Raw genomic sequence first — 57,417 nt, 5'->3', positions numbered from 1 at the left:
CGCGCTCAACTTGTCGGCATTGCTGCAAAAAGATTCCGTCGCACTTGCACGCTTTGTCATCCGTTTCACGGAATTTACTATCGCGATGCGCGACACGCTCGAGATCGAGATCTCCGCATTGATCCAGCGCAAATCCGCGATACTTTTTCCGTGGCGGGCTGCTGCCGCCTGATTACACGTGCTGCCCTCCGTTGATCGGTACTTCCGCACCTGTGACATAGCTGGCCGCCTCCGAGCAGAGGAAGAAGATCACCTTCGCGACCTCGTCCGGCGTGCCGACGCGATGCATCGGAATGATCGGCGCAAGTTGGGCCTCGGTCTCCGGCGACAGGATATCGGTCTTGATTTCGCCGGGAGCGATCGCGTTCACGCGAATTCCGAACGGCGCATAGTCGTGCGCCATCTCGCGGGTCAGGCACGCAAGCGCAGCCTTCGACGTCGCATAGGCGGTGCCGGCAAACGGATGCACCCGGGAGCCGACGATCGAGGTGACATTGACGATCGCGCCGGCAGCCAGCTTCAGCTCGTCGACGAGGCCCTGCGCGAACAAGACCGGCGCGAGCAGATTGACGTGGAACACGCTCATCCAGGTCTCGACCGGCGTCGTCAACGAATTCAGCCGGGTGCCATCATCCGCCTTGGGCGAAATACCGGCATTGTTGATCAGTGCATGCAGCGGCCCGCCGTTGAGCCGCTCTTTGATCCCGGCGACCGCCCGCGGCAGCGCGCGATGGTCGCTCAATTCCACCTGCACATGGTTGTCCGTCCCTGAATCCCAGGGGCACCGTTCACCGTCGAACGGTTGTCGGGAGCAGGTGATGATACGCCAGCCGGCCTCCGAAAACAGCTTTCCCGTCGCATGGCCGATGCCGCGGGACGCGCCGGTCAGAACCAGCGTTTTGCGCTCGCCATGTTGTGCCCGCGACTTGTCGCCGTGAAACGGACACAGTGCGACATCGGGTGCCGACGTACTCGAAAGGGCACCATCGCGATCCAAAAGATCGAGCGTCATGTCAACTCCTCGCCGCGTCCGGACGGATGCCAGACAATGACAACGGGAGCAACTTTGCAGGATTTGGGCCACGATCCATCGGCGGATCGCTGCGATTTTCACGACTGAATGTCGGCTTCGCGACACGCTGCCAGATTTGCGACATGCACGCGTGGGCTTTCGAACCAAGCGGCGCCGTCACGGCGTAAACCTCCTTTCCGAGTGCTGGCCGGAGGTTGAGAGCTGTTTTTCAATCATTCCAAATGGCCCGGCTCTTGCTCTTCTTGTTCCAAACTTGATCACATCTCGCTGCGCTTACTCCGCAAACGTGGTTTCAAATGCCCCAGCCGAACCACCATCGACTCCTTGCCGTCATCCTCGGCACCAATGAGATCGCATCCGCGATCGGCATCCAACTCGTGCGCGCCGGATATTGCGTCGTGATGTCACACGATCCGGATCCGCCGGTGATCCGGCGCAAGATGGCCTTTCATGACGCGCTCTTCACGGACACCGTGCAGCTCGAGGACATTATCGCCGAGCGCGTCGACGACGGCGTGCAGGTCCATCAGGCGCTCCGTCGGCCGGCGCAAATCCTGGTCACATGGCTCGGCCTTCTCGATCTGCTTCCGGTCCGCCACATTGACCTTCTGATCGATGCGCGTCTGCAGAAGCGCCGGATCACGCCCGACCTCAGGCGACTCGCCCGGCTTGCCATCGGGCTAGGTCCCGGCTTCTCGTCGAACTCCAATTGCGACGTCGCGGTGGAAACCCGGCCAGGGAGGATCGGACCTGTCACCGACGCACGCTGGACCGACGCCGCCGATGGCGTTGCGAGTTCATTGGGTGATGTCGGCGCAGAACGCTTCGTCTATTCGCCGTTCGCGGGACGCTGGCACACGCCGGTCGAGATCGGCACCCGCGTCTACCGGGATCTCGTGCTCGGCCATCTCTCCGGCATTCCCGTGCTCGCACCGCGCGACGGAATCCTGCGCGGCATCGCCCGCGACGGCAGCGAAGTTCCGGCTGGGGTCAAGCTGCTGGAGATCGATCCGCGCGGTAGGCACGCCCAGTGGACCGGCACGGATCAGCGCGGACGCGCCATTGCCAATGCAACAACCGCAGCCGTCAAGCTCCAGACCGCACATCGCATCGCGCAACGGAATCCAGCATGATCGTCTGCTCCTGCAACATCATCAGCGATCACGACATCAGGGGTGCGGTCGGCTCGACCGACGACGAACTCTTTTCGGCTGCGCAAGTCTATGACTGCCTGGGTTGCACCGTCAGGTGCGGACGATGCTCCCAGTCCGTACGGCGGATCCTTGAGGAACAGCCCCGCGCTGCGTGCACGGGAACGCACTGACGGACGATCCCGCTCCTGGTCTTGCGGAAGCCCGGCTGCGTTCGCTGAGCAGCCCCCTGGGCACCATGATCAGGTATGCGCAAGAGGCGCCTGACCACTAAGGCGCGATGCGATGGAGGATGAATGTATACCCTCACCGCCCTCGTGGAGGCGGCGGGGCCGGCGGAATGTCGCGCTACCGGCTCGTCCCGTTGTCGAATTGAATCACCAAGCCGTCTGGTGAACTCCAGCAAAGGTGGAAAGCATTGACCCAGAGCCGATTGGCTAGACAGAAACAATCCGGCCATCCACGCGTCGCATGGCTTCCTATTGCCTGCTTCGGTTCTTGCTCGCGCCTCTGAGCGCCGGCGCCGCCGTTGTCGCAGGTGCAACGCCCGTCATCTGGATGCAAGTGAGCAGATCGACGTAGCTTTGGCTCCCGCCGCTTGTCGCTTCGCCCTCGCATACGTCGCGGACGGTGAGCTTCGTCGCTGCCCAGATCTCGCCGAGCTGCTGCTGCGCCGTGGTCTCGTCGCGCATGCAGTCGGAAAAGCTCTGCGGCAGTGCCAATCCCATCGCCTTGTCCGTCTCGGACGTCGCCTTGCACAGCGCTTCGACTTTCAGCTCCGGAACTTTATCCGAGACCTCTACCAGGGACGGGCTCGCCAGCAGCGCAAGCGAGAATATGGTCGCATTCATGTCTGTCTCCGCTCCCAATGCTGCCCTGACTGCGCGGGCGGGCTCGGCCAGTCGAACATACTGCTCGGATCGGCACGATCGAATAAGTCCTGTCGCAACACGACAGTCTCTTGCAGCGAAAAGTGCCGCGGCGTTGCGGTTTAGGCGGTCGCCGTGACCTGTGTCGCGAAGCCAGTGGCAGCAAGAGCAAGGACCCGCGACGTAATCTGGTACATGCAAAGGTTCTCCGGCATGTTCGGTAAACGTCCGTTCGCAAGGAAGCCACGCCGGTCAAGAGCTTGCGTTGATCCAGATCAACGCCAGCGTGTGCTCAGAGATTGCGGAGCTGCGCGCTCCATCAGTTGGGTGGGGCGATCTCGTTCAGTAGCAGGGTGCTGTTTCCATCGCCACGATCAATCGCTGCGCCCCCCGAACGCCGGGCGCCTTAAGCATTCCTCCGCTGCCGCGCGCTCGCCAGCAGCACCAGCATGAAGGACGCCGCCGTCATCAGCGTCGAGATCGCTGCAATGGTCGGGTCGATCTCGTCGCGCAGCGCGGTGAACATGCGCTTGGTCAGCGGCTGGTACTGGCCGCCGGAGATGAACAAGGCGACGATGGTCTCGTCCATCGCCGAGATGAAGGCGAAGACGCCGCCGGCGATCACGCTGGACTTGATCTGCGGCAAGGTCACTGCGAAGAAGCTGCGCAGCCGGTTCATGCCGAGGCTGCGCGCCACCATCTCCTGCGCAGGATCGAAGCTCTGCAGGCCCGCCAGAACCGAGATGACGACATAGGGCAGGCCGAGCATCACGTTCGCCAACACCAGGCCCGGCATGGTCGCCACGAGGCCGACCCTGGCGTAGACGAAGAAGATCCCGACCGCGATGATGATGATCGGCACCACCAGCGGCAGCAGCAGCGCCAGATGGATGATGCGCATGATGCGCAGCTTCGACTGGCTGATGGCATAAGCGGCGGCGACGCCGAGCGGCGTTGCAATCAGCACCGTCAGAAGCGCGAGCGTGAGCGTCACCCGCGTCGCCTGCATCCAGGCGGGATTGGCGAAATATTGCTGATACCAGCGCAGCGAGAACGAGGGTGGCGGAAAGGTCAGGAACCGCGCGCTGGAGAACGAGATGGGCGCGATGATCAGGACCGGCAGGATCAGATAGACCAGCACCAGGGCGCAGACCACATAGAGCGCAATCCGTGCGGGCGAGAGACGCGTCATTTCTGCCCCAGGATGCGATCGAGCGCGACGAAGCGGCTGACGACGACGAAGATCAAGAGCACGCCCAGAAGCAGCACCACGGCCACGGCGCTTGCAGCGCCGAACTGGTTGTAGAGCTCGACATTTCGGCTGACCAGCATCGACACCATCACCGTGCGGCCGCCGCCGAGCAGCTCCGGCGTGATGTAGAAGCCGAGGCAGAGCACGAACACCATGGTGCAGCCCGCAAGTACACCCGGCAGCGACAGCGGCAGGAAGACCCGCACGAAGGTCAGCGTCGGGCTCGCGCCGAGGCTGGCGCCGGCCTGCATCAGATCGCCGGGGATCTTCTGCATGGTGGCGTAGAGCGGCAGCACCATGAACGGCAGCAGAATGTGCACGGTTGCGACGATCGTGCCGAACGTGTTGTGGACCAGCGCGAGCGGCTCGCTGATGACGTCGAGATAGCGCAGGAGCTGGTTGATCACACCGGATCGCTGCAGCAGTGCCAGCCAGGCATAGGCGCGGACCAGCACGCTGGTCCAGAACGGCAGCACGACCAGCGACAGGATCAGGATGCTCCATCCTCTCGGCACGGAGTTGGCGAGATACGCCACGGGATAGCCGAGCAGCAGCGCGATGACGGTCACCGCGAGGCTGATCTCGAAGGTCAGCGCGAAGCTGCGCCAGTAGATGGTCTCGGTGAAGACGCGCCGGTAATGTTCCAGCGTGAAGCCGTCCTGATAGACCGATTGCCAGGCCAGCCAGCCGACCGGCAGCACGATCAGGAGCAGGATCACGAGCAGCGCCGGCGACACCAGCGCCAGCATCAGCCCGTTCTCGCGGCGCCGATGCTGCTCCGATGGATCGGACACTGATCTCTTCAACGCGGCCTCGCTGCTCTCGGTTGCTGCACATCTCCCGCAAGCGGGAAAGGCAAAGGAGAATCGGTGCCGATGCTCCTCCGGCTCATCTCTTCGTTCGGCCTACTTCTGCAGGAACGACGCCCAGCGCTTCTCGGCGGCTTCACCGGCCGGCGAGGACCACCAGGCGTAGGACATCAGCGCCTGCTTGGCCGCATTCGCGGGCTCGCTCGGCAGTTGCGCGGCGCGCTCCGGCTTGATCACGCCGGTCTCGAACGCCTTGGGATTGCCCGGGCCGTAGTCAATGTGGAGCGGCAGATTGGCCTGATGCACGGGATCGACGGCCTCGTTGAGGAATTTCACGGCCGTGTCGAGGTTCGGTGCGCCCTTGAGGATGCAGAGCGAGGTGCTCTGCAAGATGCCCTGGTTGTAGGTGAAGGCGACCTTGGCGCCTTCCTTGGCGAGCGCGCTGACGCGGCCGTTCCAAGCCATCTCGATATCGACCTCGCCGTCGTTGAGCAGCTGCGCCGACTGCGCGCCCGAGGTCCACCACACCGTGATGTGCGGCTTGATCTCCTCGAGCTTCTTGAAGGCGCGGTCGACGTCGAGCGGATAGAGCTTGTCCGGCGCGACGCCGTCGGCCATCAGCGCCGCCTCGAGCGTGGCGATCGGGTGGTTGCGCAGCGCCCGGCGGCCTGGGAATTTCTTGACGTCCCAGAAATCGGCCCAGCTGTTCGGCGCGTCCTTCGGGAAGGTCTTCTGGCTGTAGGCCAGCACGCTCGAATAGAATTCGTAGGAGATCGAATAGGGGCTACGATAGGCCTCCGGCATCGCCGCCGCGTTCGGGATCCTGGAGAAGTCGAGCTTCTCGATCAGCCCCTGCTCGCCACCGCGCAGGCAATAGCCGGTTGGCGTGTCGACCACGTCCCAGATCGGCTTGCCGCTGCCGACCTGGGTCTTGATCGCAGGCCAGGCATCGGGAATGGAATCCTGGTTGATGGTGATGCCGAGCTTCTTGGCAGAGGGATCGAGGATCGCCACCGTTTGCGCCTGCTGATAGGCGCCGCCCTGCGAGACGAAGGTGATCTGCTCGGCGGCGGCCGCCGCCGTGCCGCCGAGTGCAATTGCGCCCGCTAAGGCACAGCCCAGTCCAAAAGTCCGTGTCGTCGTCATCCTCGCCTCCTCCATCGTCAAAAAAACGTCACTGACCGATCGCGTCGAGAAACTGATACCAGCCGGCGACCATGCGGACGGCTGGCTCGCGCAGCGGATAGAACGGGATCGCTTTCATGCGCCGCGCATCGAGCAGCGCCAGCTCGGGCGTCTCGCCGCGCACGAGGGCGGCGAGATAGCGGCCCATCAGGCTCGACATCGCGACGCCGGCGCCGTTGTAGCCGACCGAGAACAGCGTGCGGTCGTCGAGCCGGCCGATATGCGGCACCGAATCCAGCGTCATGCCGACGAGTCCGGACCATGTGTAGGCGAGCGGAACGTCGGCGAGATCGGGGAAGATGCCGACCATGGCCTTGCGCAGCGCGTCGAATGCGGCTTGCGAGTCCTGCTTGCCGAAGGCGCCGCGGCCGCCGAAGATCACGCGGTTGTCGACCATGCGGAACCAGCGCATCATGCGCTTGGTCTCGGTGTAGGTGCGGCCCGTCGGCATCAACTTTCCGGCGAGGTTACGCGGCAGCTCGTCGGTCGCAACGATGGCGCTGCGGAACGGGATCAGCGTGCGCTGCAGATGCGCCGTCGCACCGGTGAGGTCGGAATAGCTGTTGGTGGCGATGATCGCCTGCCTGGCCCGCACGGCGCCTCGCGGCGTCTCGGCGACGATGCCGTCGGTGTCCCGCCGGAGCTTCATCACCGGCGATCCCTGAAAGATCGGAACGCCGCTGCGCGCCAGGCCGTCGGCGAGGCCGCGCAGATAGTTCAGCGGATGAATGCCGCCCGAGCCTGGGTTGAGCACGCCGCCGACGAAGACGTCGGAGCCTGTCTCTTCGCGCACGCCGCCCCTGTCGAGGATGCGGACCTTGGCCGAGCCCATCTCGCGCGTCATCCAGTTGGCCTCGTCGATCGCGGCCCGCAGCGTCGTCTCGTTGTGCGCGGCCTTGACCTGGCCGGTGCGTGTCAGGTTCGCGCTGGTGATGCCGAATTCGGAGACGAGCTCCTCGACGATGTCGGTCGATTCATGCGCGATCTCGTACATGCGCCGCGCCATGTCGCGGCCATGCACGGCGTCGATCTGCCGGAACGATAGCCGGAATTTCGCGGTGATCACCCCGCCGTTGCGCCCGCTCGCGCCCCAGCCGGGACGGTTGGCTTCCAGCACGACCGGTGACAGGCCGCTTTGGGCGATGTGGTGAGCAGCGGACAGGCCGGTATAGCCCGCACCGATGATCACCACGTCCGCCTGATGCTCGCCCGCGAGCACCGGAAAGTCGCGCGCCGGCTCCGCCGTGGCAGCCCACAGCGAGTTGGCCGATGGCAGCGCGCTCCACTCCCCTGTCATGCCCGCGCTCACGTCCTTACACCGCCGGCCCGATGGCCGCATCGGCCAGCGCCTTCAGGGTCGGGAAATGGAAGTCCGGCTGGGTCAACGTCTCCACGGCCGGCGTGCCGCCGAAACCGGCGATGCCCTGGCGGCGCTCGATCCAGCACACCTTGTAGCCGAGCTTCCGGGCGATTCCGATGTCGTGATACTGGCTCTGCGCGACGTGCAATATGTCGGACTGCTTGTAGCCGAAGGTGGACTGCCGCCCCTTGTTGTAGGCGAAGAACTCGGGGCTGGGCTTGGCGACACCGGTATCGTCGGCGCATACGGTGTCGTCGAAGGGATCGCCGAGTGCATGGGCGTAGGCGGACAGCGCGACGCGGTCGGCGTTGGTCATCGCGACCAGGCGGAATTTGGTGCGCAGGCGCTGCAGGGCCTCGACGGAATCGGCGAAGGGGCCCCATCGCAACACCGAGAGCTGGAACGCATCGCAGGCGGCATCATCGGCCGGCAGATCCAGCTCTTGGGCGAGATGACGATAGACGTGGAACATCGCCTCGCTCGAGCGCCCATAGTGCTTGTCGCGGCCGCGCTTGTAGGGCTCGAAGATCCGGTCGTCGCTGAGCTCGGCCGGGGTCTTGCCCGAAATCCGGCGCACCGCGGCGAGGACGCCACTCTCGAAATCGATCAAGGTGCCGACGACGTCGAAGGTGAGGACCTTGAAATGGCTGAATGCGGCTGGGCTGGACATGGTCGTTTCTTCTCTCGGTTGAGCGGGCGTGGGTTCAGTCCACCCGGGGCACGACGATGGTGTCTTCGGGGTGGAGGGTGACGGTGAGGCTGCCGCCGAGCGGCGGAATCCGGCTGTAGGCCTGGTGATAGGCCGGCTGGCGCAGGCTGAGCTCGATGCCGCCTTCCAGCGCCAGGAAGATGCGCAGGCTCTCGCCCTGATAGACGATGTCGGTGACCGTCCCGGTCAGCCGGTTGCAGGCGGGATCCTGCGCGCCGTCGTCGATCAGCAGCTTTTCGCTGTGCACCGCCAGCATCAGGGCGTCGCCATCGGGAAGGGCGCGCGCACTGCGCAGCAACACATTGCCGAGTGCGACATTGGAGGTGTCGACGCGGCGGACCGCGAGCATGGTCGCCTCGCCGATGAAGCTGGCCACGAAGGAGTCGGCGGGATGGTCGTGCAGCCGCTCGGGTGTGTCGATCTGGATCAGCCGGCCGTCCTTCATCACGGCCACGCGATCGCTCATGGTCAGCGCCTCGCGCTGGTCATGCGTGACGTAGATGATGGTGGCACCGATGCGCTTGTGCAGCGCCCGCAACTCGATCTGCATGGATTCGCGCAGCTGCTTGTCGAGCGCGGAAAGCGGCTCGTCCATCAGGATCAGGCGCGGCTCGAAGATCATCGCGCGGGCCAGGGCCACGCGCTGGCGCTGGCCACCCGAGAGCTGCGCGATGCCGCGATCCTCATAGCCGGCGAGCCCCACCATCGCGAGCGACGCACGCACCCTCTCCGGCCAGGTCGCTTTGGGCAGCCGCCGCGCGCGCAACGGAAAGGCGACGTTCTCGCCGACGCTCATATGCGGGAACAGCGCGTAGTTCTGGAACACGACCCCGATGTCGCGCTTGTGCGGTGGCATGTAGGTGACGTCGCGGCCGCCGAAATGGATCGAGCCCGACGATGGCAGGATGAAGCCGCCGAGAATGCCGAGCAGCGTGGTCTTGCCGGAACCTGAGGGACCGAGCAGCGAGACGAACTCTCCGGCGCCGACATCGAGGGACACATCGTCCAGGGCGCGAACGGCGCCATACGCCTTACTCGCGGACCTGATCTCGACGCTTTCCGCTCGCTTGTCCAACGACCGACCTCACCCATCCCTGCAATGGCGTGCCTCACTGCGCGCCATAAGCCTGCTTTATAGACAGGGTTTCTGAGCACTCACGGCTGAAGCGTGCAGTGCACCTATCCTTCTCTCGCGAGCCCTGTCTTTAGGCTGTGATGCCAATGACAACAGACTTGGCAAAACCCGGCAATTGCCAAATTGTTACGGGCCTCATAACATGAAGTTATGCCTGAGTTGCGCCGGATGCTGCCGTCCAGTAACGCCCTGTTCGTCTTCGACGCAGCGGCGCGCAATGGCAGTTTCACCGCGGCGGCCGCCGAGTTGAACGTCACGCAGCCCGCGGTGAGCAGGATGCTCGGTCAGCTCGAGGAGCATCTCGGCGTGCGCCTGTTCGACCGCACAGCGGGACGCGCGGTGCTCACCGAAGAGGGCGAGCTGCTCTATCGCCGCGTGCTCGAGGGCTTTCGCAGCATCGAGAGCGGGCTCGTCGAGATCGAGCGGCGCCGCAAGGGCACCGAGACGGTGACGCTGTCGGTCTCTTCCGCCTTCACCACACACTGGCTGATGCCGCGCATCGACAAGCTGCAGAAGCAGTTTCCGCAAGTCGATCTGCGCTTCCAGCTCATCTCTGGTGCGCTACGCGGACCGGTGGAGAACGTCGATCTCGGCATGCGCTTCCGCGATCGCGACGAGCCGTCATCCGGCGGCACCTTGGTGATGAAGGAAGTCATGCTGCCCATGTGCAGCCCCGGCTATCTCGGCGAGACCGATCCAACGGAAGGCAACACCATCATTCGTCTCGCCGAGACGCCGGGCGACTGGGCCGCGGATTACGCCTCGCTGCTCACCGGGCGGCGCGGCGCGGCCAAAGCGCTGAGCTTCACCGACTATGCCGTCGTGGTGCAGGCTGCGCTGCTCGGCCAGGGCATTGCGCTCGGCTGGCTGACTGTCACCTCGCATTGGCTGCTCACCGGCGCGCTGGTGCCGGCCTCCGACACACTTACCACCACGCGCCGCATCTGCGAATTCCTGCCGCCGCGCAACCGGCCGATGCGCCCGATCGCCGCCGAGATCCGCGACTGGATCACCGCGCAGATGAAAAGCGAGATCGCCGCGATCGATCGGCTTTATCCGAAGCTCTGCGCGATGGCTGCGTGCTATTGATGCGATCGCGCGGATCGTACTGCCGCTCGACAGGCTCTGGTTTTAGTCCTCGCGTCGCAGGCCGAACCGGACGGAGTCCGGCATTGACCTGACGCTCCGAGAGGTGCGGGTGGAGCACGGCAAATGATCGAAGCCCCACAAAGCCTTGCTTGATCGCCGGCGAGGCCATCGATCTTCCTGGCATCAGCGAGTCCAGTGAAAATCGGCGTCCGGCGCCCGCGATGATGAACTGAGGGCCGCCAGCACGGTATGAGGCTGCGCGAGGACCGCCTGCCGGTGCCTCCGGCGCCGCCGATCGCGACCATCCGGCGCCCCACACGGCAAGGCCACAGCGCCCAACTAGAACGAAGTGCCGCCTCCAAACCTGAACTCCTGAACCGTGTCGTATTTGCCCTTCGTCAGCGGCACGGCGTAGTCGAAGCGCAGCGGCCCGAACGGCGAGGCCCAGATCAGGCCGACGCCGACGGACGAACGCACCAGATTGCCGTCGTCGTATTGCAGCCCGCAGGTCGGGCAGGCTCTGGTGTTGACTTCGCCCGTGGCCGACCATGAGGTCGGCCCCTGGTAGCCCCAGAGCGATCCGGCATCGGCGTAGACCGCGCCCTTCAGGCCGACTTCCTTGGGCAGGAACCAGAACGGCATCTGCAACTCCATCGACGCGCCCCAGTATTTCGTGCCGCCGAGCGCATCGCCGCTCCCGCCCAGGCTCCAATAGGTGATGTCGCGCGGACCGATGCCGTTGGACGCGAAGCCGCGCACGAGGTTCGGTCCCATCTGGAAGTGATCCAGCATGCGCAGGTCCTGGTTGCCGAGCTTGCTGAGGATACCGCCCTGGAGATGGATCACGCTGACGATGTCGGACACGAGCGCCGTGTAGTACTTGGTGTCCAACGCCGTCTTCAGGTAGGTGACGTCACCGCCGACACCCGCAAAATCCTGCTTGAAATCGACCAGCAAGCCGTCGGTGGGGTTCTTCGTGTTGTCGAGCGTGTTGTAGTTCAGCGTGTAGCCGAGCGCCGACGTCCAGGTCGCGCCATTCGCCAGCTCCCGCCGGACCGGCAGGCTCGACTCGCCGTCGCCATAGCAGCCGTATCCGTAAACGCCCGAATCCGTGGAATTGGTCGGATCCACGCCGCCCAGAACGCTCCTGATGTAGGCCGGCGTCGGATTGAAGGCGAGCGACGTGTTCGATGCGTTGTTGTTGCAGTTGTTGTAAGCGCTGGCGAGCGTGATGCTCTGCTGGTAGAGCGAATAGCGGAGCTGGAGTGAGAGGTCCTCGCGCAAGGCAAAGCCCAGGCGTGGAGAAAAGCCCAGCGTCGTCACGCCGTAGCTCGTGTAGCTGTTCGACAATTGCTGGCGCCAGTAGGTGTCAAATCCGAGAGCCAGCCGGTAGTCGAGCAGATAAGGCTCGACGAAGGACAGCGATATTCCGCGGGAATATTGACCGTAGCTGACCGAGACCTTGCCGTAGAGACCGCGACCGAGCAGGTTACGCTCGGAGACCGACACCTCGGCCAGCGCGCCGTCGGTGGTGGAGTAGCCGCCGGAGATCGAGAAGTCGCCGGTCGATTTCTCTTCCATGTCGACGACCAGCACCACGCGATCGCTGGAGGAGCCCGGCTCGGTGACGATCTTGACGCTCTTGAAGTAATCTAGGTTCTTCAGCCGGCGTTCGGCACGGTCGACCAGCGCGCGGTTGTAGGCGTCCCCCTCCGAGATGTCGAACTCGCGGCGGATCACGTAGTCGCGCGTGCGGGTGTTGCCGCGTAGGTTGATGCGCTCGATATAGGTTCGCGGACCTTCGTCGATATTGAACACGACTGAGACGGTGTGCGCCTCGAAACTGCGGTCGCCGGCGGGACGGACCAGGGCAAAGGCGTAGCCGCGGCGCGAGGCCTCGATCTGCATGTCTTCGGTCGATTTCTCGACCGATTCGACGTTGTAGAGCGAACCGACATGGACGCGCGAATAGACCCGCAGCGAATTTGCGTCGAAATTGGGAATGCTGGAGCGGAAACTCACCGATCCGACCCGGTATTGTTGCCCTTCTTCGATCTTGAAGGTGACGAGAAAGCCCTTCTTCTCCGGATCGTATTCGGTGAGCGCGGCGACGACCTGGACGTCGGCGAAGCCGTTCTTGAGATAGAAGCGACGAATCAGGTCGCGATCGGCCTCGACGCGATCCGGATCATAGATGTCGTTGCTGCCGAGAAAGCTGAGCAGATTGCTTTCATGCGTCTTGATGATATCGCGCAGTCGCGAGGCCGAGAAGGCGCTGTTGCCGATCAACTCGACGGACTTGACCGGAGTCTTGGCGCCCTCCTCGATCGTGAAGATGAGATCGACGCGATTGCTCGGCTGATCGATGATCTCGGGCGTGACGCGCACGTCATAGCGGCCCGAGCGCCGATAGATCTCGGCGATGCGCAGCGTGTCGGATTGGACCAGCGCCCGCGAGAAGGTCCCGCGCGGCTTGGACTGGATCTCGGCCGAGAGTTGCTCGTCCTTGATCTTCTTGTTGCCCTCGAACGCAATGCGTCCGATCACGGCATTTTCCACCACCGACACCACGAGGCGGCCGCCGGACTGACTGATCTTCACGTCCTGGAACAGGCCCGTCCCGATCAAGGCCTTGAGGCCGTCATCGAGGGCGGATTGATCGAGGCGCCCGCCGGGGCCGGGTCTGAAATACGAGCGGACCGTCTCGGCCTCCACGCGGCGATTGCCTTCGACCACGATGGTCTCCACGCCCTGCGCGGCCGCCGGCTGCGGCATCAGTACGACGGGAATTGAACTCGCAATCGATACACCACCCATCGCCACCGCGATCAGCAAGCCCCGCAACACCGACATTCCACACCTCAAGAGCACCTCCTGCTCTGAAACGAAACGGCTGTGGCCGCGATGTGGCTTTGAGATTGCTGTACTGTTTCCGGACGTTGAAATTGATTGGCGGGTCGGCCGCGCGAATACGGCGGCCTGACGACGGCGCGAGCCCTCCGCGGCCAGCGGCCGACATGCGGACGGTCTGGTACGGGCCGACCAGGCAAGCGCGCAGCAACATCCCGCAACGCCTGAATTCTTTACAGCCTCTGAAGTCGGTGCGAGAGGCGACGGCATCAGGAATTCGCACGGGGCATTTGCCGATGAACGCGCTTGTCATGACCAGAACGGTGCTGGTCGTCCTCCTCACCTCGACCCTCACCGCTCATGCCGCAGCCACGCGCAAGCGCGATCGACAGCAAGCGACGCATGATGTGGTCTATGAGTATGGTCCGCACGGGCCCAATCGGTCCTACCAGTCCGGTCCGCATACGCGCATCTATGTAAGCAAGCGGTCGTGGCTGGATGGCGGGACCGAAGTGCTTCCCGGCGATCGCAAGTTCACCGACTACGCCTTGCCGCCCGGCACGTCGTTCGCACGCGAGAACAACAACCGGCCGCTCGACCGTCAGCCTCTGAGCCCAGATTCGGACCTGGGTGGATTTGCGCAGCGAATCCCGATCTCCTGGTGAGTGGGCTCCTTTCTGTCCCCGACCCGGCGCAACGCTTCTCAACTCGTACTGACCAGACACATCTTCGCGTTCTCGCGGCCGAATTCGCCCGAGTTCTGCTTCGTCGCTCACCCTCTCGAGCCAAGAGGGCACAGGGAAGACCGGGTGCTGACCTCGCACCCGCGGTCCGCTGCGCGAAAATGGAGCGCAAAGAGACCGCACAGCAGCATACAGGTGGTGCCAATCACTCGGCCTTCCCTGCGCGATGGTCGGACGGCTTATGCCGCGCTCTCCCGGGAGCCGAGTTCGTTCTGGCCTCCCTCGCCCTCGCGAAATTCACCGACCTCCGCGCCGGTTGACGCGACTGCCGCATCCGCAAGAACTTGACCGTAGCAACGACGGCCAGGACCACACGGTTTTGCCGTACGCACGGCCCGCCATTTCGCCGCAGTTTTCCCGGGCCCCGTCGACGAAGCCGGAAACTTACAGACGAGACGAAGCCTGACAGCGCCGTTCGTCCGCGCGCGGCCACGAGCTCACCGGGGACTACCCTCCCTGCCCGCACCTTTCGCGCCCGACGCTGCCGCGTCCACCGCAAGCCCGGCTCGCGACAATGACGACCTCACGATCGCCCCTCAAGGATGAGCCGGGATGGGCGACACATACGCTATTTCCGAATTTCGGTAAAGTGGAATATTTTCGCAACGAGGGCTTGACGCAGCGGCAAAACAGGGTCGACGTCCGGCCTGGCAGGCACCGTGCGGCGGGCCCGAGATGCCTCGCAACATCTGTTTACATCCAGCAACATTCCGGCTGCCGAAAGGCCACGATCGCCCGGCTAGTGGGCCCTGTTCGTCGTACCCTTCCGAAGGCCATGGGCACCGCACGTCCCGCGGCAAGGCCCATGGATCTCAGCCGATTTGATGCCGTCACACTTGTTCGTCGCAGTTATCACGCCATCCGCAGAGGAGAACCATCACCCGACGCCGTCCCCACTGCGCGCCGGCCTGTCGCGCGCCGGATCGGCCTGCGTCGCGCTGATGCTGGGTGCCACATTGGTTGGCTGCGCCGTCGGGCCGGATTATGCCGGGCCGCCCGGGCTGGACATGCCGTCGCACTGGAACGCGCGACCCACGTCCCGGCGACAAGCCGGCACGCTGGATCGCTGGTGGCAGCGGCTGCGCGACCCCCTGCTCAACCGGCTGATCGAACAGGCGGTCGATGCCAACCCCGATGTCGCCAAGGCCAAGGCGGTCGTGCGCGAGGCGCGCGCAACGGTGCAACAGACCGACGCCGGCCTGTTTCCCTCCGTCAGCGGCTCGGCCTCGGTGACCAACAACAAGACCAGCGCGAGCTCCGCCTCGGCCGTCGTCGACACGGCACCCTACACGCTGCACCAGCCGAGCTTCGATTCGAGCTGGGAACTCGACCTGTTCGGCGGCACGCAACGGAGCATCGAGGCAGCGGTGCGTGGGCAGCAATCGGCCGAGGAGGATCTGCGCGACAGCCTCGTCACGCTGATCGGCGACGTTGCCGCCTATTACGTGGAGGCGCGCGGCTACCAGGCGCGGATCGCGCTGGCGCAGCGAACATCGGTCTCGCAGCGCGACACCGAAAAGCTCACCCGCAGCAAATACGAGGCCGGCAGCGGCAACGCCGTCGATCTCGCCAAGGCGACCGCACAAGCGGCGAGCACGGAGGCGAACGTTCCGACCTATCAGGCGGCGCTCGCGGCCGACATTCACCGGCTCGGCATCCTGCTCGGACGACCGCCCGACGGCGTCGCTTCGCTGATGGCACGGTCCGCGCCCGTGCCTGCACCGCGCATGCCGCTGCCGACGGGCCTGCCGGCCGATCTCCTCATGAGTCGCCCCGACGTCGCCAGCGCCGAGCGCAAGCTCGCCCAGGCAACCGCCAAGATCGGCGCGGCCGAGGCCGACCGCTATCCTGCGGTGTCGCTGACCGGCTCGGTCGGCACCTCCGCGCTGCGCGCCGGCGATCTCGCAAAATATTCCAACGTGAGCTGGTCGGTGGGCCCCTCGGTCACGGTGCCGGTGTTCGACGCGGGCAAGCGCCTGGCGACCGTCAAGATCGCCGAGGCGCAACGCGACCAGGCGTTCGCGACGTTCCATTCGACCCTGCTCACCGCCCTTGAAGACGTCGAGAACGCGCTGGTGTCGATTTCGCAGGAGCGCGTCCGCGGGGTCAAGCTGGCCGAGGCAGCGAAGAACTATCGCGAGGCCGCCCGGCTGTCGCGGTCGCTGTTCGAGACCGGCAGCGCCAGCTTCATCGACGTGCTGGACGCCGAACGCTCGCTCTACTCGGCTGAGGATTCGCTGATCCAGAGCAAGGTGTCCGCGGCCAAGGATTACATTTCGCTCGCGAAGGCGCTTGGTGGCGGCTGGTCCGATCCGGTCGACACATCGACGCCGATCATCGTGGACACCAATACAGGACCACACTTCCGGGAGACGGTGAAGTGACTGATATCATCACCGCCAAGCGCGTGAAGATTGCCGCCGCGGTGGTTGCCGTCGTGGCAACCGGGGTGGTGGCCGCCATGCGCTTTCCGGCGACGTCGAGCAAGGCACAGTCCTATATCACCGCGCCGGTCACCGTCAGCGATCTGCGCGAGGAGGTGCTCGCCAGCGGCACGCTCAAGCCGGCACGCCTGACTGCCGTCGGCGCGCAGGTGTCGGGCCGGATCACCGCCCTCAATGTCCGCGTCGGCGACACGGTCAAGGCCGGCGACGTCATCGCCCAGATCGACCCCGTCACCAAGCAAAACGATCTGCGCAGTTCGGAAGCTTCGCTCAAGAACTACCGCGCTCAGAAACTCGAAAAGGAAGCCGCGTTGATGCTGGCGGAAGCCAACCTCGCACGGCAGCAGGCGACACTGGCGCAGCGTGCCACCTCGCGCAGCGATTTCGACAGCGCGGATTCGACGGTGCGGCAGACCCGCGCCCAGATTGCCGCGCTCGAAGCTCTGATCGTGGGAGCCGAAGCCAGCGTCGAGACGGCGCGGGTCAACCTCGACTACACCAGGATCACCGCGCCCATCGACGGCACGGTGCTCGCCACCGTGGTGCAGGAGGGACAGACGGTCAACGCGGTACAGTCCGCCCCGACCATCGTCGTGCTCGGCCAGCTCGAGACCATGACGGTGCGGGCGGAGATCTCCGAGGCCGACATCGTCAAGGTCAAGCCGGGCCAGGCGCTGTATTTCACCATCCTCGGCGACCAGGACCATCGCTACGAGGCCAGGCTGGAGCAGATCGAGCCGGCGCCCGAATCGATCAAGAGCGACGCCAGCTTCTCCTCGACCACCACGTCGAGTTCGAGCACGAGCTCGAGTTCGTCGAGCTCCACCAGCACCGCCATCTACTACATCGGCGTCTTCAACGTCCCCAACAAGGACCTTTCGCTGCGGACCTACATGACCGCCGAGGTGCACATCATCACCGGTGAGGCCAAGCGCGTGAAGGTCATCCCCGCGCTCGCGCTGATGCGGAAATCCGACGGCCGCAGCACCGTCCGCACCCTCGATGCGTCGGGTGACGTGCGCGAGCGCGAGGTCAAGACCGGCCTCAATGACCGCACCACGGTCGAGATCAGGTCCGGCCTCGACGAGGGCGACCGGGTCGTCACCGGAGAAGCCAGCGAGCAGACCGCATCGCGCAGCATGCCCGGCGGCCCGCCGGGAGGTCCCTGAGATGGCCGATCCGATCATCGCCCTCGAGAACGTCAGGCGGGAATTTGCGGCCGGTGACACGCGCGTGGTTGCGCTCGACGATCTGTCGCTGAGTATCCAGCCTGGCGAGATGGTGGCGATCATCGGCTCGTCCGGATCCGGCAAATCGACGCTGCTCAACATTCTTGGCTGCCTCGATCGCCCGACCTCCGGCACATATCGTGTCGCCGGCAAGAACGCCTCCGAACTCGACGCAGACGAGCTGGCGGCGCTGCGGCGCGAGCATTTCGGCTTCATCTTCCAGCGCTATCATTTGCTCGGCGACCTCTCCGCCGCCGAGAACGTCGAGATCCCGGCGATCTATGCCGGGATGAAGGCCCGGGAGCGCCGCACGCGCGCAGAGCAGCTGCTCGCAAGGCTTGGCGTGGACGACCGGCGCGGCCATCGCCCGAACCAGCTGTCGGGCGGCCAGCAGCAGCGCGTCTCGATCGCACGGGCGCTGATCAACGGCGCCGAAGTCATCCTGGCGGACGAGCCGACCGGCGCGCTCGACCGGCGCAGCGGCGAGGAAGTCCTGAAGATCCTGAAGGAGCTGCACGGCGAGGGACGGACGATCATCATCGTTACCCACGATGCCGACGTCGCCGCGCGGGCCGAGCGCATCATCGAGCTGCGCGACGGCGGGATCGTTTCCGATCGCCGCACCGAGACCGCAGGCGCATCGGCGCCGCCTGTTGCGGCGGCTCGGGCCGCATTGGGCAGCGGCGCCGGCTGGCCCGGCGCGCTGCGGCGCCTGCGGGAAGCCACGCGGATGGCGCTGGTGGCGATGGCCGCGCACCGGCTCCGCGCCTTTCTGACCATGCTCGGAATCATCATCGGCATCGCAGCAGTGTCCTCCGTTGTTGCGCTCGGCAACGCCTCACAGCGCAAAGTACTGTCGGACATTTCGAGTCTCGGCACCAACACGATCGAGGTGTTTCCGGGCAAGGATTTTGGCGACGCGCGCGCCGGCAAGATCAAGACGCTCGTCCTCGGTGATGCCCGCGCGCTCGGCCAGCAGAGCTTCATTGCCGGAGTCACACCGACGGTCTCGACCAGCACGACGGTGCGCTACCGCGGCAACGAATCGAACGTGCTGGTCAACGGCGTCGGCGAGAGCTATTTCCAGGTCAAGGGCGCCAAGCTGGCGATAGGCCGCCTGTTCGACTCCGACGCCGTGCGCAACATCGAGCGGCAAGCCGTCATCGACGACAACACCCGCAAGACCTTCTTCGCCGACGACCAGACCTCGGGGATCGGCCGCGTCATCTGGCTCGGCAAGGTGCCCTGTCGCATCGTCGGCGTCATCGCCCAGCAGCAGGGCGGCTTCGGCTCGAACCAGAACCTTTCGGTCTATCTTCCCTACACCACGGTGCAGGCGCAGTTCACGGGCGACCGCTCGCTTCGCAGCATCCTGCTCCGGATCAGCGACGAGATTTCGACCACGCTGGCCCAGGACGCGGTCACCACGCTGCTGACGCAGCGGCACAACGTCAAGGATTTCGTCATCCACAATACCGACGACATCCGCCGCACCATCACCAGCACGACGCAGACCCTGGCGTTCCTCGTGGCGGCGATCGCGGTGATCTCGCTGGTCGTCGGCGGCATCGGCGTGATGAACATCATGCTGGTATCCGTCTCCGAGCGAATCAACGAGATCGGCGTGCGCATGGCGGTCGGCGCCAGACGCAGCGACATCCTCCAGCAGTTCCTGGTGGAGGCGACCTTGATCTCGTCCATCGGCGGCATCGCCGGTATCCTCGTCGCGATCCTGCTCGGGACGCTGGTCAACATGGCGATGCCCGGATTCCAGGTCAGCTATTCGCTGTTCTCGATCGGCGCGGCATTCCTGACCTCGACCGGGATCGGGGTAGCCTTCGGGTTCTTCCCCGCCCGCCGCGCCGCCTTCCTAGATCCCGTGGTGGCGTTGAGCCGTGACTGACCGTAGGATTGCAGACATGACCGGAGTTCTTCGGGCGAGACAATCGTCCGCAAATCGATCAACGATCGGCAGCCCCGATGCGATCTCAAGCATGACCAACGGCACCCAGAACATCCTGATCGTCGAGGATGACCGGCAGACCCGCGACCTCATCGCGCGCTATCTGCGGGAGCATTCGTTCGAGGTCCACCTGGTCACGAACGGCAGGGAGATGGACCGGCATCTCTCGCAGAACCGGGTGGACCTGATCGTGCTCGACCTGATGCTGCCGGGCGAGGACGGTTTGAGCCTCTGCCGGCGCGTGCGCATGAAATCCATGACGCCGATCATCATCCTCACCGCGAAGGGCGAGGATCTCGACCGCATTCTCGGTCTCGAGATGGGGGCCGACGACTATCTGCCGAAGCCGTTCAACCCGCGCGAGCTTCTCGCCAGGATCAACGCTGTGCTGCGGCGCCAGGCGAGCGGCCGTGCCGCCGGCGGCGCGGCGACACGCCTGAAATTCCTGGGCTGGATCATCGATCTTCGTTTGCGGGAGTTGCGCGACCCCGAGGGCGCGCAGGTGCCGCTGACCAGCGCCGAGTTCGATCTGCTTCAGGCTTTCTGCGAACGGGCCGGACGCATCCTCACCCGCGACAATCTCCTGAGCGTGACGCGCGGCCGGCCCGGCGGCAGCTTCGGCCGCAGCATCGACGTGCTGGTCAGCCGGTTGCGCCGCAAGCTCGATCGCACCCAGGACACGTCCGTGATCAAGACTGTCCGCACCGGCGGCTACATCTTCACGCCGGTGGTGGAGGAAGCATGAGACGCGCCGCCGACATCGTCGCGCTGTTCAGCTTCAGGCGAATCAGCGGCCAGATCGCGGCCCTGGTTCTGGGATCACTGATCCTGATCCATTTGCTGATTGCCGGATATTTTCTGCTCAACCGGCCGAACGTTCTGACGGACAGCCCCTTGGAGCAGTTCGAGCTGGTTGTGAGGATCATCGTCAATACGCCGCAGGAAGAGCGAGATGTCGTTCTCGAGAACGTCAGCCGTACCTTTCCGGCGCTGAAGCTGCAGTTGAGAAAGGATGTTTCCGCCTCCACCACTCCATTGCCGGAGCGGACGCGCATGGCCACCCCTTCGAGTATTGAAGGCCCGGTCGATCTCATTCGCGGCCCCACACCGGAAGACAATCGCCTCTGGTTCTATCTGGCAAACGGCGACGTGCTCGAGGCGACGATCGGGACATTCAAGATGCCTGCCTTCGTGAGCGGCCTCTGGACGAGCACGCTCCTGTTCCTGGTGGCAAGCGTGACGCTGCTCGGCGTCTGGGCCGGCCGCGCGCTCAGTTCGCCCCTGTCGGCCTTCGCGCGCGCAGCGGAGGACTTCAGCTTGAATCGCTCGTCCGAGCCGTTGCCTGAAAACGGCCCGGAGGAAATCAGATCCGCGGCGAGAGCGCTCAACCGGATGCGCGAACGCGTCACCGCACTGATGAACGATAGAACTCGAATGCTGGCCGCCATCAGCCACGACCTGCGGACCCCGATCACGCGCCTGCGGCTACGCTCGGAATACATCGAGGATCCGGCACAGCGCACCCAGACCGTACGCGACCTCGATCAGATGCAGTCGATGCTGGAGTCGGTGCTGTCGCTGCTGCGCAGTGAAAGCGCCGCCCGACCGACACTGGTCGACGTTGCCGCGCTGCTCCAGATGGTTTGCGACCAGTTCTCCGATAGCGGCTACGCGGTGCACTATCTTGGTCCCGACAGAGCCGCATTCATCGTCCGGCCGGACGAGATCATCCGCGCGGTCACGAACCTGGTCGAAAACGCCACACGCTTCGGAACCGAAGTCCGCGTCGAGCTCCTGATCTCCGGCAACCAGATCATTATCGACGTTGTCGACGACGGCCCTGGAATACCCGACGAGAGGAAGGCGGCGATGCTGGAACCCTTCGTGCGAGGAGAAGAAGCCCGCACCATGGACGAAACGGCGGGATTTGGCCTCGGCCTCTCGATCACGCAGGCGATCGTGACTGCGCATGACGGAAGGCTCCTGCTGCTCGACAATGAACCGAGGGGCCTTCGCGTTCGCCTGCTGCTTTCCAATGCAGACCGTAGCCACGCCTGAAGCTGCCGATCCGCATCGTTCCGGAAGCAAGGGCGGACGGTGCCAGGCCCTTACTCCTGTAGACATTCATCACTTGACTTGCCCCTGCCCTCCACGGCCGACCGCCCTCATCTGTCGCGCCGCATCAGAGAGCTCTCCCGTGCTTCCGGGAGGCAGGCCGTTCGCCGTGCGGGTCTCGTCCGGTGTCACGGCCGCCAGGATATTCGCATGGTGTCGAGGCGACGGATGCCGCTGTGCCCCTTGATCCCCGGCGCTTCATCCAATCGGAGCTGAGGAATGCGGGCCGCGAGCGCCGCCAGGCTCTCCTCGAGTTCGATCCGCGCCAGCGCTTCACCGATACAACGATGGGCACCGGCCCCGAAGGCGGGCAGCAACCGTGGTTGGTCGGTTCGACGGATGTCGAACACATCGGGCCGTTCATAGGCCTCTTCGTCACGCGCGGCGGACATGGTCGACAAGATGACGAGTTGCCGGGCCGGGAGCACAGCGCCGCCAACCTCGATGTCTTCGGCCGTCACCCTGATGAACGACGCCACGCTCGGCTCGAATCGCATCGCCTCCGCAACCGCGCCCGGAATCAACGAGGGATCGCGGCATACCGCCTCCCATTGCTCACGGTGCTGGAGCAGAAGCGCCAATTGCATGACGATGGCGACGCGAGTCGTGTCGGTGCCGCCGACGATCAACTGCACGATCTGGAATATGATCTCGAGAGGTGACAACTCACCTGCTGCGTCGGCCTTCCCAAGGAAATCCGAGAGGAAATCGTCCCGAGGGGCGCGTCGCCGGTCTTCGATCGTCTTCTCCACGTAGGCGCGCAACTGTTGGCAGGCTACCTCCGATTCGGGGATTTCGTCCGGCAATATGCTGGCGCTGAGGAATCGAGTCACCGCGTAGACGAGTTCTGTAAAGGATGGGATATCGGCTCGCGGCAGGCCGAGAAGATCGCCAATGACCTGGGCGGGAAGCTGAGCTGCGAACCGACCGACAAATTCGACCTGACCATCGGCATACCAGCTCTCAATCAGCTGCTCCGAGGAGCGTCGTATGTGCGGCCGCAGATCGGCCATCATACGGGCCGCAAAGCTTCTGGAGAACGGTGAGCGCCGGCGGCGATGAACGGCACCGTTCGCGGTGAGCATTCCGTGCGCGAAGAGGTCGAACAGCGCTCCCTCCGTGACACCGAACAATTCCGGGTGGGCGGTTTCGGATGCGGCTATACGGACATCATTGCCGAGCCGCTCAATGTCGGCATGGCGGAGCACGAGGTAACCTCCCGTCTCATGCCTGACAAAGGGATAGGCGGCACGATACTTGCGGAACATTCCGTGAGGATCCGCGTCGAGGTCTGCCGCACTGAGAACCGGCAGGTCCTCAACAGCGGCGAGAGCTGTCCGATCGTCGGCGCCGACAATTTCTGCCATTGGGATTCTCTTGTCCTTGACTGCGATTTCTCCTCCCTAGGCCTGGCGCGTTACGTCTCGATTGCCGGACGGTCGAACTTCGTTGCAATCGTAACGGGCGGCCGCGCGGTCGCCGGCCCGTCAGCGCGGCGCGGCGCAGGCTCGGTCCGGCGATGGCAAGATCGCCCGCCTCAGCAATCATGGAAGCCCCGCACCGCCCACTCGATCTCCGAACGGCCGTGGATTCCAAGATCGCGCAACGTCCGGTCGTCGAGTTCCATCAGAGCAGCAACAGCCCTTCTGATCTCCCGCTCTCGGCGAAAATGCAACCGCAAGACCGTCAGCATCTCACCGGCCGAACGCAGCCAATTCCAACGTCGCGCGGGTTGCGCGGCGCGCGGCGGCACGCCGCCGCATTTGACGGCGCTGCTGTTGCGCTCGGCGCCATCGCGACCGCCGCTGCGCATCGGCTCTGCCGGTTCACCGGTCTCCCGGTTCGTCGGCCAGTCTTTTCGTGCCGCCAGTATCGTGTGAGCCGGCATGGCCGCGGCCGGATGCAACGCGGCACCGTAGAGCGCAAACCCTTCCATGAAGGAAGAGATCACCGACCATAACATGCCGACGTCCCGGTCCGGCGCGGCTTCAGCCGGCGCCGGATGCGAACCAGTGTCCGCGAGGTCCTGCCTCCCGTTACGGCCAGCACCGAGACCGGCCGTACCACGGTCATCGCGCCATACGGCCAAATCTTGACCATTGAGCTCCCCGTCAACCGGGCGGGCAAGCCGGACCATACTGCGAGAATGCGACTTCATCGTAGATCTCCCACGCATTGTTCGTGGGAGCCTATGTGCAGGCCGGCCGTTACACCGAGATCACCGTCATCGGCAAAAAGGCTACGGTTGCAATCCGCCGGCCGCGTTCAGCACGGATCTACGGTGCCGGAAGACGCGGCGACGCCAGCCTTGGTCACGCCACGTTGCGTTTCCGATGTAACCATTCGATGGCCGGCGGAAGCACTGGTGTAACGGCGATCCCGTCAACTCGCTCTGCGCAATCGCTCGGCCGCCCTGTTGCGACCGTGCACCGATCCATCAAGAGGTCAGCTCCCATGAAGATTCTTATCGCTTCGACGCCTGCGACGGGCCATCTCAACCCACTGCTGGCGATCACGCAGATCCTGGCTGCCGAAGGCCACGAGATTGCCCTTGTGACAGGCACCGCCTTTCGTGCCCGCGTCGAAGCCAACGGCATCAGGTTCTTTCCTCTTCCCGCGGGCGCGGACTTCGATCCGAACGACGTCTTCTCGTTGGTCCCCGAGCTCAAGATCATTCCCCCGGGGCTGGAGTGGCTTCGTGTTGTTTGCGAGCGCATCTTCGTCGACGCCATTCCGGCCCAGCACCAGGGGCTGCTGGAGGCGTTGCGGCAGTTCCCGGCGGACATCATTGTCGCTGACGACATGTTTTTCGGCATCCTGCCGATCCTGCTCGGACCGCGATCGCATCGGCCTCCCGTCGCGCTCTGCGGCACCTCGATCCTGCATTGGGCGCGCGAGGACGGCGCACCCAATTTTCTCGGCTTGCCGCCGGCAAGGACCGACGAGGACCGCGATCGGTATGCGGCCCTGGCGCGGGACTATGACGCGACGGTCGATCAGCCCGTATTGCTGCGCCTGAACCGCGCCTTGAAGGGCCTCGGGGTCGGTCCGGTAGCGATGCCGCTATTCCATTCCGTGGTCGCTCTCGCAGATTCTTATCTGCAATTGTCGGTGCCCAGTTTCGAATTTCCGCGCGACATGCCGTCTTCGGTGAATTTCGTCGGCACGCCTCCGATCATTGCCAACCAGGTCTCGCCGCCGCCCTGGGCCGAGGACCTCGACGACTCGCGCAAGGTCGTGCTCGTGACGCAGGGCACGGTGGCCAATCACAACCTCAATCTGCTGGTCGCCCCGACGCTGGCGGCGCTCGCCAACGAGCCCGACATCCTGGTGATCGCGACGGCAGGCGGTCGTCCAGTCGACGCCATTCCCGGCGAGGTGCCGTCGAACGCCCGCGTCGCCAGCTATTTGCCGTTCGAATGGCTGTTGCCGAAGGTCGACGTGCTCGTCACCAACGGCGGCTATGGCAGCGTCAACCAGGCCATGAGCTTCGGCATTCCCCTGGTTACCGCGGGACTGACCGAAGACAAGGCCGACGTCAACGCACGGGTCGCGTGGTCCGGCGTCGGCATCGACCTTGCGACCAATGAGCCGACGCCGGAAGCGTTGCGCGAGGCGGTGCGGACGGTGCTCGACCAGCCGCGCTATCGATTGCGCGCGTTACAGATCGCGGACGAGTTCGCAGGGATCGATACACGGAAGAAGATTCTCCGGATCATCGGCGAACTCGTTGCCGACGAAGCCAAGCTGTCACGCCTCCGCGCGACCATGCCAAGTCGGGGTCGGCGCGCCGGGCGGCGCGGATGATCAGTTTGCCGAACCGAGCCATGGAGGGCGGTGCGACCGTCCTCCGTCGTTCCATCAGTGTCCGTCGGAAGCCATCGGATGTTCGTTCATGCGCATCAAGCCTGAATCCTTCGCCTTCATGGTGCTGCTCGGGCTGCTGGCGGCAGTGCCATATTCCGGCATCGACATCAATCTTCCGGCACTGGCGGCCACCGGCTCCACATTTGGCGTGAGCGCGTCGGACGTCGGGTTGACGACGAGTGCCTTCATGCTCAGCCTCGCAACAGCGCCGCTGATCTATGGACCCGCCTCCGACCGCCTTGGCCGCAAGCCGATCCTGGCATTCGGCCTCGCGCTGTTCGTCGCCGCCAGTTTCGGCTGCGCGCTTGCTTCCTCGCTACCGGTTCTGCTGGTGTGCCGTTTCATTCAAGGCATCGGCGCGGCCGCAACCGCCACCACCTTTGCCATCATACGCGACCTCTTCGACGGCACCGCGGCACGAGGCAAGATCGCCAACGTCATGGTCGCAGTCAATGTTGCCACCGTGATCTCGCCCACCGCGGGGGCTGCCCTGCTGGCGGCTGCCGGCTGGCAATCGATCTATGCGACCCAGGCTGCGATGGGACTGGCGCTGCTGGTGGTCGTGATGTTTCGTTTCGCCGAAAGTGCGACCATCGCTCCATCCGCCCGCCTGGTGCCCGCGGCCGTAATTGACAGCTATCGCCGCGTCCTGACGCATCCAGTTTCTCTTCCCTACATCCTGGTCGGTGCGGCGGGCGGCGCGACGGTGTTTGCCTACGTCACCGGCGCCTCGCTCTTCTTCGTCGGGGCCGTCGGGCTTTCGCCCGAGCAATACGGCCTGATCTTCAGCGCCTGCTCGGCTTCCGTCATGGGCGGCGCCTTCCTCGACGGACAGCTCGGCCGGCGCGGGATATCTTCGGCATGCATGCTCGCCGCCGGGCTGACGCTGTCGTCAGTGGCCAGCGTCGCCCTGCTCGCGATGACATTGGCCGGCTGGATGCCCACGGTGCCTGTCGCCGCGCTGCTGATGGCGGTCGCGCTCGGCTTCGGACTCAGCGTGCCGAACGTGGTGAGCGCGACGATGCAGCACTTTCCCGACATCGCCGGCGCCGTCAGCGCTGCTGCCGGAAGCATCCAGCTAATCGCCGGTGCCATATCGAGCGGACTGGCGGCGGCTTGCTTCGACGGCCGGACCGCGCTCTCGACGACGGCGGTCATGGCTGCGTCAGCGCTCCTCGCGCTCGTCCTGTATTTCCTGGTCGCGCGTCCCGCCGACCGTCGTTTGCAATCTCAGACGATCGAGCGGCTGATGGGCGCCGGCTCGATGCCGAAATCGACCGCGAGCTGATCATCCGGCGGCTGCTGATCATGCCCAAAAGGCGGCGGCCCGTGACTGGCCGCTTGCGCCCGCGCGAAAAACATCAGTCTTCGCCGCGTTCAATGTCCTGGTTTCCCTTGCAGGAGCAGCCATGCGGATCAATTAATTCGCACGAAACTGTGACAGCGATCGCCGAAGCGATGGCCGCCGTGAACGCTGCACATGATCGCGCATGCCATTTTTACAGAGGTAACCATTTCGTCTCGACCAGACATCATTCAGTAGCAGCATTGCCCCATCGTCGGCGCGGCCAGCGCGGCTACACCCGCGGTCACGCAATTGTCCCATCGCCTGCTCCGGTCGCGAAAGGAACGATTGCGTCAGTGAGTTTCGCGACCTGATGAGGCTTCTGGAATGTTATACCATTTTCTGCTGGCATCGTGGGGCACATTGGGAAACCTCTCTCCTCTCCTGACTGCGGGACGGAAATTGCGCCGGAATGGTCATCATGTCCGGGTGATGGCGGATCCGGCAATGCGTGCCGAAGTCGAGAGCGCCGACTTCGAATTCGTGACATGGCGCCGCGCCCCGACGGACGAGGCCGCCGATCCGACAGATCTCTCGGACATGTCGCAATGGATACGCCGCGTCGTATTCGACCCCTGCTCGGCCTATGCGGCCGATATCCGGGACGAAATTCGCCGCGGGCCGACGGATGCGGTTCTCAGCTTGGACGTATTGTTCGGCGCCGCGCTCGGAGCGGAGGCATCGGATGTGCCCCTCGCTCTTTTATCCCCCCATGTCAGCCTGCGCACCCTGCCGGGAATGCCGCCGGCCACGAGCGGGTTGGGCCAACCGAAAACTCCGCAAGAGCGTGCCGAAGTCGACGTGGCCAATGCCGCCGTATCGCAGATGCTGAATTCGTTTCTCCCTCTTCTCAACCGGGCCCGCGTCGATCTGGGACTCGCCCCGCTCGCGGATGTCATGCACCTGTTCGATCGGGCCGACCGGCTTCTGCTCGCAACCAGTCGGGCGTTCGACTTTCAGGCTGATGCTCTGCCGTACAATTTTCGCTATGTCGGGCCGCTGCTCGACGTGCCGAACTGGTCCAAGGCCACGCAACCCAATTCGCGGCAGGCCGCCACCTGGCCAGCACCGTCCATGCGATCGAGGCGCCGCCGCGTCTTGATCGCTTGCAGCACCGGCGCTCAAGGCCAGCGCGATCTGTTTCAACGCGTCGTCAACGCGATGGGCATGCTCGAGATCGATGCCATCACGACCACTGGCCCCAATCTGAAGGTTACAGATCTGCGGGCTCCGCAGAATGTGCAATTGATCAGCGGCGCTCCCCATGACCTGATCATGAAAGACGTTTCTGCGGTGGTGTCGCAAGGCGGCCACGGAACCGTCACCCGTTCGCTCCTCAACGGCTTGCCGCAGCTCGTTCTTCCGATGGGGCGGGATCAGGCCGCGAACGCGGCGCGGGTCGAGGCCAGGGGCGCCGGGCTTCGATTGCCGCCAACGGCCTCGGAGATGGAAATCGCCGCGGCAGTGGACCGGCTGATCACCGAGCCGCAATTCACGACGACGGCTCGCTTCCTCGGCGAGGCCATCAAGGTCGATATCGATCGGTCCTGCCTCGTCGACGAGATGGAGACCATCGCCGCCGCCGGCCGCCGAATGAGACGGCCGTCCCCTGCAACGACGGCGTCTCGTCGCGCCTGACGAACCTCGATGCGGCCGCCCGCCTATTGCGTGGCGGCAGATGCTTTACGAGACCTGCATTCTGGCGATTACCCCGGCTGATTGGGTTCGTCGTCAGCCGCTCCTCTATCGATATCCCGGCAGACGCTGGCGGCGACCTGATAGGAGCGATAGGCCGCGGCGGTGTCCTGGATGAACGTGATGATCATGAGTTCGTCTGCCTGCGTTCTCCTGATCATCGCCTGGATGCCGGAACGCACCGTTTCCGGCCCGCCAACGATGGCGTAGGACAAACGGTCGGGCATGGCTGCGACGGGCGCCGCAATCGCGTCCGTCGCCGATGCCGGCGGCTTCTTGCGAAACCATTGCACCAGGATCGGCCGGACGCCAGCCATCATTTCCTCCGCTTCTGCATCCGTGTCTGCCGCGATGATAAAGGCCGACACCATCGCATGCGGAGATCGCATTGTGGCGCCCGGCCGGAAATGCGCGCGATACGCCTGCATGGCAGGAATCAGATCATCGGGCGCAATATGGGTCCCGTAGCAGAACGGCAAGCCGAGCTTGCCCGCCATTGTCGCCGAGGCCGTTGAAGACCCCAGCAACCAGACGGGTACATCGATGCCGCGCCCAGGTGCATGTGGACTATCGCCTGATTGCGGCTCGCGCAGGAGCGCCAACAATTCGTCGAGGTCAGCGTCAAATCGCATGCGCGCATCGGGCGCCTTGCGTAGCATGCGGAGCGTGTCAGCGTCCGACCCTGGTCCGCCCGTTGCGCGTCCGATTCCGAGATCGATCCGGCTGGGATGAAGCGCCGCTAATGTTCCGAATTGCTCGGCAATCAGAAGGGGCGAATGGTTGGGCAACATTGCGCCGCCGGAGCCGACGCGGATCGATCGCGTACGGCTCGCAACATGAGCAAGCACGACGGGTGGCGCCGCATTGGTCAGCCGCGGCACGTTGTGATGCTCGGTGAACCAGAAGCGTCGATAGCCCAACGCCTCCGCATGCTGCGCTCGCTCGACAGTGCGGGCCAGAGCTTGACGCGTACCGTCGCCATTGTACTTCGGAGAAAAATCGAGCATCGAGATCGGAAGCGATCTGTCCATCATGAATCCCTTTGTGTTGTCCGGCCCGATCCTTCGGCCATGGGGCTGCCAATGAAGCGGCGTCGTGACGACGCCTTCACTGGCCGCGATCTCCAGGGCCCGGGTGCTCAGCCGATATTCTGTCGTAAAGACGCGCAGCGCATAGCCTGCGCTTCTGGACAGAACGGCCAGCAAGATCGCCAATCGGCGCTCAGGCGACGGCCGCTTTCAGATGACGGGCAAGTATCTCTGCGAACACCTTCACCTTCGAGGAGATGTCGGCGCGCGAGGGATAGGTGAGTTGGAGTCTGACCGAAGCCGAAACGGGGAAGGCCTTCACGAGAGCGCCGGACGCCAACGCCGTTCTGCATAGCGACCCGGGCAGGAGGCCGATGCCCTGACCGAGCAACACCAGTTCGCGGATGAACGTGAAACTGTCGACCGTAACGTGGAACTGAGGCAGGACCCCGCCATCGAGGCACTGTTCGAAAAGGCGGCGCAGTTCCGGCTGCTGTGGACCGATCAGCCGCGTTGCCATGGCGATGCTCGCCGGAGCACCGTGGCGGCGCATATAATCGGCGCTCGCATAAAAGCCCAGTTCCATGTCGAGCGCCCCCCGCACGACGGCGTCCTGGGGATTGGCGGCACCGATCCGCAGTGCGACATCGACATTCTCGGAGACGAGGTCGAGCACCGCGTTGGTCGGAACCACATTGATCCGCACCTTCGGATATGCCGCGCAGAATTCCGAGATAGCCGGGGCAACGATCCTTGCCGGAAAGTCCGCAGGCAGCGTCATGCGGATCTCGCCTGCATGAGATGGTCCGACCTGCTTCAGATCGGCGAGTGTATCGGCCAGGGACGCCAGGGCGCCCTCCGATCGCTGATACAGATCCTGCCCTTCGGCGGTCAGAGCGAAGGCGCGTGTCGACCGTTTGAAGAGGCGAACGCCCAGCGAGCTCTCGAGATTGCGAATGCGCAGGCTCACGGAAGACCGCGGCATCCCTGTCCGGCGTGCGGCTCCGGAGAAGCTGCCCGCGCGAACAACTTCAATGAATGTCTTGAGCGCGTTGAGATCCATCAACGCGCCCTCAGCGAGCCGTGATCCTTGATGGGATCACGGGCGAAATGGCGTGCCGCCTCCGGAAGCCAGCGATGAGCGCTCCGGCGGCCATCCCCAAGTATGGATGGGCGGGATCGGGAGTGTTTGAGAGTCCGCATCTATCGCGCGATAGTACGATATCGGGCGCTGTCCCCTTCTTCACATCCTCGTTTTTACGAACGCCTGCAGGAAGATGGGTTGGTCACGGTCAGGGATGAGACATCCGGGGATCGGGGACCTTCGCACCATCGTTCGACTCGATCCCTCGCTCGATCTGTCGGTCGATATGACCCTTCAGAAGCCGGGTGCCGCAAGGCGCGCACGCTATGGCAGGGGTCCGACGATCATTTGATCGTGCCGTTGGGCGATACCGGGCAGGAGATTCATATTCTGCTCCCGTGGTTCGGGGATGTCGCGGAGATCGCGAAAGAATTCCTCGTGCTTTCGCGGTGTCGAGATCAAGATGTGGCGCGCATCACGGGAGCCGACATTCGTGAACCCATGAATCATGCCTTTCGGAACCTGCACGCGTGCCCCAGACCCCACGGCCTCGGTCTGGTCGCCGATGAGATATTTCAGCGTTCCCTCGAGAACGACGAACAGCTTATCCTCGGATGCGGAAATATGAGCCGGTGCACCGAAGCCTGGCTTGATCGTCATGTCCAGAATCGTGAACGGGCTTGTGCTGGAATTGATGATCCTCGTGCTGATCCCCGCGAAATCAGTCTGCTCGAATGTGGTTGCGATGCCAGCTTCCATTGTCGGTCTCCGAGGCTCGAGTGGGCGTCGGTTCATACTTCGTCGCTCCGGGGCATCGCGCATAGCCCAAGCCTCTGGACAGACCGGCCAAGACAATCGCCAATCGTCCGCATTGGGATGATGTCGCAATCTCAGAACCGCACGTGCCAGATCCACGGCACCACGCGCCCCTCGCGGCGGAGGGGTAGAGGCGGACCGTGCCGGCCATCAGTCGTCGGGCGTCCGACCCTCAGTCTAAAGCTGCGGTGCATTGCGGATTGCTATTCGCCAGTGAGCCGAGCGACCCGCCGTTCTCCTTGCCCGACGGCATTCCCGCGAGGCAATGGTGCGCCCCGCAGGCTGATGCCACCGGACGACCCGTTGCACCGACCTCAGCAAGCGAAGGGACACGGCCGAAAGTCCTTTGCCGCGGGCGAATTCCAATTGGCACCGCGCCGGCGGCGCCAGCTCAATTCACCTGGGCACCCGAATTCTTCACGATCGGCGTCCACTTCTGCACCTCACTCGCGACAAAGGCCTTGAAGGCCTCAGGGGTCGAGCCCTGGACGATGAAGCCCTGCGCCGCAAAGTAATCCTTGATGTCGGGAGACTGCATGGCCTTGTTCACTTCCGCGCTCAGCTTCTCGACCACCTCGGGCGGCGTGCCGGCCGGCGCAAATAGGCCTTGCCATGACAGCGCCTCGAAACCCTTCAGTCCCGATTCATCCAGCGTCGGCACGTCCGGCAGCAGGGGGTGCCTGGTTTTCGAGGTGACGGCCAGCGCGCGAATCTTTCCGGCCTGGATCTGCGGCATCAGCACCAGGACGTCGCCGAACGTGACCTGGATTTGACCGCCCATGAGGTCGGTGAGCATGGCCGCGCTTCCGCGATAGGGAACGTGCACCATCGAAACATCGGTCGCCTGCTTGTACATCTCGCCGGTGAGATGCATCGACGTGCCGTTGCCGGCCGAACCGTAACTCAGCTCGCCCGGTTTCGACTTGGCCAGGGCGAGAAACTCGGCCGGCGTGTTCGCCTTGACGTCGGGATTGACGGCCAGCACCAGCGGCGAGTTCACCATCATCGACACGGGTGCGAAGTCGTTGATCACGTTATAGGGCAACTTCGGATACAGCGCCTGCGCGATGGCGTTGCTGCCGGTCACCCCCGCCAACAGGTTGTAGCCGTCGGGTGCGGATTTGGCCACGAAGTCGGCGCCCAGGGCGCCGCCGGCGCCGGGGCGATTGTCGACCACCACCGGCTGTCCCCAGGCCCCGGCGAGTTTTTCTCCCACACGCCGCGCCAGCACGTCGGTGCTGCCGCCAGGCGCGAACGGCACCACGATGTGGATCGGCTTGTTCGGGTAGGTTGATTGCGCATTGGCCAGTGCAGGCATGAGCATCGCGAAGCTGGCCAACGCCAGCGTCGCACAGCGCGACATCGGGAAACGGATCATGGGCAACTCCTTGCGAGTGGGTTGGCGAATTCAATTGGAGCGAGGGATCCCCAACCGCCGCCACCGGCGGTTTCGATAATCAGCAGGTCGCCGGCGGACCATGCGATGCGGGCGCGCGCAGGCAAGAGCTCGATCGCTCCGTCCACACGCAAGACCCGGGCCATCGACGTTGCGCCGGCCCCGCCGCCTCGAGCACCGCGCGCACGGCCGACATGGCGCTCGCCCCGATAGGCGATCCACCCCTGGCCTTCGAGCAGCCGATAGGCGCGCCGCACGCCGTCGCCGCCACATTGCAGACCGGCGCCGCCGCTGCCGCGGCGGATCTCGTAGCATTCCACACGCAGCGGCGCTTCGGTCTCGATCACCTCCACGGGGGTATTGCGCGCATTGCCGACGTCGGTGGAGACACCGGCGCGGCCGGGCGCGTGGACGCTGGCACCGGCGCCGCTGGCAATGATCTCGGTGAACATCCAGCGTTGTCCGTCCGCCCGCGTGCCGCTGAGCGCGAGGACGGTAGCCACCCCGGCGTGCGGCGCCACGCCCATCCCGCCTGCCGACTGTGACCAGGCTCCAAGAATCGCGTTGCACGCCAGCTTCACTGTCGCCGTGCGCGCATTGACCGCCGCCGGCAGCACCGGATTGACCAGGCTGCCGGGTGGAAGCTTCAGTGTCAGTGGCGCAAGGCAGCCGGCATTGTTGGGTGCGTCCGGTGCCAGCGTGCGCATGAAGAACAGAGCCGCCGACAGCATCGCCGCCGGCGATGCATTGAGCGGCCCCCTCACCTGCGGCGCGGTCCCCTCGAAGTCGATGACCAGTGTGTCACCCTGCTTGCGCAAGCTCACCGCGATGGAAACCGGGGCGGTGTCGATGCCGTCGCCGTCGAGTTGATCGCGCCAGGTCCATTCGCCGTCGGGCGCGGCGGCAAGGGCGGCGCGGGTCATGCGTTCGGTCTGCGCAATCAGGGAATCGCAAACCTCGGCAAAACGAGGTCCGGTGTGACGCGCGATCTGCTTCAGTTCGCGTGCGCCTTGCGTCAGCGCCGTCCACTGCGCTTCCAGGTCGCCACGCAGATTGTCAGGCGTGCGGGAGTTGGCGGCGAGGATGGCGTCGATATCGGGCCGCACGCCTTCGGCGCTGCGCCAGCGCACCGGCGGCAGGCGCAGGCCCTCCTGGTACACTTCGGTTGCGTCGGGCGGAATGGAGCCGGCGGCCATGCCCCCGACATCCTGATGATGCAAATTGGCGGCGGCGAAGGCGATCACCTCGCCATCGTGGAAGACCGGGTGGACCAGAGCCAGGTCCGGCAGATGCGTGCCGCCGGACCAGGGGTCGTTGAGCAGATAGGCATCGCCCTCCGACATCGTTGCGAGCGGAAAGCGTGCGAGCACACCGGCAACGGCCGGAATCAGCGATCCCAGCAACAACGGCAGCGAGCGCGCCTGGGCGAGCAAGCGTCCGTCCGGCAGGAACAGCGCCGCGGCACAGTCGCCGCTCTCGCGTGCGATGGACGACACGGCGGCGCGCATCATGCCATGCTGCATGCGGTCGGCCGTGCCTTGCAGCGCCAGACGCAGCGGCTCCATGCGCAGGGCGATGACCGGATCAGATACGACGTCGCGCGCGCGCGGCATCATGCCTTCGCCTCCAGCACCAGCGTCTGATCCGGCGTCAGCCGCCACGACCAGCCCGCCGGCACAAAGGCGGTGGTCATCGGCGCGAACAACGAATGCGGCCCTGCGCCTTCCGGCGGCAGCGAAGCCCACGAACTATTGCTCACCGTCAGGCGGACGTCGCCCTCTTCCGGACCGCAGAGCATGCCCAGTGCCGACATCACGCTGGCGTTCGGCATCACCTGCACGCAGCGGATGCCCACAAGTTCGGCAATCTCGGCCGCATGTTGCGCGCCGCCGCCGCCGATGGCGACGAGCATCGCATCCGCCGGATCCAGGTTGCGCTGAAAGGCGTGGGTCTTGAGCGCCTCCGCCATCCCGGCGGCAGCCGCGCCCACGACGGCTTCAGCGGTTCGAAGCACCGACAAGCCGAGCGCGCCGGCCACGCCGCCAAGCGCGGCCTCCGCGGCGGCGCGGTCCAGCACGATGCCGCCGGCCAACCGGGGCGGCAAGCGGTCCAGGACGCACAGCGCATCGCTCAGCGTCGGCAAGCCACCGCCGAGACCAAAGGCGGCCGGTCCTGGCCAGGCTCCTTGCGAGCGCGGCCCCAGGCGCAGCGCGCCACCCGGCAGCACCGACACCACGCTTCCACCCCCGATGCCGATGGAGGCGATATCCGCGCAGCGCTGACGGATCGGCAAGCCGCCGCATTCCAGCGCATCGGTAAAGGTCGGCCTGCCGTCGAGCAGAATGCTGATGTCGGCGCTGGTGCCTCCGATATCCAGAACGATCGCGAGACCGGAGGCTGCGAGACCGGCGGCCACGCCCTGCAACGCCGCGCAGGGACCGGACATGGCAAGACCGATCGGCTGCTCGGCGAGATCATGCCAGGGCGCAGTGCCGCCGGCCGATCGCATCAGGCGCAGCGGGGGCAAGCCACGTATCTTCAATGCGTCGGCCAGCGCGTGCAGATAATCCGCTGCCAGCGGCTTGGCATAGGCGTCCAGCGCCGTAGTCAGCCAGCGCTCGAATTCCCGCGGTTGCGGATCGACTTCGCTGGACAGTGAAATGTGCAAGCTCGGAAGGCGCGCATGCAGCGCCGCACGCAGCGCGCGCTCATGGGTCGGATTGCGGTGCGAGAACAACAGACCGACCGCCAGCGCGCGCACGCCGGCGTCGCCCACTACATCCGCAATGGCGTCCACGGCCGACAGGTCGAGCGGCTCCACCTCGCGCCCCTCGGCATCGATGCGCCCGCCGATTTCGAAACGCAGCGGCTCCGGAAACAGCTTTGCTTCGGGCACGGCCGGCATGATCACCGGTTCATACAGTTCCTTGCGGTCCTGGCGTGCCAGGACCGGGACGTCGCGCATGCCGCGCGTCAGGACAAGGGCCACCGGCGGCTCGTTCAGCTCCAGCAGCAGATTGGTGATGACGGTGGAGCCATGCACGACGCGGCCGACGTCATCTGCCCCGATGCCCGCCTGCGCGCACAGCCGATCGAGTGCCTCGACGACCGGCTCCGCCAGCCGGCGTCCGGCGCGTGGATGTTTGAGCGATGCAACTTGCCCGTCGCTCCGCAAGGCAACCGCATCGACGAAGGTGCCACCCATGTCCACAGCGAGCGACCAGGACGCGTTCAACGGAAGCGCTCCGGCGAAAACGGCGTCAGGTCCACCTGCGTCGGTCGTCCGGCCACCAGATGCGCAATCTCGCGGCCGGTCGCCGCGCCCATGCACATGCCCATATGGCCATGGCCGAAGGCGAGCCAGGCGTTGTCGGCCGCGCGGACCGGACCGACTACCGGGAGACTGTCGGGAAGACAGGGACGATGGCCCATCCAGCGCGTAAAGGACGACGTGTCCAGGTGCGGGAATAATTGCTGTCCCTGACGGAGCAGTGCATCGGCACGCGCCATGTTGGGTGGCGCTTTCAAGCCGGCAAATTCCACCGTGCCGGCCAGCCGCAGACCCATGGCCATCGGGTTGACCATCAGATTGTGCTCCACCGCCATCACGGTGTGGCGCAGGGCCAGGTTCGAGCTCTGCACCGTGACGTGGTAACCGCGCTGCGTCTCCAGCATCACCGGGCTGTCGAGCTGTGTCGCCAATGCGCCCGACCAGGCCCCGGCTGCCACCACCACGCCGTCCGCTGCCAGCGGCTCGCCCTGCTCCAACAGCACTGCCGTGACGCGCCGGCCCTGCCGCTCGAAACCACGGACGCGGTCGCGGACGTGACGTGCGCCGTCGCCGATGCAGCGATTGTAGATCGCCTTGACGAGGGCAGATGGATCGGACGTGGAGCCGTTATCGGGCGCCAGAATGCCGAACCGAAAACGTCCCTTGAGGTCCGGCTCGAGACTTTCCAGCTCGTCCTGCTCCACGTCCTGCATCCGCACGCCCAGCGATCGCCGCAGGTTCATGCCCCAGGCCCACTGCGCCGCCGTCTCGCGAGAGGAAAAGACGTACAAACAGCCGCTACGCCGCACCAACTCCCGGGCATCGGCATGGGCGAGCAGCGGATCATAGCAGTCGAAGATGGGCGCCAGCAGCGAACGTAACGCGGTGGCGATGCGGGTCACCTCTTCGCGTGATGAATGATGCAGCATGCGCAGCAGCCATGGCGCCACGAGCGGGGCATAGGCCCAACGCACCGTCAGCGGTCCCAAGGGATCCAGCAGCCAGCGCGGGACCTTCTTCCACATGCCCGGCATGCCCACCGGCAGGCAGGCGCTGGGCGAAAGCGAGCCGGCATTGCCGAAGGAGCAGGCCTCGCCCGCATCCAGCGGGTCGACGAAGGTCACCGCGTGGCCGTCGCGCTGCAGCCACGCCGCAGTGCAGGCGCCGACGATTCCCGTTCCTATGACGACAATGTGCATGCGGGAATTCTGAAAAATAATTCCCCCATCACACAAGCCAATTCTTTTAATATCGGCATCAGGTTTCCTGATAGTCGATCCGTTCGAGCGAGGATATGTGATGCGGCCCGCCATTCTCTCCACTCTTAGCCTGCGCCAGATGCGCGCCTTTGCCGCGGTCGCTCGAGCGGGCAGCTTCACGGCGGCGGCGCGACAGATCAACCTGACGCAGTCGGCAGTCAGCATGCTGGTTCAGCAACTCGAGGAGACCCTCGGGCTGAAACTGTTCGACCGCGGCGCGGTCGTGTTGTTGACGGCGGCCGGCCAGCAATTGCTCCCCCTGGCGCGCCGCATCCTGGATGACGTGCAACAGATCGCAGAGGGCGCTTCGGACCTTCGCTCCCTTCGCACCGGCCTGTTGCGCGTGGTAGCGCCGCAGATGCTGGCATGCACGTGGGTCGCGGCAGTGCTGGGCGAGTTCGAGCAAGCCCATCCGGATGTCGGCCTGCGCGTGATCGACGCGATGGCGGACGAGGTGGTGAGCACGGTGCGCCGGGGCGAGGCCGAACTGGGCGTTGGCCCGGAGCGCGCCACCGGCGAGGATGTCACCAGCACATTCCTGATGGATGTGCCGATCCGAGTGGTCTGCTCAGCGCAGCACCCGCTGGCGCAGCAACACGCCGTCTCGTGGAAAAAGCTCCGGGACGAGCGCTGGGTCATTTATTCCAGTGAGTTCAACCGGCACTTGGAGAGCCTGCTGCATGCGCACGATAGCTCGCTCTCCATGCAGACCGCCGTCGAGGTCAAATATCTGACCACCGCTTTGGCGTTGGTGGGCGTCGGCACCGGCCTGGCGGCCGTTCCCGACTACGGACGGCTGTTCGCGCCGAATTTCGACGTGCGTTTCATCAAGCTGCGCGCTCCGGAAATCCGCCGCCGCTACTATATATATCAACGACGCGGGCTCGTGCTCTCGCCGCCGGCGGAGGCGTTCGCGAAGCTGCTGCGCCAACGCGCGGCACGCAGCGGTGGGTGAATCCGTGCACCCGAACGTGCGAGCGCACGGCTCCCGGCGTGGCCATGGAAGTCCCACGTCTGACGAGCGCATAATCAGGCCGCCGTGTCGCCGAACCACTTTTCCCCTGACGATCCGACAGGCCATGCGCGTCTGGCACCTTCCGGAAGTGCCGGCAGCAGACGCCAATGATGACGAACGGTCGCCAGCTTAGATGCTGCGATAGCGCTCGATACGTGAGAGCTCGGGCGCTATTCCGAGCCCCGGTTCTTGATCCAACTCAACTGCGCCCTCCCTCACGTCAAGAACCGGGCCGCAACAGAGATCGCGCAACGGGTTGTCGTTGACGTCAACCTCCAGCCAGCCATGCCCGCCGATGCCGGCGAGGAGATGCGCGGACGCAAGCAAGCCCAGGCCTCCGCCGAGATAGTGCGGACAGAACGTCTTGCCCGCCTTCAGAATGTCGCGGGCCAGTGAACTGCACACGCTCAGCCCGCCCCATTTCGCAATATCGGGCTGAACCACACCGAGCACGTCGTCGGCGAGAACCTCCTTGAAGCCCTCGACACTCGAAATGTTTTCGCCGGCGGCAATCGGCATCTTCGTTGCGGCGTGCAGCCTGCGCCATTCCGCGCGCGGGCGATCGGCCCGAATCGGCTCCTCCAGCCAGCGTAGATCGAACTGGGCAAGCCGCGGCAGCATCTCGATCGCCTGCCTGACTGACCAGCCCTGATTTGCATCGGCGGCAAGCATGCCGGCGCCGAGGATCCCACGCAGCGCGGCCAAATTGGCAATATCGGTTTCGGCGCCGAACCCGACCTTCAGCTTCAGCGCGCAATGGCCGCGCTCGAGCGCGGCTTCCGCCGTCTGCGCCGCGCCGGCGGGATTGATGCCGCTGGCGTAGACCTTGATCTTGCCGGACTGTCCGCCGAGCAGCCGCCATAGCGGCAACCGCCGACGCCGTGCGCAGAGATCCCACAGCGCAAGATCGATGCCCGAAATCGCCTGCGCAAACGGACCGGGCTCGCCGCATTGAATCACCAGCACTTCGATGGCCTTGGTCAGGGTCTCGAACGCCTGAGTGGGACCATCGAATTTGCGCCCGATGAGCGCGGGCGCAAGCACCTCGTTGATGAGCCGGGCGCGATGCTCCGCGCCTGGCGCTGGAAAGTTGCACCAGGCTTCACCCCATCCCTCGACGCCGTCTTCGTCGACTGCGCGAACGAAGACGGCGGGACGGTTGAGCATCTTGCCGAAAGAGGTCACCACCGGCATTGCCAGCGGATAGCGATAGCAGAAGGCTTCGATCGAACGGATGGTGAAGCTGTCAGTCATGTTGCAATTCCTGCAAGACCACGCCGGACCGCCATCATCCTAGTAGGCGCGTGCGAAGTCACCTTCCAGCTTGATGTCGGCAAAGACCGGAAAGCGCGGCTTCCAGCGCGTGCCCTTGGCCGTGGTCAGCTCGCTGAGCCGTTCGAGCACGTGGAGACCATCCTTGCTCAGGCTCGCCGAGACTGCCGCGCGGTCCGGGAAGTTCTTGAGGACGGCATCGAGCCAGATGGTCCGGCCCGCCAGGAAGCCGCTTGCGCCTGCGGCATAGGAATAGTCGAGCACGCGCTCGAACTTCTCCGGCGCGGCGCCGCCCGAGAGCAGCACCCAGGGAATGTTGCGCGCGCGGCAGATATCGCCGATCGCATCGAACTCCTTCTGCGCGGCTTTCGCCTCGGCGCTGCCGTCACGTGCCGGCAGGCTGCCCGCCGCAAGCGGGCTCTCCAGCTTGAGGAGATCGACGCCGTATTCGGGCTTGGCGAACTCGCGCACGCTGTCGATGACGAGGCCTGGCAGCTTGCCCGGCGATTCCACGTAATCGGCGGTGTGATTGGCGCTGCCGAGAAACGGATAGACGAGCAGCTCGAGCACATAGGGAATGTCGTGGCGGGCGCAGTCCTCGCCGATCTCGCGCACGAACTTCTTCTGGTGCTCGTTGACGGCGGCATCGGCGTCGGGCCGGTACCAGGCCAGCACCTTGACGGCGTCGCCGCCCATGGCACGGATCTTCTCCACGCTCCAATTGGTGATCGCGCGCGACTTGCGGCCGCCCGCGGTCTCCTCGACGCGGTGCTCTTCCAGCGTCATGATGAGGCCGCAGCGCGGCGGCAGCAGGTCGATGGCGGCCGGCACGGCAAAGTTCGGGTCGAACAGCATCGAGCTGCAATGCGGCGCGAGGTTCTCGACCAGGAGGCGCTTGGCCGCCGTGACGTCGGAAAACTCGACCTGCTCCCGCGTGATGCCCTTGGCTTTCGCGATGGCATCGAACAGTGGCGGCCGCTGATCCAGCGCGACCATGCGAAAGTGGCCGTCCGCGTCAGCAAGCCGTGCCAGGCCCCGGTTCTTTCCAATCGCTCTCATGGCTTCGTCCTCATGAATACAAGACACTCATTGATGGTGGGGATTCCATTGCGGCCGCCGGCATGGCGGCATTTCATGGCGGCCGTGGCCGCCGAAAACGCCATGGCGGCGCGCACGTCGATGCCGGCGCCGATCGCAAGCGCATAGGCGCCGTGGAAGACGTCGCCCGCGCCCGTGGTATCGACGACGTCGACGGCATAGGCGACCTGCCGATGCAGCTGGCCGTTTTCGTGCCAGCTCACGCCGCCCTCGCCGCGCGTGACGGCGATGACGCGGCACCCGAAGCGCGCCAGCGTTGCGAGGGATTTATCATCGGCCGATCCGGCAAAGGCTGTGAGCGCGGGCTCGGAGAAGATAGCGTGATCAGTCAGCGGCAGCAGCCGCTCGAACACTTCGGCGTCGGCCATGTCGCCGTCCAGCACGGTCGGAATGCCGCGCGCACGCGCCTCGCGGAACAACGTGGCCGCGCCCTCGACCCAGCGCGGATCGGCCAGAACGGCGGAGGCTTGCGCGACGATCTTGAGCGGAATCCAATCGGCTGCTTCCGGATACAGGCCGCGAAAGTTGACGATCTGGCGTTCGCCGGAGCTGTCGACGATGATTCCGGAGACCGACGAGCGACCAGCGGGAAACAGCCGGAAGTTCTCGACGTCGACGCCTTCGGCGGTGAAGGCCGACTTCATCTCATGGCCGGCAGCATCGTTCCCTGCCCGCCCCCAGAACGCGACAGACGCGCCGAGCTTCGCCACCGCGACGGCAGCATTAGCAGCCATGCCGCCGCCAAGCGTGCCGTACTCGACCGCCCTGATTTTCTCGCTTCCACCCGCGAACGGCCGATCGACGCGCCAGACCTGGTCGAGCGCGGACAGCCCGAGACAGATCACGTGCACGGGCCTCTCCTTGGACGCGACGTCCGCCAGCGCCGAGAGGTCACCGATGTTCACCGACACGCTCACCGCAGAACCTGTCCATTGATGGCATCGAACAGATGCGTCTTGCCCGGCTGCGGGCGCAGGCTGATGCGATCGCCGACCTTCGGCCGCAACGCCGGATCGACCCGCGCAATGGCGGGACCGCCGGCGAGGTCGAAATGGATCAGCGTGTCCGAACCGAGCGGCTCGACCAGCTTGACGTCGATGGCGATGCCATCGGCGGCATCGGTCGCGACGGCGAAATGTTCGGGGCGAATGCCGAGCACGGCGTTACCGGCCTTGCTGAGGCGGCTTGCGGTCTCGCCGTCCAGCGCCACCACCGTTCCACCTTGCGAAAGAACTGCCTGTTCCTGGCGCCACTCGACCGGGAAGAAATTCATCGCGGGCGAGCCGATGAAGCCGGCGACGAATTGGTTGGCGGGCCGCTCGTAGACCGTCTCGGGCGTGTCGTATTGCTGGATCGTGCCACTCTGGAGCACCACGATCCGGTCCGCCATGGTCATGGCCTCGATCTGATCGTGGGTGACGAAGACCATGGTGGTCTTCAGCTCCTGCGACAGCGCCTTGATCTCGGCGCGGACCTGCCCGCGCAGCTTGGCGTCGAGGTTGGAGAGCGGCTCGTCGAACAGGAACGCCTTGGGATTTCGCACGATGGCGCGTCCCATGGCGACGCGCTGGCGCTGTCCGCCTGAGAGCTCCTTCGGCTTGCGGTCGAGATAAGGCTCGATGTGCAAGAGCGCGGCGGCGCGCCTCACGCGCGCATCAATTTCCGCCTTGGACACTCCCCGCAGCTCCAGCGCGAACGACATGTTGTCGTAGACGCGCATATGCGGATAGAGCGCGTAGTCCTGGAACACCATCGCGATGTCGCGCTGCGCGGCCTGCACGCCGTTGACGCGCTTGTCGCCGATATAGAGGTCGCCCGACGAGATCGGCTCGAGGCCCGCGATGATGCGCAGCAAGGTCGACTTGCCGCAGCCGGACGGGCCGACGAACACGACGAACTCGTGGTCCGCGATCTCCAGATTGAGATCGGGGATCACGGTGAAATTGCCGTAACGTTTGGTGAGGTTGCGGATCGAGATCGAGGCCATGATCGCTCAGTCCAGCGCCAGCACGGGCTTGATCAGCTCGCCTTTGGCGAAGCGGGCGAAATTCTCAGGGAGTGTCGAGAGGCCGAACTCGCCGTCGACGAGGACGCGATACTCGTCCTTGTACTTGCGCAGCAGCTCGACATTCGGCTCGAAATCCGAGACCGGGAAATAGAAGGTCCGGATCATGTAGAAATCCTTGCGGCGAAACACCTTGCCTTCCTCGATGGTCCACGGCGCCGCGTTTTCGCCGACGAGCACCAAGGCGCCGCGCGGCAGGACCAGCTCGATGCCGAGATTGCGCGCCGCATGCGCGCCCGAGCATTCCATGATAAGGGCAAAGCGCTTGGAGGTGTCGCCGACCGGGTGCGCCTTCGCCCCGAAGGATTGCGCGATCCTGAGGCGCGCGGCGTTGGGGTCGGCGACATTGACGTCATCGTAGCCGAGTGCGCGGAGCGCCAGTACGACGCCGAGACCGACGGGCCCCGCCCCCATCACGAGCACCGGTCCGGCCTCGGCCGGCGACACCACGCGGCTGACGAAGCGCACGGCATGGCCCGAGGTGCCGATGGTGTCGAGCAGCAACGGCGCGAGGCTGTCCTCGATGTCGTCGGGGACCGGGAGCAGGCAGTTTTCAGGCACCGGCACGTATTCGGCATAGCCGCCCGGCCTGTTCCAGCCGATCAGGCTGGAGACCTCCAGGCACATCTGGGTGTCGCCGCGCTGACAGGCGGCGCAGCGGTCGCAGTGCAAGGGGATATAGACGGCGCAGCGCCGGCCATGCAGGCGATGACCGGGCTGCTCGACCACGCCGAAGATCTCGTGGCCCGCGGTGAACTCGGCACCCTTGTGCCAGAGCTTGAAGTCCGAGCCACACAGCGCGGTGCGCGAGACGCGCACCAGCACCTCGCCCTTGCCGACGTCGGGCATCGGCACGCGTTCGATGGTGATGCGATCGTTGCCGTGGAAGACCGCGGCCTGCATGATCGAATTCGGACGGGATAATACATTCATGAGACCTAACCTTTCACCGCGCCGAGCGTCAGTCCGGACACGAGCCAGCGCTGAACCAGGGCCGCCAGCACCAGCGGCGGCAATGCGATCAACGTCGCCGCCGCCATGAGCGCACCCCACTGCGTCGACCCCTCGCCGATGAAGTTGAAGGCCGCCGCGATCAGCGTCTTGGTGTCGCCATTGGAAAGCACCAGCGCAAACAGGAAGTAGTTCCAAGAAAACACGAAGGCGAGGATCGCCGAGACCGCGACGCCCGACGCCACCAGCGGCAGCGCGATGCGCCAGAGGATGCGCGTGACGCTGCATCCGTCCACCTGTGCCGCTTCAAAGACGCTGCGCGGGATGCCGTCGAAGGACGGCAGCAGGACCCAGATCACGATCGGCAGCGTGATCACGGCGTGGCTGAGGATCAACGCGCTATAGGAGCCGATCATGCCGACCTGCCGGAACATGACGTACCATGGCAGCAGGAACAGCGTACCCGGCGCCATGCGCGCCGCCAGCGTCAGGATCGCGGGCCAGGAAATCCGCGTCCAGGAGACGGCGAAGGCGGCGGGAATGCCGAACAGCAGTCCGAGCGCGGTCGAGCCCACGGTGACGATGAGGCTGTTGAGCGCATAGCTCAGGAACGGTGTGGTTCTCGTCAGCTCGACATAGTTCTCCAATGTCGGCGTGAAAACCAGCGTCGGCGGATAGGCGGTGACCTCGAAGGAGGGCTTGAACGAGGACAGCACCATCCAAACCGTCGGCGCCATGATGAGCACGCCGGCCAGCACGAGCTGCACCAGGTTGAGCCGTTGGATCCAGCGGTCGGTGTTGGCGGCATCGGTCATGACATCACCACGCCACTGCGCCGCGCAGGCGGTTGAAGGCGAGCACGGCGCCGAACACGATCGCCGTCAACGTCAGCATCAGGGCACTGGCATAGCCGATGTTGAAGAACTCGAAGCCGATCCGGAAGCCGTAGATGTTGAGCGTGTTCGAGGCGTTGCCCGGCCCACCCTGGGTGGTGATGTAGATGATGTCGAAGAAGCGCAGGAGATCGACGCTGCGCAGGATCGCCGCGGTGACGATGGTCGGCAGCAGCAAGGGCAATGTGATGCGCTGGAAGGTCTTGAACGCCGATGCACCATCGATCTGCGCGGCCTCGTAGACGCTCGGCGGCAGCGACTGCAGGCCGCCCAACACGATCAATGCAACGTAGGGCGTCCACTGCCAGCTGTCGATCAGGGCCACGGTCGGGATCACCCATGTCGGCGAGGCCAGCCAGTCCGACGGCGGCAGGCCGAACGATTGCAGGATGTAATTGGCGGCGCCCAGCGAGGGATCGAGGATCACCAGCCACATCATGCCCGCCACCACCGGCGGCATCATGAAGGGCGAGATGAACAGCGAGCGCACGATGCCCGGCAGGCGCTTGGCATGGAACAGCACCAGCGCCAGCCAGACGCCGAACACGAGCTGCAGCACCAGCGACAGCACGAACAGCGCGATGGTGATCCACAGCCCGTGCCAGAATTCGACGTCGGAGATCAGCTTCGAATAATTGGCGAGGCCCGCAAAGGATTGCTTGCCGGTCGAGGAGAACGTCTGGAAGCCGAGCCAGATCGTATAGACGACCGGAAACGCGATCATCGCGACCGTAAAGATCACGGCCGGCGCGGAAAGCGCCGCCATCTCCAGTTTCTGCCGGTCCTGCGTGAGTCTCGCAGCCGTGTCAGACATCCGCCCGCTTCCTTGAGAATGAGGTGCCGGCAGGCAGCGCGCCTGCCGGCATGAAACCGCTACTTCCGGGCGATCAGCGCATCGAGCGCCTTGTCGGCATCCGCGCAGGCCTGCTCGACCGGCTTCTGCTTCAGGATCAGATCCTGCACCGCCTGGCCGATGAACTCGCGCGATTCCGGGTTGGCAACGATGGGATAGCCGACCTCGGAGGAGCCCTTGGTGGCGAGCACATCGAGCGCGGCCTGCCATTCCTTGCGGACCGGCTCCTCGTCGATCCACTTGCGATATTCAGGATCCTTGGCGACCGACGGACGCGGCGGGGCAATGCCCTGCAGCGCCATCTTCTTCTGCACCTCGGGGCTGGTCGCCCACTGCACGAAGTACCAGGCTGCCTCGGGCTGCTTGCTGTGCGAGGACACCGCCATGCCCCAGCCGATCGTGGTCGGCACCTGGCCGGCCTCGCCTGCCGGGAATGGCAGCAGGCCGGTGTCCTTCAGGCGCGCGCCGCCCTCCATCACTGTGCGCAGTTCGTTCGAGGATTCGAACGCCATCGCCGCACGGCCGCTGCGGTAGAGCGCGGAGATCTGCTGAAAGCTGTAATTGACGACGCCAGGCGGACCGAAATCGCGCAGCAGCCGGCTATAGGTATCGAGCGCCTCCTTGCCCTTGGCGGAGCAGAGGTTCGACTTTCCGCTTGCGATGTAGGTGCCGCCGATATTGTGCAGCATGTTGCTGAAGGTGTAGGCGATCGCGGGCTTGAGGCCACGCGAGACGAACGGCGTCACCGCGCCGTCGCAGGTCTTGATCTTCTCGGCGGCAGCCTCGACGTCCTTGATGGTCTTCGGCGCGTCGAGGCCGCACTTCTTGAAGATGTCGGTGCGGTAGTAGAAGATCGGACCTTCGATGTTCATCGGCATGCTGGTGAGCTTGCCGTTGAAGGTCGCGGCCTTGAGCAAGGCCTGGCTCAATCCATTCGGATCATAGTCCTTGGCAACCTCGTTCCTGGCCATCGCGGTGAGATCGCCGTACCAACCGGCAGCGGCGAACTGCTCGCCCTCGCGCGAGGGCAGCGTCATGAACACGTCGACCTCGTCGCTGTTCGCGTTCATGACGGTGACCAGGCGCTGGCGCATCTGCTGTTCCTGATAGGCGTCGACTTTCAGGGTCATGCCGGTCAGCTTCTCGAAATCGGCCTTGTAGGTCAGCAGCGCCTGCGCGACCGGATTGTTGTTGGCGAGAAAGGTGACCGTCTTGCCCTTGAATTTCATCCAGTCGAAATCGGCCGCGTGTGCTGGCGCGCTGGCGGCGGCAATCGCGAAAACGGGCAACGCGACATGGGTCGCGAGCATCCTGGCCTTCATCGAACTCTCCTCCCGGCTGACCGCCTTAAGCTGGCGGACCATTTTGAGTACGTTTGATCACTGACTGAAAACGGTTACAAAATAGACCTCGCATCCGCCGTGTCAAGCGATGGACAAGCAGCACAATCTGCGGCAGATTTGCGACATTCCCGCTAACGCTCGGGTTGCGCCGCACAATGTAACGTTACATGAGACTGACCAACGCCAAATCTGCGAAACAGGGGATCCGCGCCGTGGCGGCGCGTGCCGGCGTCTCGACGGCATCGGTGTCGCGCGCGCTCAACAATCCCGATGCGGTGAGCCCGTCTCTGCGCGCGCGCATCGAAAAGGCCATTGACGCGCTCGGCTACATCCCGCATGCGCCGGCACGGATCCTGTCGTCGCGGCGTTCGCGCACACTCGGCGCGATCGTGCCGACGATCGACAACACGATGTTCGCGCGCGGCATCGCCTCGCTGCAGCAATATCTCTCCTCGGTCGGATACATGCTGTTTCTCACCACGAGCGGCTACGACCTCGACGTCGAATTGCAGCAGGCGCGCAATCTGATCAGCCGCGGCGTCGACGGCCTAGTGCTGCGGGGCGATTGTCATCACGACGGCTTGCGAAAACTGCTCGCGGACAATGCAGTCCCCTTTATCAACGTCGGCATCTATCAGCCTGATAGGCCCTACCCTTGCGTCGGCACCGACAACGAAGCCGCCGCCCATCGCGCCGCCGCACATGTGATCGAGCTCGGCCACCGCCGCATCGGCATCGTCTCGGCGCTCCAGCGCAACAACGACCGCGCCAGCGCCCGCGTCGCCGGCTTTCGCCGCGCGCTCGCCGAGAACGGCATCGAGCTTCCCTCGCAATGGCATGTCGAGGTGCCCTATACGCTGGACGACGCGCGCGAGGCGGCGCGCTATCTCCTCAATCTCAAGGACCGACCGACGGCGGTGGTGTGCGGCAACGACGTCATCGCCTACGGCGTCCTGCTCGAGGCGGAGCGCGACGGCTTCTCCGTGCCGCGCGACTTGTCCGTGGTCGGGTTCGACGACCTCGACTGGAGCCGCCATTTGCGGCCGAGCCTGACCACGATCCACGTTCCGACCGGAGAAACCTGGCAGCGCGCCGGCGAATATCTGGTGCGGAGCCTTGCCGGCGAGCAGACCATCATGCACCGCGAGATCGATTTCTCGCTGGTGGTGCGTGAATCGACGGCCCAGCCTCCGAAATCCCTGAAGTGAGACCCTGCCCATGAGTTCGAATTTCTCCCTCGCACCCGGCTTCCACGCCGTCGTGATCGGCGGGGCCGGCGACATTGGCGCTGCGATCAGCAACCAGTTTTGCGATCTCGGCGCGACCGTGACGGCCACGGGCGCCAACGATGCCGATCTCGCGCGTACCCTGCTCAAGCCGCGCGCGGGCCTTACGCTCGCGACACTCGATGTGACCGATGATGCCGCCGTCACGTCCTTCGCCCGGCAGCACAAGCGCGTCGATGCGCTGGTCAACTGCGCCGGGATCCTCGCGCGCGACAAGGAATTCGAAATCGAGACCTTCATGAAGGTGCTCGACGTCAATCTCACCGGCACGTTCCGAACCTGCATGGCGTTTCAGCCGCGGCTCGCGGAGACTAACGGCTCGATCGTCAACATCGCCTCGATGAATGCGACGCTGGCGCTGCCGCGCATTCCCGCCTATTGCGCCAGCAAAGGCGGCGTCGTGATGCTGACCAAGGCGCTGGCCTTGAAGTGGGCCGAAGACGGCATCCGCGTCAATGCGGTGGCGCCCGGCTATATCGAAACGGCGATCAATGCCGCCGGCCGTACTGATCTCGCGCATTATCAGCGCATCGCCGATCGCACCGCGTTCAAGCGCTGGGGACAGCCGGAGGAGATCGCCGGCGCAGTGGCCTTCCTCTGCATGCCGGCGTCGCGATATGCGACCGGAACCGTCGTTGCCGTGGATGGCGGGTTCCTCGCCGGATGAGCCATAAGGTCAGGACGCAATATTCTTCGTAGCCACGCACAATTGCGGACCACCTCATGCGTGGCTGCGGGCTCGTCGCCTCATGATCGATCTTTACCCCTTGATAGCGTGGGCGCTGGTCTCACAGCATACGCGCCCGTCCATCAGGGACAGCGCGCGGCGCGGGATTAGACAGCGAAGTGCCGCATTGCGGCATCGGGGCGTGAGTTGATCAGCGTTCGCGAGAAACAACCGCTTGAAAATCCGACCGCTAAACCGGTCTCTCTGGCTAACGCACTGATTTGGTGGGCCACCCGCGATCTGCTTCGAGAACGCTTCGCATGCTTGATACGCTCCGGCCATCCCGCCGTCAGGCGTTCCGCAGACGGCCGGATGCACTTGAAGGACTACCTTGCATTCTCGCACATCCTCGTCGCCGTCGTTGGGGGCAGAACGGGACCGATCGATACCGCGCTCGCGACACCAGGCCATACCCGGCACGTCGCGAAGACGAAGAACGGCTCAGTAAACGAAGACCGCGCCGACCGCGAGCAAACCGGCCACAAGGGCAAGACGAATGCTGAAGTCGAAGGCGGCGATCCATCGCATGAGGGGCCTCCAAAGTTGCGGCATCAAATCATATGACGAACGGGAGACTGCTGGTCGGTCGCCCGGTCAGACTCAAAAGAGCATTCGCTACGGCGGGAGCGATCGGCGGGACACCCGGCTCGCCTATGCCTGTGGGAGTTTTCTTCGATGGCGCAATATGCGTTTCTACAGCGGGTGCTTCGTCCATACGGAGAACCCTGTAAGCGTCGAAGTTCGTCTCTTGCGGGATGCCGTGATCAAGCGTGATTCGTCCATAAAGAGCCGCACCAAGTCCGAAGCACACTCCACCCTCGATCTGTGCGGCGATCTGATTCGGCGCGATTGCCATGCCGCAATCGACCGCACACACCACCCGACGTACCCTGAGATTTCCTCCCAGCACCGAGACTTCAGCAACCTGGGCCACGACCGTGCCAAAGCATTCGTGGATGGCGAGCCCCCGCGCCCATCCAGCGTCCAATGGACTGCCCCACCCTGCCTTCTTGCAGACAAGATCCAGGACGGCCAGCTTGCGGACATCACCTACTTTCGTAAAGATAGCGCGGCGATATTCGGCCGGATCCCGCTTCGCGCGTCGCGCCAGTAGATCGACCGTGTGTTCCATGACCATCGCCGACTGCGAATTGCCGACGGATCGCCATAGGCCAGGGGGCACAGCGAGCTTCGGGGTGAAAATCTTGGCGTCCACCACGCTGGCCACAGACAGATAGGGTGAATTCTTCACGCCGTGGGTCGGGAGCTCGTTGGCGCCGAAAGGAACGATTGCTTGCGACACGATGTTGTGGCGCCAGGCGATCGGCAGCCCACCTTCGTCGCATTTGATGAAAACCTTGTGATGAGCCATCGGCCGGTAGTATCCGCTGCTCATATCGTCTTCGCGCGTCCAGACGAGCTTGACAGGCCGACCGCCGCCGACGTGACGGGCGATATTGACGCATTCGACAATGTAGTCGGACGTCAACGTCCCGCGACGTCCAAACGATCCACCCGCCGGCAACGTCTCGATCTCGACCATGCCCGGAAGCGTGATCGCAGCCAAGGCGCAGTTGATCTGGTCCACCGTCTGGATCTGCGCGGCGAAAGTAAGCTTTACTCGGCGTCCGTCAACCGAAGCAACGCAGTTCATCGGCTCCATGGGGGCATTTGCGAGGTAGGGAAAATCGAACGACGCTTCGAACAGCTCCCCGTCGAAGGCATCGTCGACCTTGCCCTTTGTCTGGAACGCCGCCCCGGTTACATCGGTCTTTCCTTTCGCGATTTCACGATAGAGCGCTCGCAGTTCGTCGGAAGATCGTGTCTCGGCCTTTGCATCGTCCCAATTGATCTTGAGTGCGTCACGCCCGAGACGGGCGGACCATGTATCCTTGGCAACTACGGCAACGCCGCTCGCGATCTCGAAAACGTCCACAACGCCAGGAACCTTTCGCGCCGCACTCATGTCGAGGCTGCCGAGCTTGCCGCCGAAATGAGAGGGATGGGCGACCATCGCCACGAGCATGCCCGGGAGCCGGACATCCTGCGTATACAGCTCGGTGCCATTGCTCTTGGATTGACTATCCTTGCGTCGCACGATCTCCGTGCCGATCAGCTTGTAGTCCTTCGGATCCTTCAGCTTGGGATGCTCGGGTGGCGCGATCTTCGCCGCGTCGGCAAGCAAATCGACGAACGTCTCGCTGCGCCGAGAAGCCAAGTGATACACAATGCCGTTCCGCACGTCGATCGAGTCGGCTGGCAGACTCCATTTCCGAGCAGCAGCCTGGACGAACATCGCCCGCGCTGCAGCGCCGGCCTGGCGAAGCTGGTCCCAAGAGCCCGCGATCGCATGCGAGGCGCCGGTGCCCTGAATCCCCATCGTCACGTCCCGATATACGGCAGCATTGGCGGGAGCGCTCTCAAATCTCACCATCTCCCAATCGGCATCCAACTCCTCAGCGACGATTGCGGCCAAGCCGGCATGGGTACCTTGGCCCATCTCCTGGTATCGGTTGATGACCGTAACCCAGCCAGCTTCGTCGATCTTTATGAACGGCCCGAACACGCCTGGATTCACATCTACAGCGCCAACACTCAGCGCACCGGCGGCGACGGCCCCAAAGTTGGTCGCCGCATAGCCAACTACCAAAGCTCCGCCCAGCAAGGTGCCACCCAGGACCAGGCGACGGCGGGTGAGGACTGGCGACGGTTGCGCTCCCTCTCCGGACTTCCGCTCCGACATCACGCCACTCCCGCGGCGTCTTTGATTGCCGCTTTGATGCGCCGATAGGTCCCACAACGGCATATGTTGCCGCTCATGGCAGCATCGATGTCGGCATCCGTAGGCTTCGGCTTTTCATCGAGAAGCGCCGCCGCTTGCATGATCTGCCCGGACTGACAGTAGCCGCATTGCGGAACGTCGTGCTTGACCCAGGCGACGAGCAATCGATGTCCAGCGTTCACGCCTTCGATCGTCGTGATCTTCATGCCTTGCGCCTCGGCCGCAAGCACGGAGCACGAACGCGCGGCTTTGCCGTTCAAGTGTACGGTGCACGCCCCGCATTGAGCGATTCCGCAGCCGAACTTCGTGCCGCTCAAATTCAGATGGTCTCTAAGAACCCAGAGGAGCGGCATGTTCGGATCGCCATCGAAATCCCGATCATCGCCATTGACGTTAAGCTTCATCGACGAGCCCTCAATTGCACTTCATGCGAAAATATATCGCACTTAGTGTAAATTTCAAGACATCCAGGGAATGATTTCGCATTGAATTTGACGAGAACTCTCGGCTTCCAGACACCGCCGCTTCACCGAGAATCGGCGGACCTCGCAGAGTCCGCGTTGAATGCCGTCAAGAGAACGTTTACGGCTCCAAGCCGCGTCTGCGCCTGGATGGAGACCGGAATGTAGAGATCGATCGTGCTGGTCCGGCCGAATGTTATCGTGATCTGATCGACGTTGGAGTTCGGAGACGAACTTCTCGCCCTGTCTCCTTCGCCAATCCGCCCAGCCACGGGTTTGAAGACTGCTCGACAGATGGTCGTGCTTCCGCCAAGACCGTTTTGTGCGGTCGTCCCTGTCCCTTGGTGCTCGAGCTTGACGTCATATCGTCTCAGACCGTCAAAGATCGATAGCGCCCGATCGCATACTCCCCCCTGTGCTCTTCCTTCGAACTTGGCGGCTCCCATTAGGAGAGCGCTCAAGGGGTCGACGATTGCCACGAGATGCTTCGGTTCAATCGGAGCTTGAGTCGAATCCAGGGCCAGTGGCGGATCGACCACCATAGTCTTGACGACGCCGTCGGTCATGCCGAGCTTCACTTTCTGCCGGCGTGAACCGCTTCGATGATCGAGATCGAACTCGGTCGGGACGAAGTGCCCTGCGTTGTGAGTACCGTAAGAGGACGCGATACCTGCAGAATTGCTCAAGAGCCGCATCGCTCCGGAGACCTGATAATCGACTTGCGCAGCGTAGGTACTGCCGCGGAGCGCCACATGCAAAGTCACGTGAGCCAACGGCACCCCAGCGAACGATACGGCATAGGAAGCACGCACGTCGCCTTCGGCGGCGCTCGCGCTTGGGGCGCCGAACGCGGCCAACCACATCCCGAGGACGAATACCGAGCGCACGTTCCTGGAGATCAGATGACGGCTCTTACGTTTCACCGGAAGCGCGGTGCTCGGCACCTCGCCCAAAACGGCATGAGCTCGGGTGATCACCCCCGAGCGAGAGCCAGGCCCGCTGCCGTTGTTCGAAGATGTGAGGGCAATCGAAAGGCGTGCACGCACGATAGTGTTGGGATTGACTTCCGAATATCTGCTTTTCTGGTCGATGCTCAAGCTCATCTACTCCCACTTAGGACGACCGCGCACTGCGTTTTGGAGCGAGATCCGTCACCGCCTTGTCTCGCATTGCTTGCAGGCCGACCTCCATAAACTTCCGAAAGTCGTTCTGGACGTAGGGCCGGATGAGATAGCCGTCCGGCCAGATCTTGGGCCGGAACGAATAGGTCCAGCGCACGCGCGTCGCTTGGCGGTTACCGATGAACTCCAGCTCGCTCACCGCATACCTGATGTAACGCCCAGTACGGTTGGTAAGATTCCATATCTGGTATTGCAGAAGCTGCGGTTTGCGATCCGTAATCTCTTCCAGCGCAGTGTTGTTGTCCGAGAATACGACTCGCCGACGGTCGCCTGGCTGGCTCCAGGCTCCGCTCAGCGACTCGGTGCTCACGACGCCCGGCACACTGTCCGTTCCCGTAAGAAACGAGCCGAATGCGGCGGCGCCGCGGTCAGCGAACCAGGTCGTTACGGAAGCCAAAGGTGCCTGGATCTCGGTCTCGACGCTGATCTTCTCGAAGTCCGCACTGCGCTCCAACTCGGGCCGAGCGACATCACGTGCGTGGTCGAGGCTCGACGTAGAAGGTACCGGATCGGCGCCGACGAAGGGTGTGCCGCATCCGCTCAGGACTAGCGAGACGACGGCGCAAATCGAGAAGGCGCTCGGTCTGACCATCGCATAGAGCCCTTTCATCATGTGCGGGCGAGCCCGCCGGGAGACTGCCAAGAGCATTCTGCCCGTCAGAGGCCCAATAGGGCCGTCGCCGGCTTGCGTTCCGCTACGGACGACGCTGTTATCGTCAACGGGGAGAGCGCCGGCGTTACAGACCGCTCTTCCGTCGCGCTTGATCGTCGAACAGTTCATGAAAAGCGAACGCCGGTGAGTTTTTCGGAAACCTCCCAGAGCCGCGCGGACGCGGCCGCGTCCTTTGCTTGCCGGGGTACTCGCGCGGCGGCCGGCACGCCGCGGGTCTCGCCCAGTCTATCCGGCCCGTAATAGCCACCAGGTTCGGCAAGCGGAGACGTCGCCGCGAACAGCGTCGGTAGCGCCCCTTGAGCTGGCGGTTGAAACAGGAACCAGAGCAAGGACCGAGTGACGCGCTGCAAACTGCGAGGTCCGGCGCCGTTTGGAATCAGCTCGGTGCGGGCGATGCCGGGATGCGCGGCGATGCTCCTGATTCCCCATCCAGAGACATCGCTTCTCGTCTGAAGCTCGAACGCGAACATGAGGCACGCGAGCTTTGATTGACTGTAAACCCGCATGGGCCTGTATTCGCGCTCCGCCTGAAGATCGTCGAAGTCGATCACGCCGCTCCGGGCGGCTAGGCTCGAAACGTTGACGACGCGTGGCTCCTTGCCGTTGCGCAACAGCGGAAGGAGCTGCGCCGTGAGCCCAAAGTGGCCAAGATAGTTGGTCGCCAGCTGCAGCTCGAAGCCATCGCTCGTCACCTTTCGCAGCGGCGGGGCCATTACGGCGGCGTTGTTGATGAGCATATCGAGGCTCGACCGTTGGGCTCGCATCCGGGCGCCGAAGTCCTTCACCGACCTCAGACTTGCGAGGTCGAGCTCTTCAAAGCGCACTTTGGCGTCGGGAAACGCCGTGCGGATCCGTGCAATGGCGCTCGCTCCCTTCTCCAAGCTACGGCCCGCGATGATGATTTCACAGCGGGCCCGGGCCAACGCCAACGCGTCCTCAAAGCCAATCCCACCAGTTCCCGTGACGACGGCTGATCGCCCCAATTGAGAAGGAATATCCTTGATCGTCCATTCCGGCATGGCTTCCCTGCAAGTCCACTAGGCTAGGCACAGGGGCCCAATATTACACTAAGTGTAGTTTTTACAAGGTTGGCCACGAAGAAAATTTGCGAACCTTCATGCAACCGCATTTTTCCGACGACGGTGGCCGGCGCACTGACCAGCTCCGCCTCGATAAAATTACATCAAGTGCATTTTTTATTGCACTTCGTGCGATATTGCAAGGCAGTCGCGGGCACCGGCTGCGCGACCACTGGCCGCGGGCGCGGCGATCAACTGACGGCCGCGACCGCATCGCAAGACAGCCTAAGTCACGGCAGGCAAATCGCTTTTTTCTTGCACCTTGTTTGCGCAGCGTGTAGTATGTTGCACTGAGTGCGATTTTTGGATGGGGCTTTCCTTGCCGGCAAAAGTAGTAGCAGACGTCAAAGTTGCGGAGGAGGGTCTTCGCGAGCGCAAACGGCGTGAGACGCTGGCTCGGATCGCGGAAGCAGGCCTCAAGCTGTTCATGACGAATGGCTACGAAGAGACGACCCTCGAGGCGATCGCCGAGGCGGCAGGCATTTCGCGGCGGACGTTCTTTTATTACTTCAAGTCAAAAGAGGAAATCCTGCTTGCGTGGCAAAGCCACTTCACGCAGCTCATTAGAGCTGCGGTGATCGCCGAGCCTTCGGATCAATCTCCAATCGACACGGTCAAGAACGCTTTGCTGAAACTGACCGGCAACTACAATTCGGAGCAGAGCCTTGCCCTCGATCGGGTCATCCGCTCGAGCCCTGCGCTGATTTCCGCGAGTCACGCGAAGTATATCGCTCAGGAACAGGCGATATTCGAAGCCCTTTGCGTGAAATGGCCGCAGGCCAAGCGGCGGAAATCTCTTCGATACGTCGCCATGGTCGCCGTCGGAGCGCTTCGACTGGCGATCGAATCCTGGAGCAACGACAACGGCAAGCGACCGCCGGCAGCCTATCTCCGCGAATCCTTCGCTAATTTGCAAGGCATCCTTTGAAACCGAAGAGCGGCCCGTAAGAGGCTGCGCCCGCGGCGCGCTCTGATGGAGTACCAATCGACGTATTGAGTACCAGTCTATGTGCGACGAACCTGCCCGCCTCAACTTTCCGGCGCGCGACAAGGTGCCCTAGCTGCTGTATGCGTTCTGTGCTTTTCGGTTGATGTACTGGCTATATAGCCGCTGCTTTGTCATGGCGTCCCGCTTGGGGGGAGCTCCGAACATACGAGAATACTCCCGGCTGAACTGAGATGCGCTTTCGTAGCCGACCTGATACGCAGCCTCTGTCACGCTTGCATTCTCTGTCACCATTAGCCGCCGCGCCTCTATAAGGCGCAATTGCTTCTGGAATTGAAGCGGCGTCATAGACGTCAGAGCCTTAAAATGCTGATGGAATGACGAAAGGCTCATTCGTGCCGCTTCGGCCAGCTGCTCGACACGCAGCATCCGGGCAAGGTCGGTACGTATGAGATGGATCGCCCTTGAGATGCGTGCCGTGTTCGTTTCGGGCAATACCAGCCTACATAGCTTTCCGCCATGCGGGCTACTCAGAAGCCAATAGCAAATCTCTCGCATGACGGAGGGGTAAAGGATCGGTATCGCCTGCGGCGCTTCATTCATCCGGATAATACGCAGGACGCAGTCGGCCAGAGGTCCATCAACTTTGCTCACGAACACGCACCGACCCGAATCGGGCGGAAGTGTTGGGGGCGTCTCGAGATTCTCCAGCACGTCACGCATTATCGCCAAATCAAATTCTATCGTGACGCCCATATACGGAGAGTCCGGACCTGCTTCGACGATGCGTCCAGTAGCCGGCAGCTCCATGCCGATGGTAAGGCACTCCATCGCGCCATACTGGACCATCTCCTCACCGATGAGGATTTGTTTCGCGCCTTGTATCACGACGCAGATTGACGGCCGGTAGATCTGTTGCAGCGGCAGCCTCCGCTGGAACGATCGCATGATGTTGACAGAGCTGATCTGTGTCGGGAACAAACCCTGGCCGCCACCCTGAGCCTCGATATAAGAAGTGACAGCTTTCAGCAGCGACGACGACACGCGAGCCTCCGATCGGTCGTGCGGCCAGTGCGACACTTGGCCTCCGACAGC

General features: G+C 64.1%; 50 protein-coding genes. 18 read left to right on the top strand and 32 right to left on the bottom strand.

Features of this window, described 5'->3' with window-relative positions; genetic code table 11:
• The first annotated feature begins 10 nt into the window (after positions 1 to 10).
• On the top strand, positions 11 to 172 hold the full coding sequence (locus EDE08_RS38515) for a hypothetical protein (protein WP_165936082.1): 162 nt from the start codon (positions 11 to 13) through the stop codon (positions 170 to 172).
• Here the strand turns inward: EDE08_RS38515 and EDE08_RS21520 are convergent, their stop codons facing one another.
• Entirely contained in the window at positions 173 to 1,012 is an 840-nt protein-coding gene (locus EDE08_RS21520; protein WP_131870814.1) for an SDR family NAD(P)-dependent oxidoreductase, read from the bottom strand. It lies immediately after the preceding gene.
• 317 nt (positions 1,013 to 1,329) lie between these two features.
• On the opposite strand from EDE08_RS21520, the gene EDE08_RS21515 reads away from it, so the two are divergent.
• Both EDE08_RS21515 and EDE08_RS21510 read left to right on the top strand, forming a co-directional pair.
• A complete protein-coding gene (locus EDE08_RS21515) occupies positions 1,330 to 2,166 on the top strand; it encodes a xanthine dehydrogenase (protein WP_131870813.1) in 837 nt (278 codons plus the stop codon).
• A complete protein-coding gene (locus EDE08_RS21510) occupies positions 2,163 to 2,357 on the top strand; it encodes a (2Fe-2S)-binding protein (protein ID WP_131870812.1) in 195 nt (64 codons plus the stop codon). The genes EDE08_RS21515 and EDE08_RS21510 overlap by 4 nt, the downstream gene beginning before the upstream one ends.
• A 306-nt stretch (positions 2,358 to 2,663) precedes the next feature.
• Here EDE08_RS21510 and EDE08_RS21505 read toward each other — a convergent pair whose 3' ends face one another.
• The 7 genes from EDE08_RS21505 to EDE08_RS21475 all read right to left on the bottom strand — a co-directional run bounded on the left by EDE08_RS21505 (position 2,664) and on the right by EDE08_RS21475 (position 9,443).
• The gene (locus EDE08_RS21505) at positions 2,664 to 3,035 is read right to left on the bottom strand and encodes a hypothetical protein (protein ID WP_131870811.1); all 372 of its coding nucleotides are present in this window, start codon (positions 3,033 to 3,035) and stop codon (positions 2,664 to 2,666) included.
• A gap of 424 nt (positions 3,036 to 3,459) precedes the next feature.
• Positions 3,460 to 4,245, bottom strand: a complete 786-nt coding sequence (locus tag EDE08_RS21500; protein ID WP_131870810.1) for an ABC transporter permease — start codon at positions 4,243 to 4,245, stop codon at positions 3,460 to 3,462.
• Entirely contained in the window at positions 4,242 to 5,054 is an 813-nt protein-coding gene (locus EDE08_RS21495) for an ABC transporter permease (protein ID WP_131871019.1), read from the bottom strand. The genes EDE08_RS21500 and EDE08_RS21495 overlap by 4 nt, the downstream gene beginning before the upstream one ends.
• Before the next feature lie 156 nt (positions 5,055 to 5,210).
• Positions 5,211 to 6,260, bottom strand: coding sequence for an ABC transporter substrate-binding protein (locus EDE08_RS21490; protein WP_207913060.1), 1,050 nt, complete (start codon positions 6,258 to 6,260; stop codon positions 5,211 to 5,213).
• Positions 6,261 to 6,288: 28 nt separating this feature from the next.
• Positions 6,289 to 7,596 carry an NAD(P)/FAD-dependent oxidoreductase gene (locus tag EDE08_RS21485; RefSeq protein WP_165936081.1) on the bottom strand — a complete coding sequence of 436 codons (1,308 nt, stop codon included), beginning with the start codon at positions 7,594 to 7,596 and terminating at the stop codon, positions 6,289 to 6,291.
• Positions 7,597 to 7,612: 16 nt separating this feature from the next.
• A complete protein-coding gene (locus EDE08_RS21480; protein ID WP_131870807.1) occupies positions 7,613 to 8,329 on the bottom strand; it encodes an HAD family hydrolase in 717 nt (238 codons plus the stop codon).
• 34 nt (positions 8,330 to 8,363) lie between these two features.
• On the bottom strand, positions 8,364 to 9,443 hold the full coding sequence (locus EDE08_RS21475; RefSeq protein ID WP_131870806.1) for an ABC transporter ATP-binding protein: 1,080 nt from the start codon (positions 9,441 to 9,443) through the stop codon (positions 8,364 to 8,366).
• 210 nt (positions 9,444 to 9,653) lie between these two features.
• On the opposite strand from EDE08_RS21475, the gene EDE08_RS21470 reads away from it, so the two are divergent.
• Positions 9,654 to 10,592 (top strand): LysR family transcriptional regulator, encoded by a 939-nt coding sequence (locus EDE08_RS21470; RefSeq protein ID WP_131870805.1) that lies wholly within the window; start codon positions 9,654 to 9,656, stop codon positions 10,590 to 10,592.
• A gap of 339 nt (positions 10,593 to 10,931) precedes the next feature.
• On the opposite strand, the gene bamA is transcribed toward EDE08_RS21470, so the two are convergent.
• Positions 10,932 to 13,445 (bottom strand): outer membrane protein assembly factor BamA, encoded by a 2,514-nt coding sequence (gene bamA, locus EDE08_RS21465; protein ID WP_131870804.1) that lies wholly within the window; start codon positions 13,443 to 13,445, stop codon positions 10,932 to 10,934.
• A gap of 293 nt (positions 13,446 to 13,738) precedes the next feature.
• On the opposite strand from bamA, the gene EDE08_RS21460 reads away from it, so the two are divergent.
• The 6 genes from EDE08_RS21460 (at position 13,739) to EDE08_RS21430 (ending at position 21,879) form a co-directional block, all read left to right on the top strand.
• Positions 13,739 to 14,107 (top strand): hypothetical protein, encoded by a 369-nt coding sequence (locus tag EDE08_RS21460; protein WP_131871018.1) that lies wholly within the window; start codon positions 13,739 to 13,741, stop codon positions 14,105 to 14,107.
• 1,019 nt (positions 14,108 to 15,126) lie between these two features.
• A complete protein-coding gene (locus EDE08_RS21450; RefSeq protein ID WP_245524860.1) occupies positions 15,127 to 16,569 on the top strand; it encodes an efflux transporter outer membrane subunit in 1,443 nt (480 codons plus the stop codon).
• Positions 16,566 to 17,798, top strand: coding sequence for an efflux RND transporter periplasmic adaptor subunit (locus EDE08_RS21445; RefSeq protein WP_131870803.1), 1,233 nt, complete (start codon positions 16,566 to 16,568; stop codon positions 17,796 to 17,798). Before EDE08_RS21450 ends, EDE08_RS21445 begins: the two co-directional genes overlap by 4 nt.
• A gap of 1 nt (position 17,799) precedes the next feature.
• The gene (locus tag EDE08_RS21440; RefSeq protein WP_131870802.1) at positions 17,800 to 19,761 is read left to right on the top strand and encodes a MacB family efflux pump subunit; all 1,962 of its coding nucleotides are present in this window, start codon (positions 17,800 to 17,802) and stop codon (positions 19,759 to 19,761) included.
• A gap of 91 nt (positions 19,762 to 19,852) precedes the next feature.
• Positions 19,853 to 20,566: a response regulator gene (locus EDE08_RS21435; RefSeq protein ID WP_165936080.1), complete on the top strand. Its 714-nt coding sequence runs from the start codon at positions 19,853 to 19,855 to the stop codon at positions 20,564 to 20,566.
• Positions 20,563 to 21,879, top strand: a complete 1,317-nt coding sequence (locus EDE08_RS21430; protein WP_131870800.1) for an ATP-binding protein — start codon at positions 20,563 to 20,565, stop codon at positions 21,877 to 21,879. The genes EDE08_RS21435 and EDE08_RS21430 overlap by 4 nt, the downstream gene beginning before the upstream one ends.
• Before the next feature lie 185 nt (positions 21,880 to 22,064).
• Here EDE08_RS21430 and EDE08_RS21425 read toward each other — a convergent pair whose 3' ends face one another.
• Together EDE08_RS21425 and EDE08_RS21420 are read right to left on the bottom strand one after the other, a co-directional pair.
• On the bottom strand, positions 22,065 to 23,303 hold the full coding sequence (locus EDE08_RS21425) for a cytochrome P450 (protein WP_131870799.1): 1,239 nt from the start codon (positions 23,301 to 23,303) through the stop codon (positions 22,065 to 22,067).
• A gap of 170 nt (positions 23,304 to 23,473) precedes the next feature.
• Complete coding sequence (locus EDE08_RS21420) at positions 23,474 to 24,094, bottom strand: DUF1127 domain-containing protein (RefSeq protein WP_131870798.1); 621 nt, start codon at positions 24,092 to 24,094, stop codon at positions 23,474 to 23,476.
• A gap of 296 nt (positions 24,095 to 24,390) precedes the next feature.
• On the opposite strand from EDE08_RS21420, the gene EDE08_RS21415 reads away from it, so the two are divergent.
• The 3 genes from EDE08_RS21415 to EDE08_RS21405 all read left to right on the top strand — a co-directional run bounded on the left by EDE08_RS21415 (position 24,391) and on the right by EDE08_RS21405 (position 28,786).
• The gene (locus EDE08_RS21415; RefSeq protein ID WP_131870797.1) at positions 24,391 to 25,743 is read left to right on the top strand and encodes a glycosyltransferase; all 1,353 of its coding nucleotides are present in this window, start codon (positions 24,391 to 24,393) and stop codon (positions 25,741 to 25,743) included.
• Between the two features lie 88 nt (positions 25,744 to 25,831).
• The gene (locus EDE08_RS21410) at positions 25,832 to 27,091 is read left to right on the top strand and encodes an MFS transporter (protein ID WP_165936079.1); all 1,260 of its coding nucleotides are present in this window, start codon (positions 25,832 to 25,834) and stop codon (positions 27,089 to 27,091) included.
• Between the two features lie 708 nt (positions 27,092 to 27,799).
• Entirely contained in the window at positions 27,800 to 28,786 is a 987-nt protein-coding gene (locus EDE08_RS21405; protein ID WP_245524848.1) for a glycosyltransferase, read from the top strand.
• Positions 28,787 to 28,854: 68 nt separating this feature from the next.
• Here EDE08_RS21405 and EDE08_RS21400 read toward each other — a convergent pair whose 3' ends face one another.
• The 7 genes from EDE08_RS21400 to EDE08_RS21370 form a co-directional block, all read right to left on the bottom strand.
• Complete coding sequence (locus tag EDE08_RS21400; RefSeq protein ID WP_245524847.1) at positions 28,855 to 30,057, bottom strand: LLM class flavin-dependent oxidoreductase; 1,203 nt, start codon at positions 30,055 to 30,057, stop codon at positions 28,855 to 28,857.
• Between the two features lie 7 nt (positions 30,058 to 30,064).
• Entirely contained in the window at positions 30,065 to 30,934 is an 870-nt protein-coding gene (locus tag EDE08_RS21395; protein ID WP_245524859.1) for a LysR family transcriptional regulator, read from the bottom strand.
• A gap of 345 nt (positions 30,935 to 31,279) precedes the next feature.
• Positions 31,280 to 31,714, bottom strand: a complete 435-nt coding sequence (locus EDE08_RS21390; RefSeq protein WP_131870793.1) for a cupin domain-containing protein — start codon at positions 31,712 to 31,714, stop codon at positions 31,280 to 31,282.
• A gap of 448 nt (positions 31,715 to 32,162) precedes the next feature.
• Entirely contained in the window at positions 32,163 to 33,149 is a 987-nt protein-coding gene (locus EDE08_RS21385) for a Bug family tripartite tricarboxylate transporter substrate binding protein (RefSeq protein ID WP_131870792.1), read from the bottom strand.
• Positions 33,146 to 34,783 carry a hydantoinase B/oxoprolinase family protein gene (locus tag EDE08_RS21380; protein WP_131870791.1) on the bottom strand — a complete coding sequence of 546 codons (1,638 nt, stop codon included), beginning with the start codon at positions 34,781 to 34,783 and terminating at the stop codon, positions 33,146 to 33,148. Before EDE08_RS21380 ends, EDE08_RS21385 begins: the two co-directional genes overlap by 4 nt.
• Positions 34,780 to 36,402, bottom strand: coding sequence for a hydantoinase/oxoprolinase family protein (locus tag EDE08_RS21375; protein ID WP_131870790.1), 1,623 nt, complete (start codon positions 36,400 to 36,402; stop codon positions 34,780 to 34,782). The genes EDE08_RS21380 and EDE08_RS21375 overlap by 4 nt, the downstream gene beginning before the upstream one ends.
• The gene (locus EDE08_RS21370; protein ID WP_131870789.1) at positions 36,399 to 37,637 is read right to left on the bottom strand and encodes an NAD(P)/FAD-dependent oxidoreductase; all 1,239 of its coding nucleotides are present in this window, start codon (positions 37,635 to 37,637) and stop codon (positions 36,399 to 36,401) included. Before EDE08_RS21370 ends, EDE08_RS21375 begins: the two co-directional genes overlap by 4 nt.
• Positions 37,638 to 37,737: 100 nt before the next feature.
• Between EDE08_RS21370 and EDE08_RS21365 the strand changes: the two genes are divergently transcribed.
• Complete coding sequence (locus EDE08_RS21365; RefSeq protein ID WP_131870788.1) at positions 37,738 to 38,652, top strand: LysR family transcriptional regulator; 915 nt, start codon at positions 37,738 to 37,740, stop codon at positions 38,650 to 38,652.
• A gap of 189 nt (positions 38,653 to 38,841) precedes the next feature.
• On the opposite strand, the gene EDE08_RS21360 is transcribed toward EDE08_RS21365, so the two are convergent.
• The 8 genes from EDE08_RS21360 to EDE08_RS21325 are packed head-to-tail and all read right to left on the bottom strand — an operon-like array spanning position 38,842 to position 47,166.
• The gene (locus EDE08_RS21360; protein WP_131870787.1) at positions 38,842 to 39,966 is read right to left on the bottom strand and encodes a mandelate racemase/muconate lactonizing enzyme family protein; all 1,125 of its coding nucleotides are present in this window, start codon (positions 39,964 to 39,966) and stop codon (positions 38,842 to 38,844) included.
• A 39-nt stretch (positions 39,967 to 40,005) separates the two neighbouring features.
• Positions 40,006 to 41,043: a tagatose 1,6-diphosphate aldolase gene (locus EDE08_RS21355; RefSeq protein ID WP_131870786.1), complete on the bottom strand. Its 1,038-nt coding sequence runs from the start codon at positions 41,041 to 41,043 to the stop codon at positions 40,006 to 40,008.
• Entirely contained in the window at positions 41,040 to 41,987 is a 948-nt protein-coding gene (locus EDE08_RS21350; protein WP_245524846.1) for a sugar kinase, read from the bottom strand. Before EDE08_RS21350 ends, EDE08_RS21355 begins: the two co-directional genes overlap by 4 nt.
• Positions 41,988 to 41,995: 8 nt before the next feature.
• The gene (locus tag EDE08_RS21345) at positions 41,996 to 43,069 is read right to left on the bottom strand and encodes an ABC transporter ATP-binding protein (RefSeq protein WP_131870784.1); all 1,074 of its coding nucleotides are present in this window, start codon (positions 43,067 to 43,069) and stop codon (positions 41,996 to 41,998) included.
• A 6-nt stretch (positions 43,070 to 43,075) separates the two neighbouring features.
• Entirely contained in the window at positions 43,076 to 44,080 is a 1,005-nt protein-coding gene (locus tag EDE08_RS21340; RefSeq protein WP_131870783.1) for a zinc-dependent alcohol dehydrogenase family protein, read from the bottom strand.
• A gap of 5 nt (positions 44,081 to 44,085) precedes the next feature.
• On the bottom strand, positions 44,086 to 44,913 hold the full coding sequence (locus EDE08_RS21335; RefSeq protein ID WP_131870782.1) for a carbohydrate ABC transporter permease: 828 nt from the start codon (positions 44,911 to 44,913) through the stop codon (positions 44,086 to 44,088).
• Positions 44,914 to 44,917: 4 nt separating this feature from the next.
• Positions 44,918 to 45,805, bottom strand: a complete 888-nt coding sequence (locus EDE08_RS21330; protein WP_131870781.1) for a carbohydrate ABC transporter permease — start codon at positions 45,803 to 45,805, stop codon at positions 44,918 to 44,920.
• Positions 45,806 to 45,864: 59 nt separating this feature from the next.
• Complete coding sequence (locus tag EDE08_RS21325) at positions 45,865 to 47,166, bottom strand: ABC transporter substrate-binding protein (protein WP_165936078.1); 1,302 nt, start codon at positions 47,164 to 47,166, stop codon at positions 45,865 to 45,867.
• A 188-nt stretch (positions 47,167 to 47,354) separates the two neighbouring features.
• On the opposite strand from EDE08_RS21325, the gene EDE08_RS21320 reads away from it, so the two are divergent.
• The 3 genes from EDE08_RS21320 (at position 47,355) to EDE08_RS21310 (ending at position 49,764) form a co-directional block, all read left to right on the top strand.
• Positions 47,355 to 48,395, top strand: a complete 1,041-nt coding sequence (locus EDE08_RS21320) for a LacI family DNA-binding transcriptional regulator (protein ID WP_131870779.1) — start codon at positions 47,355 to 47,357, stop codon at positions 48,393 to 48,395.
• A 10-nt stretch (positions 48,396 to 48,405) separates the two neighbouring features.
• The gene (locus tag EDE08_RS21315) at positions 48,406 to 49,140 is read left to right on the top strand and encodes an SDR family NAD(P)-dependent oxidoreductase (RefSeq protein ID WP_131870778.1); all 735 of its coding nucleotides are present in this window, start codon (positions 48,406 to 48,408) and stop codon (positions 49,138 to 49,140) included.
• Between the two features lie 207 nt (positions 49,141 to 49,347).
• On the top strand, positions 49,348 to 49,764 hold the full coding sequence (locus tag EDE08_RS21310) for a type 2 periplasmic-binding domain-containing protein (protein ID WP_131870777.1): 417 nt from the start codon (positions 49,348 to 49,350) through the stop codon (positions 49,762 to 49,764).
• On the opposite strand, the gene EDE08_RS21305 is transcribed toward EDE08_RS21310, so the two are convergent.
• The 5 genes from EDE08_RS21305 to EDE08_RS21285 all read right to left on the bottom strand — a co-directional run bounded on the left by EDE08_RS21305 (position 49,757) and on the right by EDE08_RS21285 (position 55,316).
• Complete coding sequence (locus EDE08_RS21305; protein WP_131870776.1) at positions 49,757 to 51,943, bottom strand: xanthine dehydrogenase family protein molybdopterin-binding subunit; 2,187 nt, start codon at positions 51,941 to 51,943, stop codon at positions 49,757 to 49,759. The two genes, EDE08_RS21310 and EDE08_RS21305, sit on opposite strands and share 8 nt — an antisense overlap.
• A complete protein-coding gene (locus EDE08_RS21300; protein ID WP_131870775.1) occupies positions 51,943 to 52,386 on the bottom strand; it encodes a (2Fe-2S)-binding protein in 444 nt (147 codons plus the stop codon). The genes EDE08_RS21305 and EDE08_RS21300 overlap by 1 nt, the downstream gene beginning before the upstream one ends.
• 122 nt (positions 52,387 to 52,508) lie before the next feature.
• On the bottom strand, positions 52,509 to 53,540 hold the full coding sequence (locus tag EDE08_RS21295; protein WP_165936077.1) for a DUF3108 domain-containing protein: 1,032 nt from the start codon (positions 53,538 to 53,540) through the stop codon (positions 52,509 to 52,511).
• Between the two features lie 16 nt (positions 53,541 to 53,556).
• On the bottom strand, positions 53,557 to 54,237 hold the full coding sequence (locus EDE08_RS21290) for an SRPBCC family protein (RefSeq protein WP_165936076.1): 681 nt from the start codon (positions 54,235 to 54,237) through the stop codon (positions 53,557 to 53,559).
• A gap of 164 nt (positions 54,238 to 54,401) precedes the next feature.
• A complete protein-coding gene (locus tag EDE08_RS21285; protein ID WP_131870772.1) occupies positions 54,402 to 55,316 on the bottom strand; it encodes an SDR family oxidoreductase in 915 nt (304 codons plus the stop codon).
• A 367-nt stretch (positions 55,317 to 55,683) separates the two neighbouring features.
• Between EDE08_RS21285 and EDE08_RS21280 the strand changes: the two genes are divergently transcribed.
• A complete protein-coding gene (locus EDE08_RS21280; protein WP_131870771.1) occupies positions 55,684 to 56,304 on the top strand; it encodes a TetR/AcrR family transcriptional regulator in 621 nt (206 codons plus the stop codon).
• Positions 56,305 to 56,433: 129 nt separating this feature from the next.
• Here the strand turns inward: EDE08_RS21280 and EDE08_RS21275 are convergent, their stop codons facing one another.
• Positions 56,434 to 57,366, bottom strand: coding sequence for an AraC family transcriptional regulator (locus tag EDE08_RS21275; RefSeq protein ID WP_131870770.1), 933 nt, complete (start codon positions 57,364 to 57,366; stop codon positions 56,434 to 56,436).
• Positions 57,367 to 57,417 lie beyond the last annotated feature (51 nt).

Source organism: Bradyrhizobium sp. R2.2-H, assembly GCF_004346455.1.
Taxonomy (GTDB): Bacteria; Pseudomonadota; Alphaproteobacteria; order Rhizobiales; family Xanthobacteraceae; genus Bradyrhizobium; species Bradyrhizobium diversitatis.
The sequence above is the reverse complement of the archived record's forward strand: the minus strand, read 5'-3'. Positions and strand labels throughout refer to the sequence as shown.

Excerpts from the sequence above, each read along its gene's own strand:
- EDE08_RS21520 (WP_131870814.1), bottom strand. The coding sequence starts at position 1,012 with ATGACGCTCGATCTTTTGGATCGCGATGGTGCCCTTTCGAGTACGTCG.
- EDE08_RS21515 (WP_131870813.1), top strand. The coding sequence starts at position 1,330 with ATGCCCCAGCCGAACCACCATCGACTCCTTGCCGTCATCCTCGGCACC.
- EDE08_RS21510 (WP_131870812.1), top strand. The coding sequence starts at position 2,163 with ATGATCGTCTGCTCCTGCAACATCATCAGCGATCACGACATCAGGGGT.
- EDE08_RS21505 (WP_131870811.1), bottom strand. The coding sequence starts at position 3,035 with ATGAATGCGACCATATTCTCGCTTGCGCTGCTGGCGAGCCCGTCCCTG.
- EDE08_RS21500 (WP_131870810.1), bottom strand. The coding sequence starts at position 4,245 with ATGACGCGTCTCTCGCCCGCACGGATTGCGCTCTATGTGGTCTGCGCC.
- EDE08_RS21495 (WP_131871019.1), bottom strand. The coding sequence starts at position 5,054 with ATGCTGGCGCTGGTGTCGCCGGCGCTGCTCGTGATCCTGCTCCTGATC.
- EDE08_RS21490 (WP_207913060.1), bottom strand. The coding sequence starts at position 6,260 with ATGACGACGACACGGACTTTTGGACTGGGCTGTGCCTTAGCGGGCGCA.
- EDE08_RS21485 (WP_165936081.1), bottom strand. The coding sequence starts at position 7,596 with ATGACAGGGGAGTGGAGCGCGCTGCCATCGGCCAACTCGCTGTGGGCT.
- EDE08_RS21480 (WP_131870807.1), bottom strand. The coding sequence starts at position 8,329 with ATGTCCAGCCCAGCCGCATTCAGCCATTTCAAGGTCCTCACCTTCGAC.
- EDE08_RS21470 (WP_131870805.1), top strand. The coding sequence starts at position 9,654 with ATGCCTGAGTTGCGCCGGATGCTGCCGTCCAGTAACGCCCTGTTCGTC.
- bamA (WP_131870804.1), bottom strand. The coding sequence starts at position 13,445 with ATGTCGGTGTTGCGGGGCTTGCTGATCGCGGTGGCGATGGGTGGTGTA.
- EDE08_RS21460 (WP_131871018.1), top strand. The coding sequence starts at position 13,739 with ATGAACGCGCTTGTCATGACCAGAACGGTGCTGGTCGTCCTCCTCACC.
- EDE08_RS21450 (WP_245524860.1), top strand. The coding sequence starts at position 15,127 with ATGCTGGGTGCCACATTGGTTGGCTGCGCCGTCGGGCCGGATTATGCC.
- EDE08_RS21440 (WP_131870802.1), top strand. The coding sequence starts at position 17,800 with ATGGCCGATCCGATCATCGCCCTCGAGAACGTCAGGCGGGAATTTGCG.
- EDE08_RS21435 (WP_165936080.1), top strand. The coding sequence starts at position 19,853 with ATGACCAACGGCACCCAGAACATCCTGATCGTCGAGGATGACCGGCAG.
- EDE08_RS21430 (WP_131870800.1), top strand. The coding sequence starts at position 20,563 with ATGAGACGCGCCGCCGACATCGTCGCGCTGTTCAGCTTCAGGCGAATC.
- EDE08_RS21425 (WP_131870799.1), bottom strand. The coding sequence starts at position 23,303 with ATGGCAGAAATTGTCGGCGCCGACGATCGGACAGCTCTCGCCGCTGTT.
- EDE08_RS21420 (WP_131870798.1), bottom strand. The coding sequence starts at position 24,094 with ATGAAGTCGCATTCTCGCAGTATGGTCCGGCTTGCCCGCCCGGTTGAC.
- EDE08_RS21415 (WP_131870797.1), top strand. The coding sequence starts at position 24,391 with ATGAAGATTCTTATCGCTTCGACGCCTGCGACGGGCCATCTCAACCCA.
- EDE08_RS21410 (WP_165936079.1), top strand. The coding sequence starts at position 25,832 with ATGCGCATCAAGCCTGAATCCTTCGCCTTCATGGTGCTGCTCGGGCTG.
- EDE08_RS21395 (WP_245524859.1), bottom strand. The coding sequence starts at position 30,934 with ATGGATCTCAACGCGCTCAAGACATTCATTGAAGTTGTTCGCGCGGGC.
- EDE08_RS21390 (WP_131870793.1), bottom strand. The coding sequence starts at position 31,714 with ATGGAAGCTGGCATCGCAACCACATTCGAGCAGACTGATTTCGCGGGG.
- EDE08_RS21385 (WP_131870792.1), bottom strand. The coding sequence starts at position 33,149 with ATGATCCGTTTCCCGATGTCGCGCTGTGCGACGCTGGCGTTGGCCAGC.
- EDE08_RS21380 (WP_131870791.1), bottom strand. The coding sequence starts at position 34,783 with ATGATGCCGCGCGCGCGCGACGTCGTATCTGATCCGGTCATCGCCCTG.
- EDE08_RS21370 (WP_131870789.1), bottom strand. The coding sequence starts at position 37,637 with ATGCACATTGTCGTCATAGGAACGGGAATCGTCGGCGCCTGCACTGCG.
- EDE08_RS21365 (WP_131870788.1), top strand. The coding sequence starts at position 37,738 with ATGCGGCCCGCCATTCTCTCCACTCTTAGCCTGCGCCAGATGCGCGCC.
- EDE08_RS21360 (WP_131870787.1), bottom strand. The coding sequence starts at position 39,966 with ATGACTGACAGCTTCACCATCCGTTCGATCGAAGCCTTCTGCTATCGC.
- EDE08_RS21355 (WP_131870786.1), bottom strand. The coding sequence starts at position 41,043 with ATGAGAGCGATTGGAAAGAACCGGGGCCTGGCACGGCTTGCTGACGCG.
- EDE08_RS21345 (WP_131870784.1), bottom strand. The coding sequence starts at position 43,069 with ATGGCCTCGATCTCGATCCGCAACCTCACCAAACGTTACGGCAATTTC.
- EDE08_RS21340 (WP_131870783.1), bottom strand. The coding sequence starts at position 44,080 with ATGAATGTATTATCCCGTCCGAATTCGATCATGCAGGCCGCGGTCTTC.
- EDE08_RS21335 (WP_131870782.1), bottom strand. The coding sequence starts at position 44,913 with ATGACCGATGCCGCCAACACCGACCGCTGGATCCAACGGCTCAACCTG.
- EDE08_RS21330 (WP_131870781.1), bottom strand. The coding sequence starts at position 45,805 with ATGTCTGACACGGCTGCGAGACTCACGCAGGACCGGCAGAAACTGGAG.
- EDE08_RS21325 (WP_165936078.1), bottom strand. The coding sequence starts at position 47,166 with ATGAAGGCCAGGATGCTCGCGACCCATGTCGCGTTGCCCGTTTTCGCG.
- EDE08_RS21320 (WP_131870779.1), top strand. The coding sequence starts at position 47,355 with ATGAGACTGACCAACGCCAAATCTGCGAAACAGGGGATCCGCGCCGTG.
- EDE08_RS21315 (WP_131870778.1), top strand. The coding sequence starts at position 48,406 with ATGAGTTCGAATTTCTCCCTCGCACCCGGCTTCCACGCCGTCGTGATC.
- EDE08_RS21305 (WP_131870776.1), bottom strand. The coding sequence starts at position 51,943 with ATGTCGGAGCGGAAGTCCGGAGAGGGAGCGCAACCGTCGCCAGTCCTC.
- EDE08_RS21300 (WP_131870775.1), bottom strand. The coding sequence starts at position 52,386 with ATGAAGCTTAACGTCAATGGCGATGATCGGGATTTCGATGGCGATCCG.
- EDE08_RS21290 (WP_165936076.1), bottom strand. The coding sequence starts at position 54,237 with ATGATGAAAGGGCTCTATGCGATGGTCAGACCGAGCGCCTTCTCGATT.
- EDE08_RS21285 (WP_131870772.1), bottom strand. The coding sequence starts at position 55,316 with ATGCCGGAATGGACGATCAAGGATATTCCTTCTCAATTGGGGCGATCA.
- EDE08_RS21280 (WP_131870771.1), top strand. The coding sequence starts at position 55,684 with ATGGGGCTTTCCTTGCCGGCAAAAGTAGTAGCAGACGTCAAAGTTGCG.